At 44.7% G+C, this 57671-nt stretch carries 54 protein-coding genes and 1 other annotated feature (2 of these 55 cut by a window edge); of the genes, 40 read left to right on the forward strand and 14 right to left on the reverse strand.

From position 1 onward, the window contains the following. The 7 genes from ytrD to bceB form a co-directional block, all read left to right on the forward strand. On the forward strand, window positions 1–10 hold the end of the coding sequence (gene ytrD / locus AC4CV5_RS10755) for an ABC transporter permease YtrD (protein WP_326221193.1). Its footprint begins 968 nt before the window's first position; the window shows 10 of its 978 coding nt (coding positions 969–978); the start codon falls outside the window, past its left edge; its stop codon occupies window positions 8–10. A gap of 14 nt (window positions 11–24) precedes the next feature. Further along, window positions 25–720: an ABC transporter ATP-binding protein YtrE gene (ytrE, locus tag AC4CV5_RS10760; protein WP_222143376.1), complete on the forward strand. Its 696-nt coding sequence runs from the start codon at window positions 25–27 to the stop codon at window positions 718–720. Next, window positions 710–2020 carry an ABC transporter permease YtrF gene (gene ytrF / locus AC4CV5_RS10765; protein ID WP_490922740.1) on the forward strand — a complete coding sequence of 437 codons (1311 nt, stop codon included), beginning with the start codon at window positions 710–712 and terminating at the stop codon, window positions 2018–2020. The genes ytrE and ytrF overlap by 11 nt, the downstream gene beginning before the upstream one ends. Before the next feature lie 96 nt (window positions 2021–2116). Beyond that, on the forward strand, window positions 2117–2812 hold the full coding sequence (gene bceR / locus AC4CV5_RS10770) for a two-component response regulator BceR (protein WP_166849423.1): 696 nt from the start codon (window positions 2117–2119) through the stop codon (window positions 2810–2812). After that, entirely contained in the window at window positions 2805–3809 is a 1005-nt protein-coding gene (bceS, locus tag AC4CV5_RS10775; protein WP_166849426.1) for a two-component sensor histidine kinase BceS, read from the forward strand. Before bceR ends, bceS begins: the two co-directional genes overlap by 8 nt. A gap of 101 nt (window positions 3810–3910) precedes the next feature. Beyond that, window positions 3911–4672: a bacitracin ABC transporter ATP-binding protein BceA gene (gene bceA / locus AC4CV5_RS10780; RefSeq protein ID WP_166849429.1), complete on the forward strand. Its 762-nt coding sequence runs from the start codon at window positions 3911–3913 to the stop codon at window positions 4670–4672. Further along, on the forward strand, window positions 4662–6602 hold the full coding sequence (bceB, locus tag AC4CV5_RS10785) for a bacitracin ABC transporter permease BceB (protein WP_166849432.1): 1941 nt from the start codon (window positions 4662–4664) through the stop codon (window positions 6600–6602). Before bceA ends, bceB begins: the two co-directional genes overlap by 11 nt. A 36-nt stretch (window positions 6603–6638) precedes the next feature. On the opposite strand, the gene AC4CV5_RS10790 is transcribed toward bceB, so the two are convergent. Continuing rightward, the gene (locus AC4CV5_RS10790; protein WP_166849434.1) at window positions 6639–7385 is read right to left on the reverse strand and encodes an LMBR1 domain-containing protein; all 747 of its coding nucleotides are present in this window, start codon (window positions 7383–7385) and stop codon (window positions 6639–6641) included. Between the two features lie 188 nt (window positions 7386–7573). On the opposite strand from AC4CV5_RS10790, the gene AC4CV5_RS10795 reads away from it, so the two are divergent. Continuing rightward, entirely contained in the window at window positions 7574–8767 is a 1194-nt protein-coding gene (locus AC4CV5_RS10795) for an MDR family MFS transporter (RefSeq protein ID WP_166849436.1), read from the forward strand. Between the two features lie 31 nt (window positions 8768–8798). On the opposite strand, the gene ytvA is transcribed toward AC4CV5_RS10795, so the two are convergent. Beyond that, the gene (ytvA, locus tag AC4CV5_RS10800; protein ID WP_490922741.1) at window positions 8799–9584 is read right to left on the reverse strand and encodes a YtvA family blue-light photoreceptor; all 786 of its coding nucleotides are present in this window, start codon (window positions 9582–9584) and stop codon (window positions 8799–8801) included. 403 nt (window positions 9585–9987) lie between these two features. Here ytvA and AC4CV5_RS10805 point away from each other — a divergent pair, with 403 nt between their 5' ends. The 3 genes from AC4CV5_RS10805 to AC4CV5_RS10815 all read left to right on the forward strand — a co-directional run bounded on the left by AC4CV5_RS10805 (window position 9988) and on the right by AC4CV5_RS10815 (window position 13592). Beyond that, complete coding sequence (locus AC4CV5_RS10805) at window positions 9988–10323, forward strand: DUF4257 domain-containing protein (protein WP_003223352.1); 336 nt, start codon at window positions 9988–9990, stop codon at window positions 10321–10323. Window positions 10324–10426: 103 nt separating this feature from the next. Beyond that, window positions 10427–10641, forward strand: a binding site (T-box leader). A 109-nt stretch (window positions 10642–10750) separates the two neighbouring features. After that, window positions 10751–13165 carry a leucine--tRNA ligase gene (leuS, locus tag AC4CV5_RS10810; protein ID WP_490922742.1) on the forward strand — a complete coding sequence of 805 codons (2415 nt, stop codon included), beginning with the start codon at window positions 10751–10753 and terminating at the stop codon, window positions 13163–13165. A gap of 115 nt (window positions 13166–13280) precedes the next feature. Then, window positions 13281–13592 carry a rhodanese-like domain-containing protein gene (locus tag AC4CV5_RS10815; RefSeq protein ID WP_003237998.1) on the forward strand — a complete coding sequence of 104 codons (312 nt, stop codon included), beginning with the start codon at window positions 13281–13283 and terminating at the stop codon, window positions 13590–13592. A gap of 22 nt (window positions 13593–13614) precedes the next feature. Here AC4CV5_RS10815 and melA read toward each other — a convergent pair whose 3' ends face one another. Genes melA through AC4CV5_RS10840 form a run of 5 tightly spaced genes read right to left on the reverse strand, consistent with a single transcriptional unit; the run spans window position 13615 to window position 19012 of the window. After that, complete coding sequence (gene melA, locus AC4CV5_RS10820; RefSeq protein ID WP_373923821.1) at window positions 13615–14913, reverse strand: alpha-galactosidase MelA; 1299 nt, start codon at window positions 14911–14913, stop codon at window positions 13615–13617. Between the two features lie 19 nt (window positions 14914–14932). Next, entirely contained in the window at window positions 14933–15763 is an 831-nt protein-coding gene (locus tag AC4CV5_RS10825) for a carbohydrate ABC transporter permease (RefSeq protein ID WP_166849445.1), read from the reverse strand. Further along, window positions 15760–16671: a carbohydrate ABC transporter permease gene (locus AC4CV5_RS10830; protein WP_490922743.1), complete on the reverse strand. Its 912-nt coding sequence runs from the start codon at window positions 16669–16671 to the stop codon at window positions 15760–15762. Before AC4CV5_RS10830 ends, AC4CV5_RS10825 begins: the two co-directional genes overlap by 4 nt. Continuing rightward, window positions 16664–17944, reverse strand: a complete 1281-nt coding sequence (locus AC4CV5_RS10835; RefSeq protein ID WP_490922744.1) for an ABC transporter substrate-binding protein — start codon at window positions 17942–17944, stop codon at window positions 16664–16666. Before AC4CV5_RS10835 ends, AC4CV5_RS10830 begins: the two co-directional genes overlap by 8 nt. A gap of 33 nt (window positions 17945–17977) precedes the next feature. Further along, complete coding sequence (locus AC4CV5_RS10840; protein WP_222143367.1) at window positions 17978–19012, reverse strand: LacI family DNA-binding transcriptional regulator; 1035 nt, start codon at window positions 19010–19012, stop codon at window positions 17978–17980. 216 nt (window positions 19013–19228) lie between these two features. On the opposite strand from AC4CV5_RS10840, the gene AC4CV5_RS10845 reads away from it, so the two are divergent. From AC4CV5_RS10845 to AC4CV5_RS10895, 11 genes are all read left to right on the forward strand, one after another. Continuing rightward, complete coding sequence (locus AC4CV5_RS10845) at window positions 19229–20128, forward strand: dienelactone hydrolase family protein (RefSeq protein ID WP_166849453.1); 900 nt, start codon at window positions 19229–19231, stop codon at window positions 20126–20128. A gap of 87 nt (window positions 20129–20215) precedes the next feature. Beyond that, window positions 20216–20716: a hypothetical protein gene (locus tag AC4CV5_RS10850; RefSeq protein ID WP_222143366.1), complete on the forward strand. Its 501-nt coding sequence runs from the start codon at window positions 20216–20218 to the stop codon at window positions 20714–20716. Between the two features lie 201 nt (window positions 20717–20917). Then, entirely contained in the window at window positions 20918–21694 is a 777-nt protein-coding gene (gene bioW / locus AC4CV5_RS10855; RefSeq protein WP_490922745.1) for a 6-carboxyhexanoate--CoA ligase, read from the forward strand. Further along, complete coding sequence (bioA, locus tag AC4CV5_RS10860; RefSeq protein ID WP_490922746.1) at window positions 21684–23030, forward strand: adenosylmethionine--8-amino-7-oxononanoate transaminase; 1347 nt, start codon at window positions 21684–21686, stop codon at window positions 23028–23030. The genes bioW and bioA overlap by 11 nt, the downstream gene beginning before the upstream one ends. Continuing rightward, on the forward strand, window positions 23020–24189 hold the full coding sequence (bioF, locus tag AC4CV5_RS10865) for an 8-amino-7-oxononanoate synthase (RefSeq protein ID WP_490922747.1): 1170 nt from the start codon (window positions 23020–23022) through the stop codon (window positions 24187–24189). The genes bioA and bioF overlap by 11 nt, the downstream gene beginning before the upstream one ends. Further along, on the forward strand, window positions 24186–24881 hold the full coding sequence (bioD, locus tag AC4CV5_RS10870; RefSeq protein ID WP_222143364.1) for a dethiobiotin synthase: 696 nt from the start codon (window positions 24186–24188) through the stop codon (window positions 24879–24881). The genes bioF and bioD overlap by 4 nt, the downstream gene beginning before the upstream one ends. Window positions 24882–24883: 2 nt before the next feature. After that, window positions 24884–25891, forward strand: coding sequence for a biotin synthase BioB (gene bioB, locus AC4CV5_RS10875; RefSeq protein WP_166849465.1), 1008 nt, complete (start codon window positions 24884–24886; stop codon window positions 25889–25891). 70 nt (window positions 25892–25961) lie between these two features. Further along, window positions 25962–27149 (forward strand): biotin biosynthesis cytochrome P450, encoded by a 1188-nt coding sequence (bioI, locus tag AC4CV5_RS10880; protein ID WP_490922748.1) that lies wholly within the window; start codon window positions 25962–25964, stop codon window positions 27147–27149. An 80-nt stretch (window positions 27150–27229) separates the two neighbouring features. After that, window positions 27230–27991: an NAD-dependent epimerase/dehydratase family protein gene (locus AC4CV5_RS10885; protein ID WP_166849470.1), complete on the forward strand. Its 762-nt coding sequence runs from the start codon at window positions 27230–27232 to the stop codon at window positions 27989–27991. A 207-nt stretch (window positions 27992–28198) separates the two neighbouring features. Next, window positions 28199–29059 (forward strand): carbohydrate ABC transporter permease, encoded by an 861-nt coding sequence (locus AC4CV5_RS10890; protein ID WP_148962471.1) that lies wholly within the window; start codon window positions 28199–28201, stop codon window positions 29057–29059. Window positions 29060–29082: 23 nt separating this feature from the next. After that, on the forward strand, window positions 29083–30579 hold the full coding sequence (locus tag AC4CV5_RS10895) for an extracellular solute-binding protein (protein ID WP_490922749.1): 1497 nt from the start codon (window positions 29083–29085) through the stop codon (window positions 30577–30579). Window positions 30580–30619: 40 nt separating this feature from the next. Here the strand turns inward: AC4CV5_RS10895 and AC4CV5_RS10900 are convergent, their stop codons facing one another. After that, window positions 30620–32935 (reverse strand): helix-turn-helix domain-containing protein, encoded by a 2316-nt coding sequence (locus tag AC4CV5_RS10900; protein WP_490922750.1) that lies wholly within the window; start codon window positions 32933–32935, stop codon window positions 30620–30622. Between the two features lie 215 nt (window positions 32936–33150). Between AC4CV5_RS10900 and rmgP the strand changes: the two genes are divergently transcribed. The 6 genes from rmgP to AC4CV5_RS10930 all read left to right on the forward strand — a co-directional run bounded on the left by rmgP (window position 33151) and on the right by AC4CV5_RS10930 (window position 37982). Next, a complete protein-coding gene (gene rmgP / locus AC4CV5_RS10905) occupies window positions 33151–34116 on the forward strand; it encodes a polygalacturonan/rhamnogalacturonan ABC transporter permease (RefSeq protein WP_222143359.1) in 966 nt (321 codons plus the stop codon). A 7-nt stretch (window positions 34117–34123) separates the two neighbouring features. Further along, entirely contained in the window at window positions 34124–35245 is a 1122-nt protein-coding gene (gene rmgQ, locus AC4CV5_RS10910) for an unsaturated rhamnogalacturonyl hydrolase (protein WP_166854610.1), read from the forward strand. Continuing rightward, the gene (locus tag AC4CV5_RS10915; protein ID WP_222143358.1) at window positions 35242–35745 is read left to right on the forward strand and encodes a lipoprotein YteS; all 504 of its coding nucleotides are present in this window, start codon (window positions 35242–35244) and stop codon (window positions 35743–35745) included. Before rmgQ ends, AC4CV5_RS10915 begins: the two co-directional genes overlap by 4 nt. 11 nt (window positions 35746–35756) lie before the next feature. Then, window positions 35757–37043, forward strand: coding sequence for a Gfo/Idh/MocA family protein (locus AC4CV5_RS10920; RefSeq protein ID WP_490922751.1), 1287 nt, complete (start codon window positions 35757–35759; stop codon window positions 37041–37043). 20 nt (window positions 37044–37063) lie between these two features. Then, complete coding sequence (locus AC4CV5_RS10925) at window positions 37064–37732, forward strand: YesL family protein (protein WP_373923809.1); 669 nt, start codon at window positions 37064–37066, stop codon at window positions 37730–37732. Between the two features lie 67 nt (window positions 37733–37799). Further along, window positions 37800–37982, forward strand: coding sequence for a sporulation protein Cse60 (locus AC4CV5_RS10930; protein ID WP_003223398.1), 183 nt, complete (start codon window positions 37800–37802; stop codon window positions 37980–37982). A gap of 37 nt (window positions 37983–38019) precedes the next feature. Here the strand turns inward: AC4CV5_RS10930 and opuD are convergent, their stop codons facing one another. Continuing rightward, entirely contained in the window at window positions 38020–39555 is a 1536-nt protein-coding gene (gene opuD, locus AC4CV5_RS10935; RefSeq protein ID WP_166849487.1) for a glycine betaine transporter OpuD, read from the reverse strand. Window positions 39556–39744: 189 nt separating this feature from the next. Continuing rightward, window positions 39745–41007, reverse strand: coding sequence for a BaiN/RdsA family NAD(P)/FAD-dependent oxidoreductase (locus tag AC4CV5_RS10940; protein ID WP_222143425.1), 1263 nt, complete (start codon window positions 41005–41007; stop codon window positions 39745–39747). Between the two features lie 204 nt (window positions 41008–41211). Here AC4CV5_RS10940 and murJ point away from each other — a divergent pair, with 204 nt between their 5' ends. After that, window positions 41212–42846, forward strand: a complete 1635-nt coding sequence (gene murJ, locus AC4CV5_RS10945; protein ID WP_166849491.1) for a lipid II flippase MurJ — start codon at window positions 41212–41214, stop codon at window positions 42844–42846. Window positions 42847–42912: 66 nt separating this feature from the next. Further along, entirely contained in the window at window positions 42913–43632 is a 720-nt protein-coding gene (locus AC4CV5_RS10950) for a pseudouridine synthase (protein WP_490922754.1), read from the forward strand. Between the two features lie 121 nt (window positions 43633–43753). Here the strand turns inward: AC4CV5_RS10950 and AC4CV5_RS10955 are convergent, their stop codons facing one another. After that, entirely contained in the window at window positions 43754–43975 is a 222-nt protein-coding gene (locus AC4CV5_RS10955) for a DeoR family transcriptional regulator (protein WP_003152337.1), read from the reverse strand. A 289-nt stretch (window positions 43976–44264) separates the two neighbouring features. Between AC4CV5_RS10955 and AC4CV5_RS10960 the strand changes: the two genes are divergently transcribed. Further along, entirely contained in the window at window positions 44265–44975 is a 711-nt protein-coding gene (locus AC4CV5_RS10960; protein ID WP_490922755.1) for an ABC transporter ATP-binding protein, read from the forward strand. Further along, the gene (locus AC4CV5_RS10965; protein WP_326221219.1) at window positions 44972–46129 is read left to right on the forward strand and encodes an ABC transporter permease; all 1158 of its coding nucleotides are present in this window, start codon (window positions 44972–44974) and stop codon (window positions 46127–46129) included. The genes AC4CV5_RS10960 and AC4CV5_RS10965 overlap by 4 nt, the downstream gene beginning before the upstream one ends. A gap of 38 nt (window positions 46130–46167) precedes the next feature. On the opposite strand, the gene pbuO is transcribed toward AC4CV5_RS10965, so the two are convergent. Next, window positions 46168–47466 (reverse strand): hypoxanthine/guanine permease PbuO, encoded by a 1299-nt coding sequence (gene pbuO / locus AC4CV5_RS10970; protein ID WP_166849503.1) that lies wholly within the window; start codon window positions 47464–47466, stop codon window positions 46168–46170. A 96-nt stretch (window positions 47467–47562) separates the two neighbouring features. On the opposite strand from pbuO, the gene pepV reads away from it, so the two are divergent. After that, window positions 47563–48954: a dipeptidase PepV gene (gene pepV / locus AC4CV5_RS10975; protein ID WP_326221221.1), complete on the forward strand. Its 1392-nt coding sequence runs from the start codon at window positions 47563–47565 to the stop codon at window positions 48952–48954. Between the two features lie 32 nt (window positions 48955–48986). Here the strand turns inward: pepV and cysK are convergent, their stop codons facing one another. Next, window positions 48987–49922 carry a cysteine synthase A gene (gene cysK, locus AC4CV5_RS10980; RefSeq protein WP_166849509.1) on the reverse strand — a complete coding sequence of 312 codons (936 nt, stop codon included), beginning with the start codon at window positions 49920–49922 and terminating at the stop codon, window positions 48987–48989. Between the two features lie 148 nt (window positions 49923–50070). Between cysK and thpR the strand changes: the two genes are divergently transcribed. The 5 genes from thpR to AC4CV5_RS11005 all read left to right on the forward strand — a co-directional run bounded on the left by thpR (window position 50071) and on the right by AC4CV5_RS11005 (window position 55696). After that, a complete protein-coding gene (gene thpR, locus AC4CV5_RS10985) occupies window positions 50071–50622 on the forward strand; it encodes an RNA 2',3'-cyclic phosphodiesterase (protein WP_326221222.1) in 552 nt (183 codons plus the stop codon). Window positions 50623–50647: 25 nt separating this feature from the next. After that, the gene (locus tag AC4CV5_RS10990) at window positions 50648–51562 is read left to right on the forward strand and encodes a hypothetical protein (RefSeq protein WP_166849515.1); all 915 of its coding nucleotides are present in this window, start codon (window positions 50648–50650) and stop codon (window positions 51560–51562) included. A gap of 48 nt (window positions 51563–51610) precedes the next feature. Further along, complete coding sequence (locus AC4CV5_RS10995; RefSeq protein WP_490922756.1) at window positions 51611–52540, forward strand: YegS/Rv2252/BmrU family lipid kinase; 930 nt, start codon at window positions 51611–51613, stop codon at window positions 52538–52540. A gap of 25 nt (window positions 52541–52565) precedes the next feature. Next, entirely contained in the window at window positions 52566–54719 is a 2154-nt protein-coding gene (gene pulA, locus AC4CV5_RS11000; RefSeq protein ID WP_222143350.1) for a type I pullulanase, read from the forward strand. A 179-nt stretch (window positions 54720–54898) separates the two neighbouring features. Next, window positions 54899–55696, forward strand: a complete 798-nt coding sequence (locus AC4CV5_RS11005; RefSeq protein WP_166849526.1) for a phosphotransferase family protein — start codon at window positions 54899–54901, stop codon at window positions 55694–55696. On the opposite strand, the gene AC4CV5_RS11010 is transcribed toward AC4CV5_RS11005, so the two are convergent. Beyond that, entirely contained in the window at window positions 55697–55975 is a 279-nt protein-coding gene (locus AC4CV5_RS11010; protein ID WP_003237926.1) for a YtzH-like family protein, read from the reverse strand. Between the two features lie 204 nt (window positions 55976–56179). Here AC4CV5_RS11010 and trmB point away from each other — a divergent pair, with 204 nt between their 5' ends. After that, window positions 56180–56821, forward strand: a complete 642-nt coding sequence (trmB, locus tag AC4CV5_RS11015; protein WP_166849532.1) for a tRNA (guanosine(46)-N7)-methyltransferase TrmB — start codon at window positions 56180–56182, stop codon at window positions 56819–56821. A gap of 270 nt (window positions 56822–57091) precedes the next feature. After that, window positions 57092–57671 carry the 5' portion of a YtnP family quorum-quenching lactonase gene (locus AC4CV5_RS11020; RefSeq protein ID WP_166849535.1) on the forward strand. It continues 266 nt past the right edge of the window, so only the first 580 of its 846 coding nucleotides appear in the window; its start codon is at window positions 57092–57094; the stop codon falls past the right edge of the window.

The raw sequence follows: 57671 nt of genomic DNA on the forward strand, positions 1-57671 counted from the left end.
ACATTTATAAGGGAGAGAGAAAAGATGATTGATGTTCAGCATATCGACCATTCTTTCACGATCGGAAAAAAGGGCCGTGAGAATGAAGTTCCAGTATTGAAGGGTGTTTCCTTAAGCGTGGCGAAAGGTGAAATTGCCTGTATTGTCGGGCGAAGCGGATCAGGAAAATCAACGCTTCTGAATTTAATTTCCGGCTACATATCTCCGACAAAAGGGCGGATTGTCATTAATGGAACTGATGTTACTGGATTTAATGAAAAGGAATGGGCGCAATTTCGGCTTGACCATTTCGGGTTTATCTTTCAAAGCTTTCAGCTTATCCCGGGGTTAACGACGTATGAGAATGTTGAAATGCCGCTGGCGTTAAAAGGGATCAAGCCCTCTGAGCGGAAGCAAAAGGTGCAGGACATGCTGAAACGCGTCGGTCTGGAAAACCACGCCGCTCATTATCCGAATGAACTGTCAGGCGGCCAGCAGCAGCGTGTCAGTATTGCTCGAGCGTTGATTTTAAATCCTTCGATTATCTTAGCGGATGAGCCGACGGGTAGCCTTGATTCAGAAACGGAACATGAAGTGCTGGAATTGATTCAGCAGCTGAATCGCGAGCGGGGCATTACATTTGTGATCATTACTCACGATGATGAAGTCGCTTCTATCGGACATTCAAAATTTCAGCTTCATGACGGTGTGTTAAAAGGGGGAGTTACCGTTGAGGTTTAAGGATCAGGTTCATTTCATCAGAAGAAATATGAAGAAAAACAGATTGCGTGTCTTTATGACGATTCTTGCGACGACAATGGCGTGTGCGTTTTTGGTTGTACTGTCATCTGTTGGATTCGGCATTCAAAAGACGATTACAGATATCACGATGAGCCAGCAGGTTGTGACGAAAGTCAGTGTAATGGGCAAGGAAGGGGATAAGCCCATTAAAAAAGCTGATTTAGAGAAGTACGATCATGTAAGGTCAGTTGTAGAAAGAACGCAAGTGTATGAACCAAACAAAGCAACTTTAGGCAACCGTACAAATGAAAGCTCTAATTTGATCTTTACCAATATGAATGATGAACTGAAGGCCAATATGGAGTTGGACAAAGGAAGAGTCGCAAAGTCGGAAAATGAAATCGTAGTAGGATACGACTTTGCAAAGAGATTATTGACGAAAAAAGAATCGGAAGAGTATAACAAAAAAATCGAGGAAGCAAAGGGAAATCCGGAAGATATAAAAGAACCAGAAGGCTATACGAAAGATATTCTGAACAAAACGATTGAATTAAGTGTATCGAAAACGGATCCTAAAACAGGGGATGTTGAAAAAACAAAAACATATGACTTTAAAATTGTCGGTATTACAAAAAAGCCATCTCAAGATTGGATGGAGGACTCAAACATTTTCATCAGTGATCAATTCAAGAAGGATTTTTCGGAATTCTTAGATTTCAAAGGCGGAAATGTGGAAAATAACATTGGCGTTTTTGCTGATAAATTTGAGAATGTGGAGCAGCTGACAAATGATTTGACAGATGATGGATACTATGTCACATCAGTTACTACCGAGCTTGAAGGAGTCAACACCTTCTTCATGGTCTTCAAAATCGGCTTGATCTTTGTCGGATGTATCGCTGTTATTATCTCAGCGATCGGCATTTTTAACACGATGACGATGGCGGTTACAGAAAGAACGCAGGAGATCGGCATTATGAAAGCGATTGGGGCAAGTCCGTCCATCATTCGCCGAATGTTTCTGATGGAAAGCGCGTATATCGGGATTTTAGGCTGTGTCATTGGGATTATCATTTCTTACGGCGTGAGCTACCTTGTCAACCTAGCCGTTCCGATGATTCTTGCGGCAACAAGTAGCGGCGATGCGGGCGATTTGAATTACACTTTCTCCTACATCCCAGCCAGCCTTGTGATCATTGCCGTTGTAATTTGTGGAGGGGTTGCGGTGATTTCGGGTATGAACCCGGCAAGAAAAGCAACCAAAACCAACGTGCTGACTGCGTTGAGAAGAGAGCTATAATGCGTACGAGCCGGCTGAGACAGCCGGCTTTCTCTATAGCGTATGAAGGCGTTTTGCTATACACTTGATAAAAAAGGAAAAAGTGCGGTGAGTCGATTGTTTAAACTTTTGCTGATTGAAGATGATGAATCGCTGTTTCATGAAATCAAAGATCGTTTAACGGGATGGTCCTATGATGTATACGGCATTCAGGATTTCAGTCAAGTGCTGCAGGAATTTGCGGCGGTTAAGCCTGATTGCGTCATTATTGATGTGCAGCTGCCTAAATTTGACGGTTTTCATTGGTGCCGGCTGATCCGCTCCCGGTCAAATGTTCCGATTCTCTTTTTATCCTCCCGAGATCATCCTGCTGATATGGTGATGTCCATGCAGCTTGGTGCTGATGACTTTATTCAAAAGCCGTTTCATTTTGATGTGCTGATTGCGAAAATCCAAGCGATATTCCGGCGCATGCATCATTATAATACGGAGCCAAGCACGATCAAAACATGGTGCGGGGCTGCCGTAGACGCAGAGCAGAATCTCGTCAGCAATGACAAAGGATCTGTTGAACTGACTAAAAATGAAATGTTCATTCTGAAACAGCTAATAGAACAAAAAAACAAGATCGTCAGCCGGGAAGAGCTGATCAGAAGCTTGTGGAACGATGAACGTTTTGTGAGTGATAATACGCTGACCGTCAATGTCAATCGCCTAAGGAAAAAACTGGATGATCTGCAGCTTGGCACATATATCGAGACAAAGGTCGGCCAAGGCTATATGGCGAAGGAAGAGGATCATTTCTATGATTAAAGCATTCCTTATCGAAAGGCGAAGCTGGATTGCAGCGTTTTTGTTTCAGCAGGTTTTGATCTTGTTTATTGCTTTTGTTGATCCCTCCATTTCATTTGAAAATGTTCTTTATATGGTGTATTTGTGTGTCCTGTTTTTTATGATATTTCTCCTGGTCCGCTATCGGAAAGAAACGGCGTTTTATAAAAGCCTGAAAACATGGGAGAACAATCTTGACGTGACAGCGATAAATGAACCGGAAACGCCGTTTGAATCGATGGTTGAAAGAAGCATTACAGGGCAAACGGAACACTTGAAGCAAACCGCTGCCCGGCACCGCTTGGCTTTAGAAAATGAAAAAGATGAGCTGATGGCATGGATCCATGAAGTCAAAACCCCATTAACAGCGATGCATTTAATCATTGATAGAATGGAAGACCAAGCTTTGAAACCCCAGCTATCATACGAATGGCTGCGTATTCACCTGCTTCTAGATCAGCAGCTTCATCAAAAACGTATGTCATTTATTGAAAACGATCTGTCTGTAGAATTCATTCAGCTTCAGCCTTTGATCTCCAAGGAAATCAAAGATTTACAATCGTGGTGTATCCAAAAAGGGATCGGCTTTGATATTCAGTTGGAGGCAGAAGAAGTGCTGAGCGATGCAAAATGGCTCGCGTTTATCGTCAGGCAGCTGCTGACAAACGCAGTGAAATACAGCGAAGCCTCTGAAATTGAGATCAAAAGCTTTCAAAAAGGGGAACGGGCGCAGCTCCAGGTGAAAGACTTTGGCAGGGGCATTGATCAAAAAGATGTACCGCGAATTTTTGATAAAGGCTTTACCTCCACAATGGACCATCATGATCAAGCGTCCACTGGCATGGGTCTGTACTTGGCGAAAAAAGCCGCGGCGCCGTTATTGATCCATATTGATGTTGATTCGGAGTTCGGTGCGGGGACCGTTTTTACATTAACCTTTCCAAAACGGAATCAATTTGAACGTGTCATAAGCATGTGACGAAAATGTCACATGCTTTTCTTTTTTGTTCGCTGTTTCGAAGGAAAAGACCGGCATTCCTTTTTATAATGAGATTATCCAATATAAAGGAGATTATAGAAATGATGATCTTACAAGCAAATAAAATTCGAAAAAGCTATGGAAACAAGCATAATAAACAAGAAGTGCTCAAAGGCATTGATATCCATATCCAAAAAGGCGAATTTGTCAGTATTATGGGGGCGTCCGGTTCAGGGAAAACCACACTGCTCAACGTACTGTCTTCGATTGATCAGGTCAGTCACGGAACGATCAACATTAACGGAAACGAAATGACTTCTATGAAGGAAAAGCAGCTGGCTGAATTTAGAAAACAGCATTTAGGCTTTATCTTTCAAGATTACAATTTGTTAGACACATTGACAGTGAAAGAGAATATCCTTCTGCCATTATCGATCACGAAAATATCAAAAAAGGAAGCCAATCGCAAGTTTGAGGAAGTTGCAAAGGAACTGGGAATTTATGAATTGCGGGATAAGTACCCGAATGAAATCTCCGGCGGGCAGAAGCAGAGAACATCGGCTGGGAGAGCATTTATTCATGACCCTAGCATTATTTTCGCTGATGAACCGACCGGCGCGCTCGATTCGAAATCAGCATCTGATCTATTAAACAAGCTGAGCCAGCTCAATCAAAAACGCAACGCCACGATTATTATGGTCACCCATGATCCTGTCGCGGCCAGCTACTGCGGCAGAGTCATTTTTATTAAAGACGGGCAAATGTATACACAGCTGAATAAAGGAGGCCAAGACAGACAGACGTTTTTCCAGGATATCATGAAAACGCAAGGCGTGTTAGGCGGGGTGCAGCATGAACATTAATCAGCTCATCCTGCGAAATTTGAAAAAGAATCTACGGAATTACTATTTGTATGTGTTTGCGTTAATCTTTAGCGTGGCGCTTTATTTCGCCTTTGTCACGCTCCAATATGATCCTGCGATTAACGAAGTGAAGGCTTCAATCAAGGGAGCAGCTGCCATTAAAACCGCTTCGATTTTGCTTGTGGCTGTAGTGACGATCTTCATTTTATATGCCAATACGATTTTTATTAAAAGACGGAGTAAAGAAATCGGGCTGTTTCAATTAATCGGAATGACGAAAGATAAAATCTTTCGCATCTTAAGTGCAGAAAATATCATGCTGTATTTCGGTTCTTTAGTGATTGGGGTAGTGGCTGGGTTTTCGATATCGAAGCTTGTCCTGATGATTCTGTTCAAAATTGTCGATGTCAAAGCTGCTGCGAAACTGCACTTTTCCGAGCAGGCCTTAATCCAAACGATCATTGTGTTCTGTTGCATTTACCTATTAATCATGGTGATGAATTATACGTTTATCAAAAAACAAAGTATTTTATCTTTATTTAAAGTGGCGTCTTCCACTGAAGATAAAGTGAAGAAAATATCATTTTTCCAGATGCTGATCGGCGCTTTAGGCATCGTGCTGATTTTGACAGGGTACTATGTGTCTTCTGAGCTGTTTGGCGGAAAATTTAAGACCATAAATGAACTGTTTGGCGCGATGAGCTTTATCCTGGGGACTGTCATTATCGGGACGTTTCTCTTTTATAAAGGTTCGGTTACGTTTATCTCTAATATCATTCGAAAAAGCAAGGGCGGCTACTTAAATATTTCAGAAGTCCTGTCACTGTCATCGATCATGTTCAGAATGAAATCGAACGCTTTGCTGCTGACAATTATTACAACCGTTTCAGCGCTCGCCATCGGGCTGTTATCGCTCGCTTATATTTCGTATTACTCGGCAGAAAAGACTGCTGAACAAAATGTAGCGGCTGATTTTTCATTCATGAATGAGAAAGATGCCAAACGATTTGAAAGCAGTTTGGTTGATCATAACATCTCGTTTGTAAAAAAAGTAACCCCTGTCCTGCAAGCAAATGTTGACATTGCAAATATCATGGATGGAACCCCGAAAGAGATGCAGGGCGATCCTAGCAAAACGCAGCTTGCTGTTATCAGTGACAAAGATGTAAAAGATGTCGATGTGGCGGCTGGAGATGCCGTTTTCTCAGGATACACCGACTTGCTGCAAAAAATAATGGTTTTCAAAGACTCGGGTGTCATTAAAGTAAAAAGCAAGCATGAGACGCAACCATTACACTATAAAGGATTAAGAGAAGAGTTTCTTGTATCCTACACGTTTACAAGCGGGGGTCTGCCCGCTGTTATTGTGGATGACAGCTTGTTTAAGCGGCTGAACAAAGATAAAGATCCCCGCATTCAACTTGCGCAATCTGAATTTATTGGCATCAATGTGAAACATGAAGACCAGCTTGAAAAAGCAAATGAGCTTTTTCAAAAGGTGAACAAGAAGGATCAGCATTTATCAAGATTGGATACAAGCATTATGCAAAAATCACTGTTTGGTCTCGTTATGTTCATCGTCGGCTTCTTAGGATTAACGTTCCTGATTACATCAGGATGTATCCTTTATTTTAAACAAATGGGTGAAAGTGAAGATGAAAAACCAAATTATACGATTTTGAGAAAACTTGGTTTTACGCAGGGCGACCTGATAAAGGGCATACGCATCAAACAAATGTACAACTTCGGCATTCCGCTGGTTGTAGGCCTCTTCCACAGCTACTTTGCCGTCCAATCTGGCTGGTTTTTATTCGGGTCAGAGGTATGGACGCCGATGATAGTGGTGATGGTGTTATATACTGCGCTCTACTCAATTTTTGGTTTTCTGTCAGTTCTTTATTATAAGAAGGTTATTAAATCGTCGTTGTGAAACAGAAAAAGCTCCAGAGATTCTGGAGCTTTTTGTTTATCGTTTTGGCGCCCGGTAACCGGCGGCTTCAGCTTCTTCAACTGAACAAAACATTTCAGCCGGGTCGGTTGTCCGGTCGTAGTATGTACTGCCCGGCGTATGGTAGATGCCGTTTTTACTTCCTTTAATATTGCAGCCTTCTGCTGTATCAGCGGTTTTGGATTCATCACTTTTATTAGTATTGCTTGAAGTATTTCCAGTGTCTTCATGAGAACTGGCAGTATGGCTTTTTGCCTCTTTTAATTGCTTTTCAAGCTTTGTTTTATCTTGTTGGAGTGTTTCATTTTCAGCCTTTACCGTTTTTGTATCTTCTTTGAGCTGTTTTTGATTTTCTTGAAGCTCTTTAATCTCAGCTTTTAATGATTTCTGAGTCTTTTTTAGTTCGCTATTTTCTTTTTCAATCTGCTTTAGCTTGTCTTGATCTTCTGTGTTATCTTTCAATTTCTGTGCTTCAGAGCTGACAGATTTATATTCTTTCTCAAGTGCTTCATGCTCTTTTGTAAGACTATTATATTCGGCGTTTAGCGCTGAATACTTTTTCTCAGCATTTGCTGCAGCAGCATCAGGTTCTGTCAAGCCTGCTCCGGTGAAGAGCAGCACCAGGCCCCCTATCAAAAGCGGCCAAAAGAGTTTCTTAGAGAAACGTTTTTCTTTTTTTAGCACATATCTGACGAGGTGATACAATCCATAGCCAAGCGAAATGAGACATGCGAGAAAACCTAAGAATGCTAATACCATTTCCATAAAATTACCCCTTTTTCTATTTATTTTACAGTTTTTGAGCAATATTTGTTAGATTTTTTCACGCTCATCAGTTGAAAAATGTGAGATAGACAGATAGAATGAATGTGCTATGATAACTCGATTCGTACGGAGCCGTTTTAGGTTTCGTTTTTTTCATGAGCTTTTTTAGGTAAGAAAGGGGGATGAGTATGCCGCGTGCTCTTAAAATTTTAATCATTGGAATGTTTATTAATGTGACGGGTGCTTCTTTTTTATGGCCGTTGAATACGATTTATATCCATAATCATTTAGGGAAGTCATTAACAGTAGCCGGACTTGTGCTGATGCTGAATTCCGGCGCCAGTGTGGCAGGAAATTTATGCGGCGGTTTTTTGTTTGATAAAATCGGGGGCTTTAAATCGATTATGCTTGGGATTGCGATTACGTTAGCAAGCCTGATGGGCCTTGTCTTTTTTCATGATTGGCCGGCTTATATTGTATTGCTGACGATTGTGGGCTTTGGTTCCGGTGTTGTTTTTCCGGCCAGCTACGCAATGGCTGGATCGGTGTGGCCTGAAGGGGGAAGGAAGGCATTTAATGCGATCTATGTCGCGCAAAACGCGGGTGTGGCCGTCGGCTCAGCACTTGGCGGTGTAGTGGCGTCTTTCTCGTTTTCATACGTATTTTTGGCGAATGCTGCATTGTATCTGGTCTTTTTCTTTATCGTATATTTCGGATTTCGAAATGTTCAGACGAAGGATGCGTCTCAAACATCGGTGCTTGATTATGATGCTGTAAATAGCAAAGCAAAATTTGCCGCGCTCATCATATTAAGCAGCGGCTATGTACTCGGGTGGCTTGCTTATTCTCAGTGGTCTACCACAATTGCTTCGTACACACAAAGCATTGGAATATCTCTTTCCTTATACAGCGTGCTGTGGACGGTTAACGGAATTCTAATTGTGCTTGGCCAGCCGCTTGTCAGCTTTGTGGTGAAAAAATGGGCGGAGTCGCTGAAAGCGCAAATGGTCATCGGATTTATCATTTTCATTGTATCCTTCAGTATGCTGCTGACGGCAAAGCACTTCCCGATGTTTATGGCTGCCATGGTGATCCTGACCATCGGAGAAATGCTTGTCTGGCCTGCGGTGCCGACGATTGCCAACCAGCTTGCCCCTAAAGGGAAAGAGGGTTTTTATCAAGGCTTTGTCAACAGCGCGGCAACAGGCGGGAGAATGATTGGTCCGTTGTTCGGCGGTTTGCTTGTTGATCATTTCGGCATTCAGGCTCTTGTTTTATCTCTTTTGGTTTTGCTGTTGATCAGTATTGCCACTACGCTTTTATATGACAAACGGATAAAACCGGCAAAAGGAACAAATAAGCAAGCATCTATCTCTTCATAATAAAAGATCCCGCCGGATGAGCGGGATCTTTTTACATGATCGGAAGGACGTTAACGGCATCCTTTACATTTGAATATGTTTTCAGCGATGAAAAATTAGCATCCAGTCTATTCATTTTCATGGCCAGTTCGGGCTTAATGCCGGTAATAATTAATTCGGTTCCAGTCAATTTCAGCAAATGGCTCAGCTTGAAAATCTGGTCGGCGGTTTGTTCATTCACTTGTGCCAATCCTGATAAATCAATGATCAAATAATCATCTTTGGATGTTGATAAGATATTCGTCAATGTGCAGACGATGGAATTAAATCGTTCCTCTGTCAGGTTGCCGATCAGCGGAAGAGCCGAAATGCCGTTGCGAATCGGGACAATAGGCGTTGAAAGTGCAGTAATTTCTGTGAGGGAATCCTCGAGAAGCTTTTCATACTCTTTTTGCTGGGTGATGTTATTTTGAATTCCGACAAAATAGGTCTTGTCTTCGATCTCCAGCGGATCAATACTCAATTCATTCCAGAACATCGTTCCGTCTTTTTTGTAGTTTTGGATCTGAACGGTAACCGGTTCTTTATTTTGCAAAGCGATTCTGATATTGTCTACTTCAGCGGGGTCTGTGTGTTTTCCCTGTAAGAAGCGGCAGTTCTTTCCTAAAATCTCTCCGGCTTCATAGCCGGTCATTTGAACAAAGCCTTGATTTACGTAGACAATAGGATTATCTTCAAGTGCAGGATCTGTAATTACCACACCAACCCGCGCGTGATCAAGCGCTTTTTTGATAACTTCCAGCTGTCCTTGTATTCCAAATGATTGAAAACTAGCCATATAAATCCCCCTTAGGCTGTCAGCTAACTGTGCGAGAGCCTGGTATTCCCCTTTTTTTAATGAATTCTACAGTAACCGTAGCACAACACATGTTCTGATTCAAGCAAGCGCAGTTTGTTGTTTGTCATTAGGGCTTGTCCTCGTATACACTAAAAATAAGAACAGAGATTGAACATATGAACGGAAGAATATTATATAAGCTTAATAAGTGACTAGGTCAATGTCACTGGGTGAAAAATGAATCCAATGCATCAAGCTTACCGATCATGTGTTCACATATAATGGAAGAAACAAGCTTTTTTCAGATTTGCCAGTATGTAGATATCGAAAATCATCGGAATCGTTTAAGGGGGCTGGATGGCCTGAAGTCGCTTTACGAAATAAGGGCTTTAGGAAGGTGATGATGAAGATGCTGCATCAGGTACTTATTGCTTGTGTAATTGGAGGAATCATGGGGATTCTCGGTCATGTGAAAAAGAGAGGCAGGCTGGAGAAGCCCAGAATGACGAAGCGGTTTATCTATCTTGGATTTTTGGAAGATTGGTTTATTGGAATGACAGCTTCCATTTTACTTGTATTATCCGCTGACCCCGATTCAGGAATTCAACTTGTCATCTTATCCATTATCTCAGGCTACGGCGGTGAAGCTGTTCTCAGAAGTTTTGACTTTGTGAGAGAAATGAACAGCGGCGGCGAACCGGCCGAGTCCAAACGTCAAACCAAAACTCCACCCGAATAATTGTCCTCAATCTTCGCCCGTTCAGGGTACATTCCCATTGTATACAAACCTGCTTGCACTTATGAACAGAATTCTATAAAATACAGTTAAGATTACGGTTGCGAAAAGAACAATGAAGAGGAGCAGTAAGAAACAGATATTGTTGCAGAGAGTTGACGGCTGGTGAAAGTCAATCAAGTTTGTTTCCGAACTCACCTCAGAGTTGCAGCGGTGAAAAGCCGCTGACGCATAACTGCGTTAAAAGTATCAAGTGAGTGCGGCGTATGCCGCACTAACGAGGGTGGTACCGCGGGAAAACGAAAGTCTCTCGTCCCTTTTAGGGATGAGGGAGTTTTTTTTAGTTTGGGAATATTCTGAATATAATCCTCTCCTTCCCGTCAATACTTGAACCATAAACGCCGTATTCAATCAGAAGGAGGTTTTTACTTTGAGTTTTCAGCACAAAGAGATAGAAAAGAAATGGCAAACATATTGGCTTGAAAACAAAACATTTGCCACTCTTGATAATAATGAAAAACAAAAATTTTACGCGCTGGACATGTTCCCTTATCCGTCAGGAGCGGGATTGCACGTCGGCCATCCTGAAGGGTATACAGCTACGGATATCCTGTCCCGCATGAAGCGCATGCAGGGCTATGATGTCCTTCATCCAATGGGCTGGGATGCATTCGGCCTTCCGGCTGAACAATACGCACTCGACACAGGAAACGATCCCGCTGTGTTTACGAAGCAGAATATCGATAATTTCCGCCGCCAGATTCAGTCGCTTGGCTTCTCATATGATTGGGATCGTGAAATTAATACAACTGACCCTGAATACTATAAATGGACGCAATGGATTTTCTTAAAGCTTTACGAAAAAGGCCTTGCTTACGTTGATGAAGTGCCTGTAAACTGGTGCCCTGCGCTCGGTACGGTTCTTGCCAACGAAGAAGTTATTGACGGCAAGAGCGAACGCGGCGGCCATCCGGTCGAGAGACGCCCGATGAAGCAGTGGATGCTGAAAATTACAGCATATGCGGACAGGCTTCTTGAAGACTTGGAAGAGCTTGACTGGCCGGAGAGCATTAAAGATATGCAGCGCAACTGGATCGGCCGTTCTGAAGGCGCTCACGTTCATTTTGCTATAGATGGACATGATGAATCCTTTACGGTGTTTACGACAAGACCAGATACGCTGTTTGGCGCTACATACACTGTACTTGCTCCAGAACATGCATTGGTGGAACACATCACAACGGCTGAGCAAAAAGATGCTGTTGAAGCATATATCAAAGAAATTCAATCAAAGAGTGACCTTGAGCGTACAGATCTTGCGAAAACAAAGACAGGCGTTTTCACAGGCGCCTATGCGATCAATCCTGTAAACGGAGAAAAATTGCCGATCTGGATTGCGGATTATGTTCTTGCATCATACGGAACAGGTGCTGTTATGGCTGTTCCTGGGCACGATGAGCGTGATTTTGAATTCGCCAAAACATTCGGCCTTCCGGTGAAGGAAGTCGTGAAAGGCGGAAATGTTGAGGAAGCAGCGTACACTGGTGACGGCGAGCACGTGAACTCTGATTTTCTGAACGGCCTTAACAAGCAGGAAGCGATTGAGAAAGTGATCGCTTGGCTGGAAGAAACGAAAAACGGCGAGAAGAAAGTGACGTACCGTCTGCGCGACTGGCTCTTCAGCCGCCAGCGTTATTGGGGCGAGCCGATTCCGGTCATTCATTGGGAAGACGGAACATCAACGGCTGTGCCGGAAGAGGAACTGCCGCTGATTTTGCCGAAAACGGATGAAATCAAACCGAGCGGAACAGGCGAATCACCGCTTGCGAACATTAAAGATTGGATGGAAGTCACAGATCCTGAGACTGGTAAAAAAGGAAGAAGAGAAACGAATACAATGCCGCAATGGGCGGGAAGCTGCTGGTATTTCTTGCGCTATATTGATCCGCGCAATCCGGATCAGCTGGCATCACCAGAAAAATTGGAAAAATGGCTTCCGGTTGATATGTATATCGGAGGTGCAGAACATGCCGTGCTTCACCTTCTGTATGCCCGCTTCTGGCATAAGTTCCTTTATGATATCGGCGTAGTGCCAACGAAAGAACCGTTCCAAAAGCTGTACAACCAAGGTATGATTCTCGGCGAAAACAACGAAAAAATGAGTAAATCTAAAGGGAACGTTGTCAACCCTGACGAGATCGTTTCCTCTCACGGCGCTGATACGCTGAGATTGTACGAAATGTTCATGGGACCGCTTGATGCTTCTATCGCCTGGTCTGAATCAGGATTAGACGGCGCGCGCCGCTTCCTTGACCGCGTATGGCGCCTGTTTGTTGAAGACAACGGTGAGCTTAATGGCAAAATCGTTGAAGGGGCCGGTGAAACATTGGAGCGCGTGTATCATGAAACGGTCATGAAAGTCACAGACCATTATGAAGGCCTTCGTTTCAACACTGGTATTTCCCAGCTGATGGTCTTTATTAATGAAGCTTATAAAGCAACAGAGCTGCCGAAAGAATATATGGAAGGCTTCGTGAAGCTTCTTTCTCCTGTCGCGCCTCACTTAGCGGAAGAGCTTTGGGAGAAGCTTGGCCATTCCGGCACGATTGCATACGAAGCTTGGCCTGTATATGATGAGACGAAACTTGTCGATGATGAAGTTGAAATCGTTGTTCAGCTGAACGGAAAAGTAAAAGCAAAATTACAGGTTCCTGCCGATGCGACGAAAGAACAGCTGGAACAGCTTGCTCAAGCAGATGAAAAGATCAAAGAGCAGCTTGAAGGCAAAACGATTCGAAAAATCATCGCGGTGCCTGGCAAGCTTGTCAATATTGTGGCAAACTAAGCCTAGAAAAAATCCCCTTTGCCAAAAGGGGATTTTTTTCATCAGTCTCTAAATAGCAATCGTCCAGCTGACTTTGATATACTGAACATAATCATTGTGAATAGGAGTGTTTTCTTTGGAGATAAAAGAAATCAGCACAGCCGCTTTGAAAGAAAAAATTGAGGCGGACGAAGAACTATATTTAATTGATGTAAGAGAAGATGAAGAGGTGGCGGAAGGCATGATCCCGCAAGCCGTTCATATTCGGATGGGGGATATTCCTGAAAAAATGGACACCCTTGACAAAGACAAAGAGTACGTGTTTATCTGCCGCTCAGGAATGCGCAGCATGAATGTCTGCAGGTACTTGGATGAGCAGGGCTTTAAAACAGTTAATGTTGAAGGCGGCATGATGGCCTGGGAAGGCGAAACAAAACCAAAAAACTAGGGAGAACGATCCCCTAGTTTTTTTATTTATATTTCGGGAGCCAATCGCCGTGTGCTGCAAATAAATCATCACACATGGAGATGATGTCAGTCATGGAAAGCTCCGCACTTGTATGCGGATCAAGCATTGCCGCTTGATAAACTGCTTCTTTTTTCAATGTAACAGCGGCTTCAATTGTCATCAGCTGTGTATTAATATTCGTCCGGTTTAAGGCTGCAAGCTGCTCAGGCAGTTCTCCGGCGAAGCACGGGGTGATTTTTTTTCTGTCGGCGACGCATGTCACTTCTACAACCGCTTTTGAAGGAAGATTGGTGATCAGTCCAGTATTCAAGACGTTTCCCCCGAAGGTAAACGGCTCGTTCGTTTCCATTGCTTCTATAATTCTTGACCCATATTCTTTTGAGCGTTCGTGTGTAAGGTTTTTATTATTGACAATATCATCCCGCATTTTCTCCCAATTTTGAATCTGTTTGACGCACCTTCTAGGATATTCGTCGAGCGGGATTTGCAGCTCGCTGATCAGCTCGGGATAGTTCCGTTTAATAAAGTATGGATGGTATTCTGCGTTGTGTTCGGACGATTCCGTGACATAATAGCCGAACTTATCCATTAATTCAAACCGCACCATATCATGATGTTTTGTTTTTTGTTTTTCTTTCGCTCTCCTTTTAATTTCTGGATATAGATCTACGCCGTCTTTTTTGACTTCCAAAAGCCAAGCCATATGATTGATGCCCGCGATGCGCTCCTCGATTCCGCCATGCTCCATTCGGAGAGATTTGAATAAATCCTTCGTACACACTTGAACACTGTGGCAGAGCCCAATTGTTTTAATATTCGTATAGCGGAGCATGGCGCCTGTAAGAGAGGCCATTGGATTTGTATAGTTTAAAAACCACGCATCCGGGCACATTTCCTCCATATCTTTTGCAATATCAAATAAGACCGGGATTGTTCTGAGTGACCTGAAGATTCCGCCGATGCCGACTGTGTCGGCGATCGTCTGGCGCAGCCCGTACCTTTTAGGAATCTCGAAATCTATGACTGTGCTCGGTTTATATCCTCCAACCTGAATCGCATTGATGACATAGCTTGCGTTCTGCAAGGCGAGTTTTCTGTCATCATAGCTGTTGATGGCCACACTCGGGTTATAGCGGTCTCTCAAATTTTCGAGCATGAGCTGGGATTCCTGCAAGCGTTTAGGATCAATGTCGTAAAGGGCGAATTCAAATCCATTCAGCGCTTCTGTTAACAAGCAGTCTCCCAAAACATTTTTGGCGAAAATGGTGCTCCCTGCACCGATAAATGTAATTTTTTTCATATTGCTTCCTCCTTTAACGTTATCCCTTTACCGCTCCGGATGAAAGGCCGGCAATAAAGTATTTTTGCAGCGCCAAAAACAGAATAACCATCGGCAGCATCGCCATAAGGGCAGCTGCGGCAACTAAATGCAGATTGTTGGCGTTTTCTCCGAAAAAACCTGCCATGGCTACTGTTAATGTCTGAACCTTTTGATCTTGTAAAAAGAAAATCGCAAATTGATAGTCGTTCCATATGAAGACACAGGAAATAATACAGATGGTCGCGGTGATCGGCTTCAGCAGAGGAAACACGATCGTAAAAAAGATTTTCAGCATGCCTGCACCGTCAATTCTTGCGGCTTCTTCAAGCTCTTTTGGAATGGTCGAACGGATGAAGCCAGAATACAAGAATACGGTTAACGGCATATAAGCCGCTGTATTGATCAAAATGGCGATGGCATGTGTATTGACCATTCCGGCGTCCACGACCATTCGGTACAAAGGCACCATCGACGTTAACGGAGGGATGATCATAATAGAAATCAGCAAGGCAAAAACGGCTTTATTCAGTTTCGTTTCCCGCCTGGCAAGGGGGTAGGCGGCAAGTGAGCCGAATATAATCAATAATAAGGCAGAAAAACCTGTGATTAGGATGGTGTTTATAAATGAGTTTCCTAATGAAGCGCGCTCCCACGCTTCTAAAAAATTGTGAAAGGAGATGTCGGCTGGAAACAGCCATTTTGAACTGTAGTCTCCTTTTGCTTTTAATGAAGTGGTCACCAAGATGTAAAAAGGAATAAAATGCGCACAGGCTACAATGGCGGCAAAAAGCGTAACGATCCGCAGGTTTTTAGAACGGGCGGCTTTCATGACATTTCCATCTCCTTTCTTTTAAAGTACGCAAGCGCGCAAAAGCTGATGATCAAAATGACAAATGCCATAAATATGCCTTGTGTTGCGGCATAGCCGGCATCCTGCCGTTTGAAATACAAATCATACATAAACGTGGACATGGATTGAGACGCATTTCCGGGGCCGCCTGCGGTGAGGGCGATAATGACATCAAACAGCTTTAAGCCTCCGATAATGTTGATGACCATATTAATCGTGATCGAGGGCATTAACAGCGGCAGTGTAATGCTGAAAAACTGCTGGCCTTGTTTCGCGCCATCCATTTGTGCAGCTTCATAGTAGTCTTTCGGAATGCTTTGCAGGCCAGCTAAGTAGACAACCATAGCGATCCCGACATATTGATAGGTGTTAATCATGACAATAATCCATGGATTGAGCGTTGGGCTGGCGAGCGCATTGATCGGACTGATGCCGAAAACACCGAGCAAATCGTTGAGCGCGCCTCCGTCATAGGAGAAGAAAAAGTACCAGATGTAGCCCATAATGAGCGGGCTGATCATCACCGGCAAATACACAATTGTTCTTGTTATCGCTTTCATTTTGATGCTTTGATTCAATAGAAGGGCGTACAGGAGTCCGATCACATTTTGGAAAAAGGTGCTGCCGAGTCCGTAAAGCAGCGTGTTTTTTAAGATGTGCCAAGTGTCAGGATCAGAAAACAGCCTTTCATATTGCGCGAATCCCACCCATTGGTAGATTTGTGAAAAGCCGTTCCAGTTTGTAAAGGTGATCAATGCGCCTTTCACAAACGGATAAATCATAAAGATCAGAACGGAGAGCAAAGCAGGAATGTACATCCACCAAAGTGAGGACTGCTTTTTTGGCTTAACCTGTTTCACATGAACGTCCCTTGCGATCTCACTCATTGTTTTCAGCTCCCTGTGTTTCCGATTGCTCCCGGAGTCGTTTATATTCTCTCCCCAGCTTCTTCGAAATTTCTTGAGGCGTCAATATGTCAGCCGCAAGCTCCTGCCCGGCCGTGCCCAGAACATCCCACATTCCGTTTGGCAAGTATAAACGGTCGAAGTAAGGTTCGACTTTGACATCTCGATAGTGATCATAGTCATTTGCGTAGAAAATATCAGCTTTCACATTGGTCAGCCCTGATGGAAGCGATGTGGCTTCAGCCATTTGTTTGGCATTGGCAGGGCGGGCCATAAATGAGATGAATTCTTTTGCTTCCTTTACGTGAGGGGAGTCTTTCCATGCTGCAAGTGTGTAGCGTTCACCGCCGATCCATATCGGATCATCACCGGCATGTATGGCAGGTGTCGGGATAATGCCGACCTTGACCTTCGAATTGATCTGGGCAACGTCTTGGCCGAGTGTGCCGCCTTGCATCGTAAAGGCGATTTTGTTTTGGGCCATTAATTCAATGAGTTGTGATTTTTTTGCGGTTACGGCGTCAATATTGAGCAGTTTTTCTTTCTGCATTTGTTTAAGGGTGTCTGATAAATAAGTGAATTTGCTCCAGTGAAAAGTGCCGTTGGTGAGCTGTTTTTTTTCATTATGGGCAGGATCTGTGATGAGAAGAGGTGTAGCGAATTGGTCGTAATATTGGGCAAATGAGCTTTTGTCATATCCGGCAAACCAGAAGGGAACAATGCCTCCCTTGCTCTTTTCTTTAATCATTCTCAGCGCTTTCATAAAGTCATCCATGGTTTCCGGAGGATCAATGCCGTATTGGTCTAAAATATTGCGGTTATATGCCAGACCGTCTTTTGCCTGATTGATCGGATAGGCATACACCTTTCCGCTTTTATTTTTGAGGATGCTGTTTAAATTTGGATCGAGATCTTGGGTCCAATCCATATCCCTGAGATCTGCTGTATATTCTCCATACCTGATTTTTCCCCAGCCATGTGTATCGAAAAGGTCAGGCAAATCATTGGCTGCCATTCTGACACGCATCATATTTTCATAGTCATTGCCTGGGAAATGAAGGCTGACACGAATGTCTCTGTGTTCCTTTTCGAACGCTGCCGCCAGTTTTCTGAACGTATCTCTTTCACTGTCCGTTGACATTGTAGAATAAATGGTTAACGTCTTTTTTGCGATATCAGCTGAGCTTTTCTCTGCTGAGCAGCCGGGCAGAATAAGCAGAATAAGAGAGAGAAATAAAACAAAAGTGTGTTTCATCTTTTCCTCCTTATTATCGTGATGAATGCTTGCTTATGTCACCTCCTTAGCTGTATATCCGCAGCTTTGTCTTACGATTAATGTTGTGGGCAGGGTGACATGGTGAGGAAGCGTTCGGCCATTGAGGCGGTCAAGCAGCAGTTTTACGCCTGTACGGCCCATTTCCTCTGTGTACACCTTCACCGTCGTTAATGGCGTACTGGCAAATTCAGTTTCCTCAATGCCGTTAAAGCTGACGATCGCAGCATCCCGAGGCACTTGGAGTCCGGCTTCCTGAAACGCTTTTAATGCGCCGATCGCCATGGAATCGCTGGCGATAAAGAATGCTTCCGGCAGATTGCCTTGAGCGATTGCTTTCTTCATCAGGCGATAGCCCTCACGCATGCTGTATTCTCCGACCAGCACATGCTCAGGCTGGGGGGCGGCGGACTCCAAAAAGGCGGTCAGCCGTTTGTCTTCAATCGTTCTGCGAATGCTTTGACCGTCCTTCAGCGTATGCTCTTTTTCCTGTCCGCCAATGTAGCCTAGCCGTTTGTAACCAAGGCTGAGAAGGTGATCAATCGCTTGGCGTGAAGCGGATTCAAAATCAATGCCAATCGAATCGTATGTTTGCGGATCAGGAGAATGATTGATAAATACGGCATGTTCCAGCCTTCCGCTGATATGCTTCACTGCTTCATCATGAACACGGCCGATGACAATGACACCATCCAGTTCCCGAAAAATATGCTCCTGAAAGGAACCGAGATGAATTGAATTCGTAATGAAAATTTCTTGTTTAAAGCATTCTTTTTCAATGCCTTTGCGAATCGAAGAAAAATAAGGGTCCTGCCGTTCCTGATCAGGGGACAGACAGCTTAGTACGCCGATCAGCGGCTGGGCCCGCTGTTTTTGCCCGCGGGCTTTCCGGCGTTTGGCAACCGTTTGATAGCCAAGCTCTTCTGCGATCGTGATGACTCTTTGTCTCGTTTCGCCCGCAACAGAAAGCGACTCATCTTCATTTAAAATCCTGGAAACCGTCGCACTGGAAACATTAGCTTTCAAGGCGATATCTTTAATCCGAACCATAGTAATCCCTCTCATCTATTTAGTAAAATATTAACTCCTCTGTTTTGATAAATTGATACTATCATACGAAAGTAAGCGGTTACAATGATTATTTTCGGAATATTTCGTTATATTTACTAAATATTTAGTAAATGATGCGATTTGCATTGGAAAAATAAAGGGGAAACCAGATCCATCTCGTAAATGTGAAGTAAGCGAATAAGGAAGGGTGAGGGAATGAGTACGGAAAGAAGAAAGCAGCTGTTTCGATTGCTTGGAGATTTGCCTGATCGGAGGAAAACCAGTACGGAGATATTGCGTATTGAAGAAAGAGAAGGATATATCATTGAAACGCTTCTGCTCGATCTAAACGGACATGAAAAGGTGCCCGCCTATTTTGTGAAACCGAAGTCTGCAGAAGGGCCGTGTCCAGCCGTATTGTTTCAGCATTCGCATGGCGGCCAGTATGACAGGGGAAAAAGTGAACTGATTGAAGGAGCGGATTATTTGAAAGCGCCATCTTTTGCCCGTGAGTTTACTTCTCTTGGGTACGGCGTGCTTGCGATTGATCATTGGGGATTTGGAGATCGGCGGGGAAAAACGGAAAGCGAGATTTTTAAAGAAATGCTTCTAACCGGAAGAGTGATGTGGGGCATGATGATTTATGACAGTTTAAGAGCGTTAGATTATATGCAGTCTCGTCCTGATGTTCAGCCTGACAGAATCGGAACGATCGGCATGTCTATGGGAGGGTTGATGGCGTGGTGGACAGCGGCGCTCGATGACCGGATTAAGGTGTGTGTGGATTTGTGCAGCCAAGTAGATCATCACGTCCTGATGAAAACAAAGAATCTTGACCGGCATGGCTTTTATTATTACGTCCCGTCGCTTGCAAAGCATTTTTCCGCATCGGAGATCCAAAGCATGATCGCGCCGCGCCCGCACCTTAGCCTTGTTGGTGTACACGACCGGTTAACGCCGGTGGAAGGTATGGACAAAATCGAAAAAGAATTGACGGCTGTGTATGCTGGACAGGGAGCTTCTGATCGCTATCGGATGATCCGTTCCGCTTCGGGGCATTTCGAAACAGCAGTTATGAGGCATGAAGCTGTCCGGTTTTTGCAAAAGTGGCTGTGACCGTTACGGGAAACTGGCAGAAAAGCACAAATTAAAGAGTATTGTCAGAAACACATCAAATTTCTATGAGCGAGGGAAGTGGAACCAATGGAATTACAAGACATTTTGGATTGGGCTTTCCGGCGGCATCTCAATCCAATAAGCTGGTATATTCGCCCCCTCTTTTTACTAGTATTGGTTTATGCTGCGTATAAGCACAGCTGGAAAGGCATTATCATCACTTTTGTATTGATGATGAGCAGTATGGTCTGGTTTCCAGAACCTAAGAAGATTCATCTGCAAATGCAAAAAGTGCTCGAATTCGAGCAAATGCTTTTAAGCAGTCCGGTCTCGGCTGTTTTAACAATTGCTTTCATGATGGTTTTTCTCGGTTTTATTTTGGCTGCTTTCTGGAAGCGGTCGCTTGTATTCGGTTTAATCCTATTGAATGTGACACTCGTTGGGAAGGTGGCCCTGTCCTTATTTTTCACAGGTGAGAATGGCTGGGCACCGTTAGGCAATACGATTTTTGGACTGGTGATGGTAAATGGGATCGCCTTGTTCATCAAGTATCGAAATCGAAAAAAACACAGTGGAATAGACATCTAAGGCTAGGACCGTTTTACTGTAAAACGGTCTTTTTGCTCATTTCAAGAACCAGCCCTAAAAAACAAAATGAAGATTTCTTATATTGACAGAATCATATGTGAATAATAATATTCTAATTGTTAACTTTTATTTATAATTGGTTAACAATTAGAATAGAATGTGATATACGTTCTTTAGTTATCAGTGAAAGGGCGAAAATGGATGCAAGAAGAAACTTTTTATAGTGTCAGAATGAGGGCTTCCATGAATGGATCTCATGAAGACGGCGGAAAGCATATATCTGGCGGAGAACGGCTTATTCCTTTCCATGAGATGAAGCGTACAGTCAATGCCTTATTAGAAAAAGGGTTATCCCATTCAAGGGGAAAGCCTGATTTTATGCAAATTCAATTTGAAGAGGTTCATGAACCGATAAAAGTCATTCAGCCATTGCCGGTGCATACGAACGAAGTGAGCTCCCCAGAAGAGGGACAAAAGCTTGCCCGATTGTTATTGGAAAGAGAAGGCGTTTCACGAGAAGTGATTGAAAAAGCATATCAACAAATCCCTGAATGGGCTGTTGTCAGGGGAGCTATTTTGTTTGATATTCATTCAGGCAAGCGGATTGATCAAACAAAAGGAAAAGGGGTGCGGGTCTCCAGAATGGATTGGCCGGACGCCAATTTTGAAAAATGGGCGCTTCGCTGTCACGTGCCGGCACATTCTAGAATAAAAGAGGCCCTTGCGCTTGCTTCAAAGATTAGCCGGCACCCGGCAGCCGTTGCAGAATTATGCTGGTCAGATGACCCTGATTACATAACAGGATACGTTTCAGGTAAAAAAATGGGCTATCAGCGTATTACAGCAATGAAAGAATACGGGACTGAAGAGGGCTGCCGCATCTTTTTTGTTGATGGCTCCGAAGATATAAACACGTACTTACATGACCTGAAGAAGCAGCCTATTTTGATAGAGTGGGAGGAAGACCATGACTCATGATTTGATAGAAAACAGTAAAAAGCACCTCTGGCTGCCTTTTACCCAAATGAAAGATTACGATGAGAACCCCTTAATTATCGAAAGCGGTACTGGAATCAAAGTCAAAGACATAAACGGCAAGGAATACTATGACGGTTTTTCTTCTGTTTGGCTTAATGTCCACGGGCACCGAAAAAAGGAATTGGATGATGCCATAAAAAATCAGCTCGGAAAAATCGCGCACTCCACGCTATTGGGCATGACCAACGTTCCAGCAACCCAGCTTGCCGAAGTATTAATCGACATCAGCCCAAAAAAGCTCACACGTGTTTTTTATTCAGATAGCGGTGCAGAAGCAATGGAAATAGCCCTGAAAATGGCGTTTCAGTATTGGAAGAATATTGGAAGATCTAAGAAGCAAAAATTTATCGCAATGAAAAATGGGTATCACGGTGATACGATTGGCGCCGTCAGTGTCGGTTCAATTGAACTATTCCACCACGTGTACGGCCCGTTAATGTTTGATAGTTACAAAGCTCCGATTCCTTATGTGTACCGCTCTGAAAGCGGCGATCCTGATGAGTGCCGTGATAAGTGCCTGCGAGAGCTTGAACAGCTGCTCGAGGAACATCATAAGGAAATTGCGGCAATTTCCATTGAATCAATGGTTCAAGGAGCTTCCGGTATGATTGTGATGCCGGAAGGATATTTGGCAGGCGTGCGCGAGCTATGTACAAAATACGATGTCTTAATGATCGTAGATGAAGTAGCTACAGGTTTTGGCCGTACAGGAAAAATGTTTGCGTGTGAGCACGAGAATGTCCAGCCTGATCTGATGGCTGCCGGGAAAGGCATTACAGGAGGCTATTTGCCAATCGCCGTTACATTTGCCACTGAAGACATCTATAAGGCATTCTATGATGATTATGAAAACCAAAAAACCTTTTTTCACGGCCATTCCTATACGGGAAATCAGCTAGGCTGTGCGGTTGCGCTTGAAAATCTGGCATTATTTGAATCTGAAAACATTGTGGACCAAGTAGCGCAAAAAAGTGAAAAGCTCCATTTCCTTCTTCAAGATCTGTACGCTCTTCCCCACGTGGGGGATATTCGGCAGCTGGGCTTTATGTGCGGTGCAGAGCTTGTTCAGTCAAAGGAAAGCAAAAAGCCTTATCCTGCTGATTGGCGGGTTGGATACAAAGTTTCCCTTAAAATGCGGGAGCTTGGCATGCTGACAAGGCCGCTGGGGGACGTGATTGCATTTCTGCCTCCTCTCGCCAGCACAGCCGAAGAGCTTGCAGAAATGGTTGCCATTATGAAACAAGCGATCCAAGAGGTTACCAGCCTTGAAGATTGATGCCTGGTTAAACGAGCGGTTAGACAGAGCGAAGGAAGCCGGCGTATACCGCAACCTGCGGACAATGGATGGAGCCCCGATTCCAGAGAGGGAAATTGATGGAGAGAATCAAACGGTTTGGTCTTCAAACAATTATTTAGGACTGGCAAGCCATAGCCGCTTGATCTCTGCAGCCCAAGAAGCACTGCTCCAATTTGGGGCAGGAAGCAGCGGCTCCCGTTTAACGACAGGCAATTCGGTTTGGCATGAAAAGCTTGAAAAAAAGATTGCCACCTTTAAACGGACGGAAGCGGCTTTACTGTTTTCGAGCGGTTATTTGGCTAATGTCGGTGTCCTTTCATCATTGCCAGAAAAGGAAGATGCCATTTTAAGTGATCAACTCAATCATGCAAGTATAATTGATGGCTGCCGGTTATCTAAGGCTGATACAGTTGTTTATCGGCATATTGATATGGATGATCTTGAAAACAAGCTGAATGAAACACAGCGTTATCAGCGCCGTTTTATCGTAACAGACGGGGTATTCAGCATGGATGGCACGATTGCCCCTCTTGATCAGATCATTTCACTTGCGAAACGCTATCATGCCTTCGTAATCGTTGATGACGCCCACGCCACAGGTGTTTTGGGTGAATCAGGAGGGGGAACGAGTGATTACTTTGGCGTTTGTCCTGACATTGTGATCGGCACCTTAAGCAAAGCTGTTGGCACGGAAGGCGGTTTTGCGGCAGGTTCAGCGGTCTTCATAGACTTTTTGCTCAACCATGCCAGAACATTTATCTTTCAAACTGCTATTCCGCCAGCCAGCTGTGCAGCCGCTTATGAGGCTTTCAACATCATTGAAGCCAGCAGGGAAAAACGTCAGCTTTTATTTTCTTATATCAACATGATCAGAACGAGTCTGAAGAACATGGGTTATGTGGTAAAAGGTGATCATACTCCGATTATCCCTGTGGTCATCGGCGATGCCCGTAAAACTGTCACATTTGCTAAAAAGCTGTATGACAATGGGATTTATGCCCCTGCCATTCGGCCGCCGACTGTTGCGCCAGGTGAAAGCCGGATTCGATTAACCATCACAGCTGACCACAGGGCAAGTGATATTGATCATTTGCTGACATCATTTCATTCAATTGGAAAGGAGCTGCATATCATTTGAGGGGTTTTTTTGTGACAGGAACAGATACAGAAGTGGGGAAAACGGTTATATCCAGCGGTCTTGCCGCTTTATTGCGAGAACATAAAAAAGATGTCGGGGTGTTTAAACCATTTTTAAGCGGTATATCTCGTCATCACCCGGATAGTGATACAAGTCTGCTGAAAGACATGTCGCAGACCAATCTTTCGCATGAAGACATTACGCCTTTTGCCTTCAAAGCGCCGCTTGCACCATATATCGCAGGAAAGCTGGAAGGGAAGGCTGTCACCATGGAAGAGGTCTTAAGCCATTGGGAGCGGATAAGAGAAAAACATGAATGCTTTATTGTAGAAGGTGCGGGCGGTATTTCTGTGCCATTGGGAGAGGATTTTTTAGTCAGTCATGTTATAAAAGCGTTACAGCTTCCCGTCATCATTGTGGCACGTCCTCATCTCGGAACCATTAATCATACCTTTTTAACTGTCCAATATGCACAAAGCATGGGTCTGTCAATCGCCGGAATTGTCATCAATGGAATCAGTGATTCTCCTGACGATGATGAAAAAACCAATCCTGAAATGATTGAGCGCTTATGCGGTGTGCCGATTTTAGGGATTACGCCAAAGCTTGCCAACGTGACGAAAGAAACGGTTCTACATATGGTAAAAGACCATATCAAACTATCATTATTGAAGAATCAAGTGGGGGTATGAGAATGAATCAATGGATGGAACTCGCAGACCGGGTGCTTACTGGAGCAGAAGTGACCGACGAAGAGGCGCTTTCGATATTAAACTGTCCGGATGAAGATATTTTGCTTTTAATGCATGGTGCTTTTCACATCAGAAAACACTTTTATGGAAAAAAGGTAAAGCTCAATATGATTATGAATGCGAAATCAGGACTCTGTCCGGAAAACTGCGGCTATTGTTCACAGTCTGCGATTTCAAAAGCGCCGATTCAGTCGTACCGGATGGTGAATAAGGAAACGCTTCTGGAAGGCGCAAAGCGGGCGCACGATCTGAATATCGGCACATATTGCATCGTGGCAAGCGGCAGGGGGCCGTCCAACAGAGAAGTGGATCAGGTCGTAGACGCGGTGCAGGAAATTAAAGAAACATATGGACTGAAGGTTTGTGCGTGTCTCGGACTGTTAAAGCCGGAGCAGGCAAAGCGGCTGAAAGAAGCCGGAGTAGATCGCTATAATCATAATTTGAATACTTCACAGAGAAACCATTCAAACATTACGACCTCGCATACATACGATGACAGGGTCAATACGGTTGAAATGGCAAAAGAATCGGGGCTGTCTCCATGTTCAGGCGCCATTATCGGAATGAAGGAGACAACACAGGACGTCATCGATATTGCAAGAAGCTTGAAGGCCCTTGACGCAGATTCCATTCCGGTGAATTTTCTGCATGCGATTGACGGCACGCCATTAGAAGGCGTCAACGAATTAAACCCGCTGTATTGTTTAAAAGTGCTGGCGCTGTTCCGTTTTATCAATCCGTCAAAAGAAATCCGCATTTCAGGAGGAAGAGAGGTCAATCTCCGTTCATTACAGCCATTAGGGCTGTACGCCGCTAACTCCATTTTTGTCGGAGATTACTTAACAACTGCCGGACAAGAGGAGACGGAAGACCATAAAATGCTGAATGATTTGGGCTTCGAAGTCGAATCTGTCGAAGAAATGAAGGCCAGTTTAAGTGCGAAAAGCTGAAAGAATCAATAAAAGCAATCGGTGTGATGTCGATTGCTTTTTATTTTTAAATAGTGAGGAGAAGGTACACATGACAATTGCATTTTCAACTGCATCTTCTGAGTTTTTGAAAAAGCCATATCCTTTTTACGAAACATTGCGCGCTGTTCATCCTATATATAAAGGGAGTTTCTTGAAATACCCGGGCTGGTATGTCACAGGATATGAAGAAACGGCAGCTATCCTGAAAGATGCCAGATTCAAAGTCCGTCCTCCGCTTCCTGAGACGTCAATCAAATATCAGGATCTTAAACATGTGCAAAGTCAGATGATACTGTTTCAGAATCAGCCTGATCATAGACGATTACGCACGCTGGCCAGCGGAGCGTTTACGCCGAGAATGGCAGAGAGCTATCGTCCGTATATCAATGAAACTGTCCATCACTTGCTTGATCAAGTGCAAGGTGAAAAAAAGATGGAGGTGATTTCGGACTTTGCTTTTCCTTTAGCGAGCTACGTCATAGCCAGCATTATAGGTGTACCGGCGGAAGATAGGGAGCAATTAAAAGAATGGGCTGCAAGTCTCATTCAAACCATTGATTTTACCCGGTCAAGAAAGGCGTTAACAGAAGGCAATCATATCGCTGTACAGGCTATGGCATATTTTAAAGATCTGATTCAAAAGCGAAAACGGCATCCGCAGCAGGACATGATCAGCATGCTCTTGAAGGGGAAAGAAAAGGATAAGCTGACGGAAGAGGAAGCGGCATCTACATGCATTTTGCTGGCGATCGCCGGACATGAGACAACGGTTAATCTCATCAGCAATTCAGTCCTTTGTTTGCTGCAGCATCCTGAACAGCTTTTTATGCTGAAAGAAAACCCAAATCTTATAGATACCGCAGTTGAGGAATGTTTACGCTATGAAAGCCCCACGCAAATGACTGCCAGAGTTGCATCAGAGGATATTGACATCAACGGGGTGACGATTCGTAGAGGGGAACAAGTCTATCTTCTGTTAGGGGCTGCTAATCGAGATCCAAACATATTCACGCACGCCGATGATTTCGATATAACCAGAAGCCCTAATCCGCATCTTTCATTCGGGCATGGACATCATGTTTGCCTAGGATCCTCACTGGCACGATTAGAAGCAAAGATAGCGATTCATACCCTTCTGCAGCGAATGCCCGGCCTCAAGCTCGCTGGCTCTGAATGGCAGTACCGGCCGCTTTTTGGCTTCCGGGCGCTTGAGCAGCTGCCGGTGACTTTTGAATAAACTAAAAGAGCATGTGAGTGCCAAAAAAGTGTCAGCCCCGGCGAAAATGGGCAATCTATAAAAAAAGGGGAGTGAACACAGTGAAAAAAGTGCTGATCGCCGGCGGAAATGGTGTGATTGGGAGACTGCTTGCTGAAGGGCTTATATCAGATTATGAAGTGACAGTGCTTGATAAAGATGATTTCGATGGCACTGCCTCTTCCATTCAGGCTGATGCGGCAAATTATGAGGAGCTGTTGAAGAAGATTCCGAAAGATACCGATGTGATCTTGAATTTATTGGCTGTCAAAATCAAATACGATGTCATGGACATCGCTGAATTTGAGAAAATGACGGATGTTTTCTATAGGGCAAGCTATTACTTGTGCCGCGCCGCAGCGGAGCTCGGCATTCAAAAGCTCGTGTTCGCCAGCAGCAATCATGTCACAGATGTATACGAAAAGGACGGGCGTTCTCTCTTAGGACGGGAAATCACAACAAGCGATTATCCGTTGTCAAAGAACTTGTACGGTGTATTAAAGCTGACCTCGGAACAGATTGGCCATTTATTTTATTTGGAAAATAAGCTTTCAGTGATCAACCTTCGAATCGGAACTGTCGTCACAGATGAAATGGATACGCTGCATGAAAAAGAACGGGTGAAAAAGACGCTGCTGTCTCATCCCGATTTACTTTCGATTTTCAAAGCTGCCATTGAAACCAATATCCGGTACGGCACTTATTACGCTGTCTCGGATAATCCTGGCCGGCCATGGTCCATTGAATCCGCTGTCAATGAACTTGGATTTTCACCTCAAATCAATACTGCCGAGCTTCTGAAAGAGGAAGAGAACGGAGCATAATCATTTTCTAAGATTATGCTCTTTTTCTTTTGTCATCAGTTCTCATTCACGGCAAGCCCCGCAGCGAAAGGGACTCTGTTCAAATGATTATAGACATGGCAATCACAGATTTGCTACATTTTAGACACGATATCGTCACATGCTGCAGCTCGTTTAAAAAAGAATGATAACGCTTACAAAAGAGAGGTGGGAGCTATCGCACATTCACTGAAAAATCGCCTGTTTGATATTTTGATTTACGGGTTTTTGCTGATGTTCGCTTTAATATGCGTACTTCCGTTTATTCATGTCATCGCGGCTTCTTTCGCCACAGTAGAAGAAGTTGTGTCGAAAAAATTTATTTTAATACCGACCACTTTTTCGCTTGATGCTTATCGTTACATTTTTTCAACAGATATTATTTATAAGAGTTTGCTTGTTTCTGTGTTTGTGACAGTGATAGGCACTGCAGTCAGCATGTTTCTTTCGTCACTGATGGCTTACGGGTTATCCCGCCGTGATTTAATCGGCCGGCAGCCGCTCATGTTTCTCGTCGTATTTACGATGCTCTTCAGCGGCGGCATGATTCCGACTTTCCTTGTAGTCAAATCGCTTGGATTGCTCGATTCTTACTGGGCGCTCATTTTGCCGACAGCCATTAATGCCTTTAACCTGATCATTCTGAAAAACTTCTTTCAAAATATCCCGTCAAGCCTGGAAGAGTCGGCGAAAATCGACGGGTGCAATGATCTGGGCATTTTCTTTAAAATTGTGCTGCCGCTGTCTCTTCCTGCGATCGCAACGATCTCGCTATTTTATGCGGTTACGTATTGGAACACGTATATGACGGCGATCTTGTACCTAAATGATTCAGCAAAATGGCCGATTCAGGTGCTTTTACGCCAAATCGTGATTGTATCAAGCGGGATGCAGGGGGATATGTCAGAAATGGGGTCAAGCAGTCCGCCGCCGGAGCAAACCATCAAAATGGCGGTCATAGTGGTGGCGACTATCCCAGTTCTGCTTGTCTATCCTTTTATACAAAAGCATTTTGCAAAAGGAGCTTTGCTGGGATCTGTCAAAGGATAAAAAATATGAAACGGAGGGGTACGATGGGAAACAAATGGAGGGTGCTTTTGATTGTGCTTGTACTTGCACTCGGAGGAGTGCTGGCGGGCTGTAAAGGGGCTGATCAGTCTTCAGCTGAAGGCAAAGCTGACTCGGATTCAAAGGTAAAGCTGTCTTGGATGGCGATTTTGTACCACCAGCAACCGCCGAAAGACAGAGCAATTAAAGAAATTGAAAAGCTGACAAATACAGAGCTGGACATCACCTGGGTTCCAGACGCGGTGAAAGAAGACAGGCTGAATGCCGCGCTTGCAGCCGGCAATCTTCCGCAAATCGTGACCATTCAGGATATTAAAAATTCGTCAGTCATGAATGCCTTCAGATCAGGAATGTTCTGGGAGATTGGCGATTATATCAAGGATTATCCGAACTTAAGCAAAATGAACAAACTCATTAATAAAAACGTAACAATCGACGGCAAGCTCTACGGGATATACCGAGAACGTCCGCTTTCCAGACAGGGGATCGTCATTCGGAAGGACTGGCTGGACAATTTGAATTTGAAAACGCCGAAAACGCTGGATGAGCTTTATGAAGTGGCCAAAGCGTTTACGGAGGACGACCCGGATAAAGATGGGAAAGACGATACATTCGGGCTGACAGACCGCAATGACTTAATTTACGGCGCGTTTAAAACGCTTGGCTCGTATGAAGGCATGCCGACAGATTGGAAGGAATCAGGCGGCAAATTCACGCCTGATTTCATGACGCAGGAATACAAAGATACAATGATCTATATGAAAAAACTGCGTGACAACGGCTATATGAATAAGGATTTTCCTGTCACAAGCAAAACCCAGCAGCAGGAGCTGTTTTCTCAAGGTAAAGCCGGCATCTACATTGGGAATATGGTAGATGCGGTTAATCTGCGCGACCATGCCTCCGATAAATCGATGAAGCTTGAAATCATCAACCGCATAAAAGGCCCAGATGGGAAAGAGCGGGTGTGGGCATCAGGAGGGCATAACGGCTTGTTTGCTTTTCCAAAAACGAGTGTGAAAACGGAAGCTGAGCTTAAACGGATTTTGGCGTTTTTTGATCGAATTGCCGAAGAAGACGTCTATAGCCTGATGACTTATGGCATTGACGGCGTTCATTACAACAAAGGAGAGGGCAAAACGTTCACACGCGAGGAAAGCCAAGTGAAAGACTGGCAGACTGATATTCAGCCGCTGTCCGCCTTAATCGCCATTGATAAAGCCTACTTAAAAAACACTGGGGATCCGCTTCGGACGGCGTACGAGGAGCTGACCGAAGACAATGAAAAGATCATCGTCCCAAACCCTGCTGAAAGCCTGTATTCTGCTGCGGAGTCGGAACGGGGGGATGAACTGAAGAAAATTATTGATGATGCGACCTATAAATATATGATTGGAGACATCACAGAAAGCCAGTTTGATCAAGAAGTGGAAAAATGGGAGTCAAGCGGCGGAAAGCAGATTATTCAGGAGTACGAAGAAGCGTTTAAACAAGCAAAATAACACTGGAAAAACCCAAAACGTGTAAGCTGTTTTGGGTTTTTTACATGCTTCTTTTTTGCTGGCGGTAGTTTCCCGGTGTAATCCCCTCCAGCTTTTTAAATGATCTGATAAAGTTTTGCGAGTTTTTGTATTTCAGCTTTTCGGCAATGTCTTTTACCGCCATATCGGTTTCGGCAAGCCAGTTTTTCGCCATATGATGGCGGTAGCTGGAGACATATTCGCTGAATGAAATGCCCATTTCTTTTTTGAAAATGCTGCTTAAATAGTTTGGGTTGTAATGCAGCCTGCGGGCGATTTCGTCCAGTGTCAAATCGGATTCAAACTCATGGTGGATGATATGAATAATGTTGTCAGAAATATTTTTGTACTGGGCATCCGCGCGGGCGTTCACTTTGTCTGTCATCGGATCAATGAACTCATTCTTGAGCCAGTTTTCGGTATCCTCGAACGTTTTCAGCTCAAAAATTTGGTCATACAGCATTTTGTTTTCTTCAAGCTCAAACAATTCGATACCGAGCACATGCATCAGCTCAATCACATGGTTCAAAAAGCGGGCGATTGCGATTTGGAATTGGTACGGATTGGTGTTTTGAGTGAAGATCGACTGCAAAATCGCGTGCAGGCATTTGTCCGCTTTCTCCTTGTCTCCTGCTTTTACGGCATCGAACAGCTCATGCTGAAGCTGTTTTGGAAAATGGGTTTTGAAGGTTTTTTTCTGGTCAAGGTCTTCATAAAAGATAATCGATTTGTTTTCTGCTTTGAGCCGGTATTTCAACGCCTCCGAGCCTTCAGCGTAGGCTGTTTTCGCCTTTGTAAGCGCATCAAACGGCTGGCTGATACCGATGCTGACAGACAGCTGCAGCTCAGTTTCCGCCTTTTCCTGAATCATCCGTGCAGTCTCATTCAGCTCATCCATGAATTCTTCCTTTGTCCCATTCTGATTGATCAGAATGGTTGCCTGCTGTTTGTCTACGACGGCGGGGGCAAGATGTTTGTCTGCCGGGATGCTGCGCTCAATCAGGCTGTTGACGGCAAACAAAAGCAGATCCATATCTTTTTTCTCATAAGGCGTATGATTCAGTGTATCAATTTGCAGCACGAGCAGGGCGAGATGCCGCCAATTTTGCTTTAAACCGAGGCTTTCAAAACGATTATTGACCTCCTCATCCGTCAGTTTTCCAAGCATGAGCCTAACCATAAAATACTGCTGTAAATGAGTCGCCTGCTGTTTCATCGTCTCTTCAAGGTCGTCATTTCTGTCTTTTAGCTGCTTAAAGCTCTGTTCAATTAACTCGAATTCATTTTGAGGCGGCTGTTTCTCTTGTATAGCACCATGCCTTGCAAATGATTCGTAAAGCACTCTGATCGGCTTGTAAAAATGGCGGGAGCCAAGCCAAGAGAATAACAGTGAAAGCGCTAACAAAATAAAGCATACTGTAAAGGTGATCCAGCCAATTGACTTGGCTTCTTTTTTTAGTTCAGGCAAGGAAACGAGAGAAAAATAAGTCCATGTGTTATAGTCAGATTTTTGATAGGTGACTTTATAATGAATCCGGTCAATTACTGTTTCAAACTGTCCGTTATTGGCGGTCTGCGCCAGCATGTTTTGGACAAAGTCGTCGTTTTGAAGAGATTCACCGATATCAGACATGCTGTTATGCAGGATGATACGGCCTTTTTCATCAATGATATACAGGTTGTTGGCGTTTGAATAGTCAGGCATATTTTTGACAAGCGAGCAGCTTGGGATGCTCGCGGCGGCCAATCCCTTCGTATTTGTGCTGTTCAGAGGAAGCTGTTTAATCAAATTGATATTGTAGCGACAGTTGTCTGATGTCCCTTCTTTTGTCGAAATCAAATGATTGTTTTCTTCAAGGGTCCAATACGAGCGGCTCGCTTTGTGTTGCGTGTACGCTGCGGCTGCTTCATGAAGAGAGTCTGTATTCAAGCGGTACAAGCCGGAATTGTTCATGTACCATTTTTTCATATAACTGACTAGCGTCATGTTGGACAGGTCGGTATCAAAGCTTTGCAGATAGTTGAGCTCTTGGTTCACTTGGTTATAGATTTGAAATTGGTCAGAGTGCAAAGGCTCGGACAGTGTGCGAAGGAGAGGCGGCGAACTCACATAGTGGGTTAAAGAGTGATCGACAGTTTTCAATATATGCTCGATGCTTTGCTGAGTCTGCTGGAGTGTGTCGAGTTTTTCCTCCGAAACGTTGGAGATAGCTGTCTTCTGAGAGTGCTCGTACGAAAACAATCCGACCAGAATGACCGGAATGGTGCTGAGCAGACAGAAAAACGTGATTAGTTTGTAATAAAACTTGTATTGGCTTCCTTTCATAAAACCCCCCATTTCATAACATCGACATCACCTTAATACAATTAATCCAAAGATTGATAGATATTGTCAATAATCATTTTCTAATATCGGTGTCTTTTTTTCAGGTGGAATGGCTGAACCCTTGATCATAAAGGGATAAGGCAGGATGTGATCAGATGATTGTAGACGGACTTTTGCCTGCTGCGCTACAGTGAATGCAAGAACCCGTGAAAGGAGGCTTGGAAAAGATGAAAACCGCAGAAGCGCAAGCGCCGGCTGTTGATGCAGTCATTTTTAAAAAAGAAAAAAGAAAGCGCTTACTAAATAAGCTGATGCAACAGAAATATTTATACTTGATGATTTTGCCGGGGTGTATTTATTTTTTGCTTTTTAAGTATGTCCCGATGTGGGGAATTGTGATTGCGTTTCAGGATTATCAGCCGTTTCTCGGCATTTTGGGCAGTGAGTGGGTCGGGCTGAAGCATTTTATCAGGCTGTTTACAGAGCCTACATTTTTTCTCCTGTTAAAAAACACGCTCGTGTTATTTGCTTTGAATCTGGTTATATTTTTCCCGGTGCCGATTTTGCTGGCGCTTCTATTAAACGAAGTGCGGATCGCTCTCTTTAAAAAATTTGTTCAAACGCTGATTTATATCCCGCATTTTATGTCTTGGGTCATTGTTGTATCGCTTTCGTTTGTGCTTTTAACAGTAGACGGAGGCTTGATTAATGAACTGATTGTGTTTTTTGGCGGTGAAAAAATCAATTTTCTGCTGAACGAAGAATGGTTCCGGCCCCTGTATATTCTGCAGGTCATCTGGAGGGAAGCGGGCTGGTCGACAATCATTTATCTGGCGGCCATTACAGCTGTTGACCCCCAGCTGTATGAAGCGGCGAAAATGGATGGAGCGGGACGGCTGCGGCAAATGTGGCATATTACCCTGCCCGCCATTAAAAGTGTCATCGTCGTTTTGTTGATTTTAAAAATCGGAGACACGCTGGAGCTTGGCTTTGAGCATGTGTATTTGCTGTTAAACGCGACAAACAGGGAAGTGGCGGAAATTTTTGATACGTACGTTTATACTGCAGGGCTGAAACAGGGCCAATTCAGTTACAGTACAGCAGTCGGTGTATTTAAAGCGGCGGTCGGGCTGATTTTGGTCATGCTTGCGAATCGTTTGGCGAAGAAATTTGGCGAGGAAGGAATCTATTAAGAAAGGGATGGGATCAATGGATCAATCAATCGCTGTAAAATCGCCTCTTACGTACGCGGAGGCATTGGCAAAAACGATTATGAACACGTACACAGTGGAGGAGCTGCCGCCTGCAAACCGCTGGCACTACCATCAGGGTGTTTTCTTATGTGGGGTATTGCGGCTGTGGGAAGCAACCGGGGAAAAGCGGTATTTTGAGTATGCGAAGGCTTACGCAGATCTCTTAATCGATGATTATGGCAATCTGTTATTTAGAAGAGATGAGCTTGACGCTATTCAAGCGGGTCTTATTCTTTTTCCATTATACGAGCAGACCAAGGATGAGCGGTATGTCAAAGCGGCAAAAAGGCTGCGCAGCTTGTATGGGACACTGAACCGGACGTCTGAGGATGGTTTTTGGCACAAGGACGGCTATCCTTATCAAATGTGGCTTGACGGTTTATACATGGGCGGGCCGTTCGCACTGAAATACGCCAATCTGAAGCAGGAGCCGGAGCTGTTTGATCAGGTCGTGCTCCAGGAGTCGCTGATGAGAAAGCATACGAAGGATTCTAAAACGGGACTCTTTTATCATGCCTGGGATGAAGCGAAAAAAATGCCTTGGGCCAATGAAGAGACAGGCTGCTCCCCAGAATTCTGGGCGCGTTCCATCGGGTGGTACGTCATGTCTCTTGCCGACATGATTGAAGAGCTGCCGAAAAAGCACCCAAACCGTCACGTGTGGAAAAAAACGCTGCAGGACATGATGAAAAGCATCTGCCGCTATCAAGACAAGGAGACGGGGTTATGGTACCAGATCGTTGATAAGGGCGACAGGTCCGATAACTGGCTGGAAAGCTCAGGATCCTGTCTGTACATGTACGCAATCGCAAAAGGACTCAATAAAGGATATCTAGACAGTGCATACGAACCAACACTGTTAAAAGCGTACCAAGGTTTGATTCAGCATAAAACCGAAACAACAAAAGATGGTGCGTTTCTCGTCAAAGATATATGTGTCGGAACGTCAGCCGGTTTCTATGACTATTACGTCAGCCGGGAAAGAAGCACAAACGATCTGCACGGGGCCGGTGCGTTTATTTTGGCCATGACAGAGCTGGAGCCTCTTTTTAGGTCAGCGGGGAAATGAAAATAAGTATACGTACGGCTTTGTGTGTGATCATCTCAGTGCTCTTTTTGGCATCATGCTCAAGCAGGCCGGACGGAATGCATGTTATCCTCTTTTCTGATATGCAGGCAGGCGTACAGGAAAACATAAAAGAGGCCGCTGAGCAAAAGGCCGGGAAGGTTGATATCTTTCCAGCCTTTCCGGAAAAACTGCTGACTGAAATCACCGCTCGTGAGGGAGATGTTTTCATCGTGCCTGAAGACATGTTTCAAGCGTACGATGATCCAGAAAATTTTCAGCTGTTAGACGGATTGCCATCGGAAAAAACATCTCCTTATACAACGGTTAATAAAAAAACAGGAGAAAAAACGGTCTATGCCGTTCAGATCGAAAAAGGGGAAAAACAGCTGAACGGCTATACTTTTCGATTGAATCGCAATATGGCGGCGTTTATCCCTGTGTACGCTAAAAAAACAGAGGAAGCGCTGCAGCTGATTTCTCAACTAACTGAAGCCCGATAGAGGTGAGGACATTGAAGAACATCGTCATTTGCGGAGTGAGCAGCAGAGCTCTCAGTATGTTTATCAAACCGCTGATGGAGCGGTTTTCAACACATTATGAGATTACAGGATTGCTGGATGCTGATCCGAAACGTTTTGCCGTATGCAAGAAGAAGTTTCCCGAGCTTGCCCACGTGCCGGAGTACAACGAAGATGCTTTTGATGAGATGATGCGCGTTTCAAAGCCTGATATCGTCATTGTAGCAGGCAGGGATGACACCCATGTCGCATATATCTTAAAAAGCCTTCAGTGGGATATGGATGTGATTACAGAAAAACCAATGGTGACGACGGTACAGGATGCGAATCGGGTGCTTGAGGCGGAGGCGAAAAGCAAAGGAAATGTCACCGTGGCGTTTAACTATCGCTATAGCCCGTTTCATCGGAAAATTAAAGAAATGATTCTGGACGGAAAAATAGGCAGGGTAACCTCTGTTGATTTGAATTGGTATATTGATACGTATCACGGCGCCAGCTATTTTAAACGCTGGAACCGGTCAAGACCACTTTCTGGCGGTCTTTCTGTCCATAAATCAACACACCACTTCGATCTCGTTAATTGGTGGCTCGGGCAAAATCCGGTGGAGGTATTTGCTTACGGCGCCTTGAATTACTATGGGCCGGACAGTGAGTGGAACCCGCTGCCGGAAGAAGACGGGCGTTTTTGCGGGACGTGCAGCGTCAAAGAAAAATGCCATTACTATTCAAGATGGCATCCCCGCTCCTCCAAAGCCTCTGTTAAGGATGATCACCTCCAAACGGGGGACCAGTCCAGCTTATATACTGCATACAGACCTGACGCGTGTATTTTTGACGAGGAAATTGACATTGAGGATACGTACGTGGCGGCTGTCAAATATGACGGCGGTGCGCTTTTAAGCTACTCGATCATATTTTCCGCCCCGTATGAAGGCTACCGGCTGACAATCAATGGCACAAAAGGGCGTATCGAATCAAATGAATTTCACGAGCCTTCCAGAATTCCGTTTGCTTTTCCTGAGCAGACGATTGAATATTATCCGCTCTTTGAATCAAAGCAGACGATACAAGTGGTCAAAAACGAGGGCGGGCACGGTGGAGGCGATCCGTTATTGCTTGAAGATCTTTTTTTAGGAAAAGACCCGTTGCGCCGCTATGACATTTTAGCCGGGGCTGAAGCAGGAGCTTACTCCATCGCGGTTGGTGAGGGGATGTGGCGCTCGGTTGCTGAAAAGAAGCCGATCGACATTAAAAGGCTTTTTCAGATGCAAAATGTATAATGCGAAAAGGAGGGGCCGCTGTGGAGCATGATGGTTCAATGGGGCGGGTGCTGCGCTTTTGTGAGTGGATCATGAGATTTGCTTATACAAACCTGCTTTGGCTGTTTTTTACGTTGCTCGGTCTCGGTGTGTTCGGCGTCATGCCCGCGACCGCAGCTTTATTCGCTGTCATGCGGAAATGGGTTCAGGGGCAGGACAGCGTTCCAGTGCTAAAAACGTTTTGGCGGGAATACAAGGCAGAATTTTTTCGTTCAAATTTGATCGGTGCTGTACTGGCCATCATCGGATTGATTATTTATATTGATTTGGCCTTTATTTATCCGAGCCATTTCCTCCTGCATGTCCTGCGCTTCGCCATTATGATATTTGGATTTTTGTTCGTATCCATGCTTTTTTATGTGTTTCCGCTGCTTGTCCATTTTGATTGGAAAAAACGTCTGTACGTGAAGTTTTCGCTCTTGCTCAGTGTAGCCTATTTGCAATATACACTCGTGATGCTTGCGCTGACAGTGGCTCTCCTTTTCTTGCTTGCATACCTGCCCGGCATTGTCCCTTTTTTCAGCGTCAGCCTGATCAGCTACTGTCATATGCGAATCGTTTATGCTGTGCTGCTGAAAGTGGAGCAGCAAGACGATGAGCCGCAGAGAAAACACCATACACGGGAAGCTTTTTATCCGAAGATGAGGTGATCATCATTTCTCTATCATAACGCTGTTCCAAACGGAATAGATTGATAGAGAAAGGAGAGCGGATAAGATGCTGAAGGTGGCAGTATTTGATGAAGAGCATGAAAAAGACTTACAGACGGAAATCAATTCATTTCTAAAAGGGATATCGGAGGAGCAGCTGATTGATATCAAATATACGGTTTCGGCGGCGTGCGACCCAGACGGCGAGCAGCTTTACTGTTTTTCCGCCCTTATTCTATATCGCAAATAAAAAAGATCTTCCCGCAGGTGCGGAAAGATCTTTTTTGTTAATATGCCTTTTTCACTCTTGGACTTCTCGGTTTGTCGATTTTCTCTGCTTTTTTGATCTCTCTTCGTTCTTTTGAGAGCGATTTATAGAGAGCGGCAATCATCAGCAGGATGACAATAGAAAACGGCAGCGCTGCCAGAATCGCTGTGTTTTGCAAAGCGGAAAGCCCGCCGGAATACAAGAGGACAGCAGCCATGGCAGATTGAATGATGCCCCAGCTGAATTTTACTGAATTGGCCGGGTTCAATGAACCGTATGTCGTCTGCATGCCGAGAACAAATGTTGCAGAGTCAGCAGACGTAATAAAGAACACAGCGATCAGGATTAATGACAAAATAGATGTCACCATCGCCAGCGGATAATGGTCAAGTGTTCCAAACAGCATCGTTTCAGTTGACAGCTTCGCTACATTGAATGTGCCGTTCTGCTGAAGATCCATAGCCGATACGCCAAAGATAGAGAACCATAGGAACGCGAGAATACATGGTGTTACCAAGACACCGATCAAAAATTCACGGATCGTCCGTCCTCGGGATACCCGGGCGATGAAAATGCCGACAAATGGAGACCAGGAAATCCACCATGCCCAATAGAAAATCGTCCAGCCGTTAATCCATTCACGTTTTTCAGGATCGTACGGCGTCAGTCTGAAGCTCATTTGCACAATGTTTTGTATATACTGTCCGATAGAATCTGTAAATGAGTTCATAATCAGTACGGTAGGTCCGGCAAACAGCACAAACAGCATTAACAGTCCAGCTAATACCATATTGGTGTTGCTCAAGTACTTAATGCCTTTTCCGAGTCCGCTCCACGCAGAAATCAAGAAGAGCACAGTAACAACGGCTATCAAAATAAATTGAACGAGAAAGTTATTTGGAATGCCAAATAAGTAACTCAATCCGCCGTTAATTTGAGTCGCCCCGATACCAAGGCTTGTCGCTACCCCGACGACTGTGGCAAAAACAGCAATACAGTCAATCAGTTTTCCGATTGGGCCGTTTACTTTATCGCCGAGAATCGGTGACAGCGTACTGCTGATTAATCCTGGAGCGCCTTTTCGGAATTGGAAATAAGCGATGCATAATGCCACAACGGCATAGATGGCCCAAGCGTGCAGACCCCAGTGGAAAAACGTATAGCGGAGTGCATCTCTAAAGGCTTGGGGGGTTTCTGTTTCACCTGATGGAGAGCTAATTGCGTAATGGCTGATCGGTTCAGCCGCACCGTAGAATACCAAGCCGATTCCCATGCCTGCGCTGAACAGCATGGCAAACCATGATAATAACCCGAATTCCGGTTTTTCATCGGGCTTTCCGAGTTTGATTTTTCCGATCGGGCTGAAAATCAAAAAGAGACAGAACCCGACAAACAAAGAGACAACTAAAAGATAATACCAACCAAACGAATTGGTGATAAATGATTGTGCGGATTGGGATACGTTCTGCAGGCTGTCAGGAGAAACAACGCCCCACAATACAGCGGCAGCTGTGATCACAATCACAATCCAAAATACACTAGATATATTTTTCAAGTATTCTCACCCTCTAAATTTTTTGTGTACGCCTATATCTGCTCGTAGGCTTAGTATGGTCGTACTCTGGCAGATCATTCCTCTCTTAAAATTACCCCGCAATCAGGTGAAACAAAACAAGTCCCACCGTAACATGAATGCGGAGAATTTTCAAATGTTCAGCGTTTTGTACAAAATTGAAAAGACTTGTCAAGAACGGGAAAAGCGACCGGCATTCAGCCCCGCAAGCCTTCCTGTTACAAGGGCTGAGGTAATATTGTACCCTCCTGTGTAGCCGTGGATATCCAGAATTTCACCGCAAAAATAAAGCCCCTCCATTTTTTTAGAAGCCATCTTTTTTGGATCAATTTCTTTTACAGATACCCCTCCCCCTGTGACAAATGCCTTATCAAGAGACAGTGTGCCGTTTGCGAGTATTGTAAACTGCTTGCAGTCCTTTACAAATTGTCTGAAAGGGTCCTTCGGCAGCTCAGAAAACGATACGTTCGGAGAGATGCTGTTTTTTTCGAGCAAGAATAGGAGATAGCGCTCCTGCATCCAAGGTTTCAGTACGTTTTTAATGGCTTTTTTCGGTGCTTCCTTCAGTTCTTTATACATCTTTTGGAATAGTGTTTCTTCATTGATATCCGGATATAGATCAATTCTGATCGGTACTTGCGGCTGTTTTTTCAGCTCTTTCACGACAAATTGGCTGCATCTCAGAATGGCAGGTCCGGAGAGGCCGAAATGGGTAAACAGCATGTCCATTTTATGTGTGATGACCGGTTTGCCTTTTTTATTTAACACACTGACAGCAACATCTCTTAGTGATAAGCCCTGAAGTGTTTTTTGCTTAATGAACGGTTCGGCAGATGTAACGGGAACCTCTGTCGGAAACAGCTCTGTTATGGTATGGCCCGCGGCTTCAGCCCATTCATAGCCGTCTCCCGTGCTTCCGGTATGAGGCACACTTTTACCGCCGACAGCGATAATGACAGCCTGACTATGGATCAATTCGCCGTTATTCGTCACAATCCCTGCTGCTTGTCCATCTTCATAGATGACAGATTTAATTTTCTCATTCGTTCTGATCGTGACGCGAAGCTGTTTCAGCCTGTTTAACAGCGCGTCAACGACACTTTGGGCTTTGTCTGTCACAGGAAACATCCGGCCATGATCCTCTTCCTTCAATTGAATGCCGAGATTTTCAAAAAACTTGATAATGTCTTCATTACTAAATTCAGAAAACGCACTGTATAAAAAACGTCCATTGCCGGGGATGTGCTTAATAATTTCCTCCACAGGAAGGCGGTTCGTCACATTGCAGCGGCCACCCCCGGAAATCGCGAGTTTCCGCCCTAATTTATTTCCTTTATCGATCAGCAAAACATCTGCGCCCTGTTCACCTGCTGCAATCGCAGCCATCAAGCCTGAAGGGCCTCCGCCGATTACGATTACGTCATATTGTTTCATCTTTATCATCAACTTTCTTTTTCCGTTTCGTGTGCGAACACCCCGTCCGCAATATTATTATAGCGAAAGAAGGCCTCTCCTTAAACGTCTTTTGCCGCGAACCTGAATGTTCATAAGATTGCTTTTGTATTTATTACCGTCTAAATGCCCAGTTGTGGTAAAATAGAAAAGTTGAATCTTCGTAGAAAATGGTGATGAAGAAACATGTCAAGCAAACTGTTAAGAGGCACGTTTGTATTAACGCTCGGTACATATATATCGCGGATTCTGGGAATGGTCTATTTAATTCCCTTCAGCATTATGGTCGGGGCGACAGGCGGTGCATTATTTCAATACGGATACAACCAATACACTTTATTTTTGAATATTGCTACGATGGGCTTTCCAGCCGCTGTTTCTAAATTTGTTTCCAAATATAATTCCAAAGGGGATTATGAAACAAGCAGAAAAATGCTCAAGGCGGGCATGTCGGTTATGCTCGTCACAGGAATGATTGCCTTTTTCATTCTGTATTTATCCGCTCCGATTTTTGCGGAAATATCGCTGGGAGGCAAGGATAATAACGGTTTGACAATTGATCATGTCGTCTATGTCATCCGCATGGTCAGCTTAGCGCTTTTGGTCGTGCCGATTATGAGCCTTGTCCGCGGATTCTTTCAAGGTCACCAAATGATGGGGCCGACAGCTGTTTCCCAAGTTGTTGAGCAGATTGTCCGCATCATCTTTTTACTCAGTGCGACATTCTTGATTTTGAAGGTTTTGAACGGCGGCCTTGTGATCGCTGTCGGTTATGCAACTTTCGCAGCGCTGATCGGCGCCTTCGGCGGACTGATCGTACTTTATATTTATTGGAACAAACGGAAGGGCAGTCTGCTGGCGATGATGCCCAATACGGGACCGACAGCAAACCTAAGCTACAAGAAAATGTTTTTTGAGCTGTTCAGCTATGCTGCTCCGTACGTTTTTGTCGGACTAGCCATCCCTTTGTATAACTATATTGATACAAATACGTTTAACAAAGCGATGATTGAAGCCGGCCATCAAGCCATCAGTCAGGACATGCTGGCGATTCTTACCCTGTATGTGCAGAAGCTCGTGATGATCCCGGTTTCCCTTGCAACGGCTTTCGGCCTGACATTAATTCCAACGATTACTGAATCGTTTACAAGCGGAAACTATAAGCTGCTGAATCAGCAGATCAATCAAACGATGCAGACGATCCTGTTTTTGATTATTCCGGCTGTTGTCGGTATCTCTCTATTGTCAGGACCTACGTATACGTTCTTTTACGGATCAGAGAGCCTTCATCCAGAACTGGGGGCAAACATTCTGCTTTGGTACTCGCCAGTTGCGATTCTGTTCTCTTTATTTACGGTCAACGCAGCCATTCTGCAGGGCATCAATAAACAAAAATTTGCGGTTGTCAGTCTAGTGATCGGCGTCGTGATCAAACTTGTGCTGAATGTTCCTTTGATCAAGCTGATGCAGGCTGACGGCGCGATTTTAGCGACAGCGCTTGGATATATCGCTTCACTTTTATACGGATTTATCATGATTAAGCGCCATGCAGGCTATTCGTACAAGATATTAGTCAAACGGACTGTTTTGATGCTGGTCTTATCAGCCATTATGGGTATTGCCGTGAAAATCGTACAGTGGCTATTAAGCTTCTTTATTTCCTACCAGGATGGCCAGGTGCAAGCTGCGATCGTTGTGGTGATTGCGGCCGCTGTTGGCGGAGCTGTCTACCTGTATTGTGGCTACCGATTAGGATTTTTGCAGAAAATATTAGGCCGCCGTTTGCCGGGGTTCTTAAAGAGAGGCAGACATGCCGGCTGATGAACAAATATATGAAACTGAGGGCTCGCATACTGCGGGCTTTCTTTTATAAAGGAGAGATTGGGTATGAGACTTGATAAGCTGCTTGCCAACAGCGGGTATGGTTCCAGAAAAGAAGTCAAAGCCGTTGTGAAGGCGGGGGCAGTCATGGTCGACGGCAAACCGGCCAAAGATGTAAAGGCGCACGTTGATCCAGATACGCAGGAGGTTACGGTATACGGGGAACCGATTGATTACCGCGAGTTCATTTATCTTATGATGAATAAGCCGCAGGGAGTGCTGTCGGCGACTGAGGACAGCCGGCAGCAAACAGTGGTCGATCTGCTGACGCCGGAGGAGATAAGGTTTGAGCCGTTCCCCGCCGGCAGGCTTGATAAAGATACAGAGGGCTTTTTGCTGCTCACAAATGACGGCCAGCTCGCACATCGGCTCCTGTCGCCTAAAAAACATGTTCCCAAAACATATGAAGTCCATTTAAAATCACAGATTTCACCGGAAGGCATCTCCGATTTAGAAACGGGTGTCTACATTGAAGGCGGCTATAAAACAAAGCCGGCGAAAGCGGAAATCAAAGCAAACGACAACGGCAATACCGTGATATACCTGACGATTACAGAAGGAAAATACCATCAGGTCAAGCAGATGGCAAAGGCTGTCGGCAATGAAGTCATTTATCTAAAGCGACTTTCAATGGGGCCAGTTTCATTAGATCCCGCTCTGGAGCCGGGAGAATACCGTGAGCTTACAGAGGAAGAGCTAAAGTGGCTGAATGAGCCGCAAGCATAAAAAAAATCCCGCATCGAAATGCGGGATTTTTTATTTATAAGCACACAAAAACAAGGCTCAGAAGTTTCTTCGCCCTGTATCTATCAGGCCGCTCGCAGGCGGCCCTATGTAATTTTTCAATTTATGAGGTAATCTTTACTTTCTTTCTCGTTGTCTCCCACTTGCCACGGCTTGGACTATGAACAAGATCATTATATGCCAACACATTTAAGTCTCTTTGAATCGTTCTAGGTGTAATGCCGAATTCGTCAACCAGTTCTTGTGTTGTCACAAGACCTTTTTCTTGGATAAACATGTAAACTGATTTGATTCGAGTTAGCATACGGTTTGTTGAAGGTTTCAAAAAACCACTCCCTATCATAAGATCGGATGGACTTGACTAACCACAACTCACGACTATCAACTGCGTACGAAATAGCAACAAAGGCAGACATCTGTAATGTTTAAAATAATTCGCCCTCATTATACACGATATCGCAGTGATGAATCTAGGGATAACTCCTATTAATTTTTTCCAATTTGAGCTGGGCAGCCATCCTTGTTGGATTACTATGTATTTCGACACAATATTATTATGGTTAAAGAAACTTTTTTTATTCTGTTTCGTAGTAAATTTTGGAGGTGGATGAGATTTGACAAAATTGCTTGAAGCTTCAATAGAACAGGCAGGGTATACAAGCCGAAAAAAGGTGCTCACCGATGTTTTTTTGGAAGTCGAAAAAGGGGAGCTAGTCGGTCTAATTGGAGCTAACGGAGCTGGAAAAAGCACCGCAATCAAGGCGATACTCGGCCTCTCAGAAGACTTTAAAGGGCATATTGTTTGGAACGACTGTACATTTGCATATATTCCAGAGCATCCGTCCTTTTACGAAGAATTAACGCTGTGGGAGCATTTGGATCTGATCAGCACGCTCCGCGGTATTGAAGAGAGTGAATTTGCGCACCGGGCCGAAAACTTGCTGCGAACGTTTTCGCTTGATCAAGTCATGCACGAGCTGCCTGTCACCTTTTCAAAAGGTATGCAGCAAAAACTGATGCTTATTCAGGCTTTTCTATCAAAGCCGGATATGTATGTGATTGATGAACCATTTATCGGCCTTGATCCGATATCGACGAAACGTTTTGTGGACATGCTTCAGGCTGAAAAAGATCGGGGCGCCGGCATTCTCATGTGTACACACGTACTCGATACCGCGGAAAAAATCTGCGACCGGTTTTACATGATTGAGAAAGGGTCTTTGTTTCTCCAGGGCACGTTTAAAGATATTCAGGACCAGACCGGATTAGCGGGGCAGTCATTGCTTGACTGTTTTTATAAGGCGGTCCAAGGTGATCAGCCATGAACGGGCGATCGCTCTTTTTTCGTAGGCTGTTTGACTATTATAGGTATCAGTTTAGAGTATTCCATGCGGTCATTGACTGGACAGTCGCTCTCTACATTGTTTTGCCGGGGCTTGCTTTTGTCATCTATCAGTATATCGATTTGATGAACGAAAGAGGCCTTTTTTATGAGTGGTCTGAAATGATGGAATGGAGATGGCTGTACGCTGTGTGTGTGCTGATTGTGTGCACAGGCTCAATCCATACGTTTTTAATGGAAGCAGACAAAGTGTTTTTGCTGCAAAAGAAAGAGATGATCTATCAGCTCAAACGGTACGCGCTGGTGTATTCTTTTTTGGTCACGCTCGCCAAATGGCTGTTGCTCTTTTTCATTGTTCTTCCCTTTATCAGTTATTCTGTTCACGTCACATTGGCAGAAAGTATTGCTCTATTGTGTTACCTGTTTGGCCTTCATACATTCTTTTTATCCTTAAAGCAAGACAGGGTCAGAAAGCCGCGTTCCATTTCGAGACGGATTGCCGAAATTCTTTTCAGGGCCGTTCTTTTCTCTGGTTCTGCTGTCCTGATCGTTTTCACTGAGTGGCGTTTGCTTGCGCTCATTGGCATTTTGTTTTTGATATTCGCATTCGTCCGCGGTTTGAAAAAGGCAGCTTCGTTCTCGGCTTTTGAATCAGAGGTAACTGAAGAGAAAAAAAGCAGGCTTGCGCTTGCCGGGCTTGTGATGATGATGAGCCAGGAGGCGGGAATCCCGAAAGTGAAAGACAGGATGAGAAGAAAACCGTTATTATACCGGAATTCAAATAGGATATTTAAAAGACGGACGATCTGTACAGGCTATAAGGAATTGTTTTTTAAAGTCATGCTGAGGAATGGTGAGTATACGAGGCGGATGTGCATGCTGCTGTCAGCATTCATGATTCTTATCATTATGTCCCCAATCTGGCTGAAACTGATTGCGCTGCTGGTGTACATAGGCGTTTGCCGTTATATCCTAACGCTTATCTTTGACAAAGTGATGGATGCGCCTATTTTAATTGGAGCCGATAAGGAAAGTGATGAGTATTACCGGGCCAGAAAAAGCTGTATACACACGCTGCATTATGCGTTTGTCACCTGCTGTTTTTTAGCGGCCACTGTGTCTTTATTGTTTACATAAAAAACCCAAACGGCTGGCGTTTGGGTTTTCTCTATGTGTTATAAAATAAACAGCTGGATGAAAAACAGAATGGCGAAAATGATGACGAGCGGATGAATCTCTCTCCATTTTCCCCGCGCTGCTTTTACGATCGGATATGAAATAAAGCCGAGCGCAATTCCTGTAGAAATGCTGGATGTCAAAGGCATGGCCAGAATGACGAGAAACGCAGGAAATGCCTCGTCCATCTCTTTCCAATTCATATTGGAAACCGAGCTCATCATCAGGCTGCCGACAATAATCAAAGCAGGAGAGGTGATGGCGGCTATACCGGATAAGGCGCTGACTAGCGGACTGAAAAACATTGAAACCGCAAACAGCACCGCAACAGTCAAAGCCGTAAGCCCCGTTCTTCCCCCGGCTGCGACACCAGCGGAAGATTCGATAAATGCAGTTGTCGGACTTGTGCCGAAAACAGCTCCTACTGTCGTCGCGGTCGAATCTGCTAGCAGCGCTTTTCGCACGTTCGGCAGCTTGTTGTTCTTCATCAGCCCGGCTTGCTCGGCAACACCGATCATTGTGCCGGTCGTATCAAAAATCGTGACCAATAGAAAAGAAAAGACGACAGCGTACAGGCCGTGATGGACGACATCGCCAAAAGCGGAAAACGGATTAGAGATGATCAATCCTTCCGGCAAATGAGGAAGCGACATAAAGCCCTTTGGAAAATGCAGCTGCCCGGTAAAAAAGGCGATCAAAGCGGTAGCTGCCATTCCGATGAATAAGGCGCCGCTGACATTCAGCACCATTAAGACTACACTGATCAGTAGGCCGATCAGTGTTAATATAACACCAGGTGAATGCAGATTGCCGAGAGTAACCAGGTTTGACTCATCAGCCGCCACAATTCCCGCCTGCCGCAAACCGATAAAAGCAATAAACAGACCGATCCCTGTTGTGATCCCGTATTTTAAATTATTTGGAATCGCTTCTATAAGTTGTTTTCTTAAAGGTGTTAACGATAGAATAATGAAGAGAACCCCTGCTGTAAATACAGCGCTGAAAGCTGTTGCGTACGTAATGCCGCCATCGCTTGCGCTTACGACATGAAAGGCTAAATAAGCGTTCAAGCCCATACCGGGCGCAATAGCAATCGGATAATTTGCTGCCAGGGCCATCCACAGCGTTCCGACAATGGAGGCAATAATCGTTGCGGTGAAAACCTGGTCGAAAGGAACTCCGGCGTTAGCCAGAATGACCGGATTAACCACGACGATATAGACCATTGTGAAAAAGGTGGTCAGCCCTGCTATGATTTCTTGCTTTATGGATGTTTGCTGCTCTTTTAGATGAAACATAGTATCCTCCAATTACGAACGTTTTAACAAAACACCATTAATATTATTCGTTTTATTTTGTTTTTGCAAGTCATTTCTTGCGGAAAGGGGATCGTTATGAACTGGGAAGTCGAAGTGATCAGAAAAAAAGAGGATTTAATTCGTGATACGCAGGAATTTTTGAGAATCAACAGTGTAATGGACGAAACAACCGCCGGACCCGGCAAACCGTTTGGAGAAGGAGTAAACGCCAGCCTGACTTCACTGCTGGAGCTCGGAGAAAAAGAAGGCTTTACAACAAAGAATCTTGACGGCTTCGCAGGTCATATTGAATGGGGAGAGGGCGATGACATTGTCGGCGTACTTTGCCATGTTGACGTCGTGCCGCCAGGAGACGGATGGACGAGTGATCCGTTTTCAGCTGATATCCGTAACGGACGAATTTATGCAAGAGGCGCCATTGATGACAAAGGTCCGACGATGGCAGCATTCTACGCGCTGAAAATCGTGAAAGATATGAATCTGCCGCTGTCCAAGCGTGTCAGAATCATTATCGGAACAGACGAAGAAAGCGATTGGAGATGTGTGGAGCATTATTTCAAGCATGAAGAAATGCCAACGCTGGGATTTGCGCCTGACGCCGATTTTCCGATTATTAACGCGGAAAAAGGGATTGTTGATGCTTCATTACTCATCCCGCACCGCTCAAACCAAGCCAATGCAGAGGCAGTGCTTGTCTCATTTCAGTCAGGCCTTCGCTTGAACATGGTGCCTGACGCTGCGGAAGCTGTTATTAAAGGGCCGAAAAAAGAAGAGATTCTTGCTTCGTTTGAAGACATGCTTCGCACGACAGATCAAAAAGGAGAAGCTGGAATAGAGAACGGACAGCTCATTTTGCGTATGTACGGGCTTTCCTGCCATGCGATGGAACCGAATAATGGAATCAATGCCGGTCTTTTATTGTGTGAATTTCTCCAGCAGGCTGAGCTTGACGAAGCAGGACAGCGATTTGTGCAAGTCGTGACAGACAAGTTTTCAGACGATACGAGAGGAAAGAAACTGAATATTGATTGTGAGGATGACATTAGCGGCGAGCTTACATTAAATGTCGGAACACTGCGCTATACGGAAGGGCAAGGAGGAGAGCTCGGGATCAATATCCGCTATCCTGTAACCGCAGAAAGCAAAGTAATCCGCGATGCATTCGAAAGCGCATCTGAATTTGAGCTGGGAGAATTCAAAGACAGTAAGCCTCATCACGTGTCAGCAGACCATCCGTTAGTCAAAACTCTGCAAAAGGTTTATGAAGGCCAGCTGGGCAAAAAAGCTGATTTAATCTCAATCGGCGGGGGGACTTATGCTAGATCTTTAAAAGCCGGTGTCGCGTTCGGCCCGCTCTTCCCCGGACGTCCTGACAGCGCACACCAAAAGGATGAATATATCGAAATCGATGACCTGCTCAGATCGACAGCGCTATATGCGCAGGCGATCTACGAACTTGCAAAATAAAAGGACCGGCTTCTTCTGAAGCCAGTCCTTTTTTAAACAAATGACCATAAATCAGTTGATAAATACCGTTCTCCCGTATCGGCTATCATACAGACTACGACTTGGTCAGGAGAGAGGCGTTTCGCTGTTTCGATTGCCGCGAAGCAGGCAGCGCCTGACGAAGGCCCGACAAGAATTCCTTCTTCAGCAGCGAGGCGTCTAGTCGTCGTATAGGCGTCTTCATCAGAAATTTTGATAATTTCATCATATACGTCTTGATTTAAAATCGGAGGTATGAAACCTGGGCTTGTCCCTACAAGCTTATGTGCACCGGGTTTTCCTCCGGATAATACAGGCGAACCCGCAGGCTCGACAACATGAACCGTGATATCCGGAAAAAGCTCTTTGAGCGCTTCACCTGTTCCGGTAATGGTTCCGCCCGTTCCGGAAGACGCTACAAAAGCGCCGAGCGGTTTTCCGATTTCCTCTATTGCCCGGGCAATTTCAGGTGCCGTCGTTTTCCGGTGCGCGTCAGGATTCGCAGTGTTATCGAACTGCATTGGAATATAGCTGTTCGGAATTTGTTCGGCAAGCTCTTTTGCTTTTTTGATGCTGCCCGGCATTCTTTCCGCTCCGGGTGTTAATACAACTTCTGCGCCGTAAGCTTTTAATAGGTTGATCCGTTCCTTCGTCATCGTATCAGGCATGACTAAGATCGCTTTATAGCCGCGTGCTGCCGCATTCATGGCGAGTCCGATTCCGGTATTTCCGCTTGTCGGCTCTATAATAACTGAGCCCGGCTGGAGCAAACCGTTTTGTTCTGCTTCTATGATCATATGATAAGCGGCTCTGTCTTTCACACTGCCGCTTGGATTGAAGAATTCAAGCTTTAAATAGACTTGTGCTGCATTTTCCGGCTGAAGCCGATTCAATCTCACAAGCGGTGTATCTCCTATCAGATCAGCTGTGTTTTCAACGATTTTCAACATTGTCATTCCTTTCTGAATAAAACAAGTGTCATATAATATCCTAACATAATAAACGTTTGTGTGAGAGTGTTTTCATACACTGTTCCTCTATTCGCACAGCCTCTTTATTGATAAAATAATAGCTGTTAAAGAAGGGAGTATCAGACGGATGCCAGATATACGGCCTCATTATTTCATCGGTGTTCCCATTCCTGAGGGAATTGCAAATCCGATTTACCAAGCTGCGAAAAACGAGCCAGTTTTGACGTTTCAAAAATGGGTGCACCCGCTTGACTACCATATCACGTTGATTTTTCTCGGAGCGGCGGATGAGACACAAATCCAGCAGCTTGAAGGCTCACTAGCTGTGATTGCTTCAGAAACTGATCCGTTTCCGATTGAGTTTGGCAAAATAGATGTATTCGGCGACCGCAGAAGGCCGCGTGTTTTACATCTGGAGCCAAAGAAAAACAGAACGCTTGAAATGCTGCGGGAACATACGAAACAGGCTGTTCTTCAAGCCGGCTTTCAAGTGGAAAAAAGACCGTATCACCCTCATATGACGCTGGCTAGAAAATGGACAGGCGAGGAAGGATTTCCGGCACATGTTCCGTTTGAAAGCGGCGAGGTTTCGATGATGGCTGAACGGTTTTCGCTCTTTCAAATACACTTGAACCAATCACCAAAGTACGAGGAACTATTCAAATTTCATTTATCTTAATTCATTGCGGAGTGGAGAAACGAATATGGCACAAATCATCAAAATTCATGATTATATATCGAGATATGAGCTTGATCCGTACCATTATATGAACCAGTTTGTACGGCTGAAAAAAGAGCGCTGGCTTTCACTATTAGAAGCAGCGGAGCGCCAGCATGAAGCAAGACAAACCAGTGCCGAAGAGCCGGAACCGGTGCAGAAACGAAAAAAATTTTCATTGAAAAGAAGAAAAGAAGAGATAAAAGCCGATATACAAGAAGAGAGACACCAATGGTTTGAGGAAGAAGACGATCTACATGTAAGGCTGCCGAAGAGCAGGATGGCGCTTGCTTCTTTTTATAAAAGACATTTATATGACTTTCAGCTCAAATGGGCAAGCTCTACTCTTTCAGAAATATCTCATCTCTCAAACCAGGTGAAGCAAGACCGCATTTTGCGTTATCTGACCCAGCAGCTGCCTGATTCTTATTTCATTATGTATAAACCTGTACTGCAAATTCAGCAGGCGGCGGTTGAATTAAGCATTGTGGTTATTTCCCCGCTTGACATTTATTGCGTTTCTTTTTTAGAGGCGGAGGAAGACAGTGTGTACATCGGGTCTAAAAATCGTTTTTGGGAGAAGAAAACAGCCTCTCAGACTGCATCAGTGTTAAATCCGGGGTTGAGCCTGTTTCGCACGGATTCCGTTGTGTCAAAGATCATAAAGGAAAAACAGGCTGAGATTCCGGTTCGAAAATTGCTTCTGAGCAGAACGTCGTACATCGATTACCCGGAACCGCCATACGGCTTAGAAATAGCAGATAAGCGGGGCGCAGAAGAATGGATTGAGCGGCAGAAGAAAAATACTGCTCCGATTAAACATCATCAGGTAAAGGCTGCAAAGGCCCTATTGTCTTACTGCATGTCTGACTCCTATCGCAGACAAGAGTGGCTGGAGTAAAAGAGAACGATTTGAGCGGTTTTCTCATAACATAAGCAGGTGAGAAAAGTGAGCCATTGGTTTTTTATTATTAATCCGACAGCAGGGCATCGAAACGGCCTGCGGGTTTGGAAGTCCATTCAAAAGGAATTGATCAAACGAAAGATTGAGCACCGTTCATTTTTAACTGAACATCCGGGACACGCTGAGGTGCTCGCCAGGCAGATTTCAACGATACAGGAATATAAGCTGAAGCGCCTGATTGTCATTGGCGGAGACGGAACCATGCATGAAGTTGTTAACGGGTTGAAAGATGTTGACGATATTGAACTGAGCTTTGTGCCGGCGGGCGCGTATAATGATTTTTCGAGAGGATTCTCTATTAAAAAAATCGATCTGATAAAGGAAATCAAGAAGTTAAAGCGTCCGTTAACCCGAACCTTTCATTTAGGGAGCGTCAATTTCCTGCAGGATAAATCGCAGATTCTTTATTTTATGAATCATATCGGGATTGGGTTTGACGCATATGTCAATAAAAAGGCGATGGAATTTCCGTTGAAACGTTTTTTTCTTTTTCTTCGCCTTCGATTTCTTGTGTATCCGCTTTCTCATTTGCATGCCTCGGCGACCTTTAAGCCGTTTTCATTAGCCTGTACAATAGAAGGAGAAACGCAAGAATTTCATGATGTCTGGTTTGCAGTTGTATCCAACCATCCATTTTACGGGGGCGGCATGAAGGCGGCGCCGCTTGCAAATCCGCGTGTGAAGGCATTTGATATCGTGGTCGTTGAAAATCAGCCGTTCTTGAAAAAATATTGGCTTTTATGTCTGATGGCATTTGGAAAACATACAAAGATGGACGGCGTTACGATGTTTAAAGCAAAGGACATTACGTTTTACACGAAGGACAAAATTCCGTTCCATGCTGACGGAGAAATCATGGGCACCACCCCGTTTCGTCTGGCATCGAGTCCTTCGCCCCTAAAGGTCAAAACATAAACGTGTTTGGAGGAGAGAGCTTCCAATGGTCAGCATCAGCCGCAGCTTCGAAGCGTATGTCGATGACATAAATATCATTACCATTCTGATTCCCGCTGAACAAAAAGAAATCATGAAACCGCCTTTTTGGCTTGAGACAGAAACTGCAGTTTTTCCTCTGGCTGTCAGGGAAGAATACCGTCTTGAATCAGCATACAAGTACGTTTGCGTATCTGACCGTCCAATGACATTCGGAAAAATGCATGCCGTCAGAGCGTCCAGCGGCGACAAAACGGATCTCCAAATTGGCGCGGTCATCCGGACGGACGCCTTTGATGACTCATTCTATTATGACGGAGAGCTGGGGGCCGTTTACACTGCGGATTATACTGAATTTAAAGTATGGGCGCCTGTCGCAACCTCAGCTGCAGTCAAGCTTTCACATCCAAATAAAAGCGGGCGCACATTCCAAATGATTCGGATGGAAAAAGGAGTCTACACCGTTACTGTCACTGGTGATCTCCACGGGTATGAGTATGTGTTCTGCATCTGCAACAATTCAGAATGGACAGAAACGGTTGACCCGTATGCAAAGGCGGTGACAGTAAATGGAGAGAAGGGGGTCGTCCTGCGCCCGGATCAAGTGAAGTGGGCTGGCCCGCTCAAACCATTCTCAAACCCTGTGGATGCCGTCATCTATGAGATGCACATCCGCGACTTCTCCATCCATGAAAACAGCGGCATGAAAAACAAGGGGAAATACTTAGCGCTGACGGAAACGGATACGCAAACCGCAAATGGCTGTTCTTCCGGTCTGGCGTATGTAAAAGAGCTCGGTGTTACACACGTAGAGCTTCTGCCGGTAAATGATTTTGCCGGAGTTGATGAAGAGAAGCCGCTTGATGCTTACAATTGGGGTTATAACCCGCTTCATTTTTTTGCCCCGGAGGGAAGCTATGCCTCAAATCCTCATGATCCTCAAACAAGAAAAACAGAGTTAAAACAAATGATTAAAACCCTTCATCAGCACGGCCTGCGAGTCATTCTGGATGTCGTCTATAACCACGTCTATGAGAGGGAGAATTCCCCTTTTGAAAAGACAGTGCCAGGTTATTTTTTTCGGCATGACGAATTTGGGATGCCTTCAAACGGCACCGGCGTTGGCAATGATGTCGCGTCAGAAAGACGGATGGCGCGAAAATTCATTGCGGATTGCGTCACCTACTGGATAGAGGAATACGATGTCGACGGCTTCCGCTTTGATCTGCTCGGCATTTTAGATATTGATACGGTGCTTTATATGAAGGAAAAAGCAACTGCGATAAAGCCAGGAATCCTGCTCTTCGGGGAAGGATGGGATTTGGCGACACCGCTGCCGCATGAACAAAAAGCGATTTTGGCGAACGCTACAAAAATGCCGGGCATCGGCTTTTTTAATGATACGTTTCGTGACGCTGTGAAAGGGAATACCTTTCACCCCATGGCAGCGGGCTTTGCGCTCGGAAGCGGTGAAGCTGCGGAAACCGTCATGCACGGAATTGCAGGCTCTTCCGGATGGAAGGTATTAGCACCGATTGTTCCTGAACCCAGCCAGTCCATCAACTATGTTGAGTCACACGACAATCACACCTTTTGGGATAAAATGGGCTTTGCGCTTTCTAAAGAAACTGACAGCCAAAAGAGAAGCAGGCAAAGGCTGGCAGCGGCGATCATCTTGCTTGCCCAAGGGGTGCCGTTCATTCACAGCGGACAGGAATTTTTCAGGACGAAGCAGGGAGTGGAAAACAGCTATCAATCCAGTGACAGCATCAACCAGCTGGATTGGGATCGTCGTGAAACGTTCAAAGAAGATGTTGACTATATCCGCAGGCTGATTTCGCTGAGATTAACGCATCGTGCATTTCGTCTTAATTCCGCTGCAGACATCCAGCGTCATCTTGAATGTTTAACGCTAAAAGAACACCTTATCGCATACAGGCTTTATGACCTTAACGAGATTGATGAATGGGAAGACATCATCGTCATTCATCACGCGAGTCCGGACTTCGTTGAATGGAAGCTGCCAAACGATAAAACGTACCGGCTTTTATGTGATACTTCAGGCTTTCATCATCAAATAGAAATTAAGAAAGCGGTTGCGGTAAACGGCATCGGAACGGTTATCTTATATTTAGCATCAGATCTTAAGAGTTTTGCTTGACGAAGTTTGTGCTATAGCGCTAAAATTTAAAGGACGGCTATTGATTAGCATATGAGACTCTCAATAGCTGTCTTTTTTATTTTCATACGATTCGTACGAAAAAGGCACTCGCTGGATAGACTAGAGACGATTAGCCTTTATTCTAAAATATTTTAAGAAATGATGGGTTGAACATTGATATGAACTGGTTGGGACAATTACTAGGTAGCGATTGGGAGATCTTCCCCGCCGGAGGAGCTACAGGAGATGCATATTATGCGAAACATAACGGGCAGCAGCTTTTTTTAAAACGTAATAGCTCACCTTTTTTAGCTGTTTTATCCGCCGAAGGCATTGTTCCGAAGCTGGTTTGGACAAAACGGATGGAAAATGGGGACGTCATTACGGCTCAGCACTGGATGACCGGCAGAGAGCTGAAGCCTAAAGATATGAGCGGACGGCCCGTTGCTGAATTGCTTCGTAAAATACACACATCAAAAGCCTTGCTGGACATGCTAAAGAGACTTGGAAAAGAACCGCTGAACCCGGAGGCTCTTCTGTCTCAGCTGAAGCAAGCTGTATTTAGTGTGCAGCAATCTTCGCCGCTGATTCAAGAAGGAATCAAGTATTTAGAAGAACATCTGCATGAAGTGCATTTCGGTGAGAAAGTCGTTTGCCATTGTGATGTCAATCATAATAACTGGCTATTGTCTGAAGACAACCAGCTGTATTTAATTGACTGGGACGGCGCCATGATCGCTGATCCGGCGATGGATCTAGGGCCTTTGCTGTACCACTACGTCGAAAAGCCAGCTTGGGAGAGCTGGCTGAGCATGTACGGCATTGAGTTAACAGAAAGCCTGCGGTTACGAATGGCTTGGTATGTGTTATCTGAAACAATCACTTTCATTGCCTGGCACAAAGCAAAAGGCAATGATAAGGAATTTCATGACGCAATGGAAGAACTGCATATTCTCATGAAACGTATCGTTGAATAATCAGGAATACGAATCCATCTGCTCTACCCATTGAGACAGGCTGTTCTGATGCTCTTGTATGTGTGAGTCGATGGATTTGGACGATATTCCTGATTGGCTGTAGCGGTAAACATCTTCCAGCACGTTTTTGAAGTTTGAATCGAGCTCGGTGTTTGCCATCAGCGATTTAATCACACGCTCAAGCTGCTCGTACTCTGCGACGGTTCCGCAGCAGTCCAATTGATGGTCAGTCAATATATCCTTCAATAAATGAACTTGATGCTCATAATGTAAACCCATAACGGTACACATCCCTTCAGTATCATACGGGTTAAATTGTTCAAAATAGAGCGTTTTTATGCATGTAAAAGGAGTGTTCCGGCAGACGGAAACTTCTTTTTTTATATAATCGGCCCTAGAAGGCACACTGGAAAAACGATCTTGCGGGTCTTTTTAATTCATGGTATGTTGTTAGTCGAAATAATAGATAGAGGTGTCAATCATATGAGAATGCGCCACAAGCCTTGGGCTGATGACTTTTTGGCTGAGAACGCAGATATTGCCATCAGCAATCCTGCTGATTATAAAGGAAAATGGAACACAGTGTTTGGCAACGACAATCCGATTCATATCGAAGTTGGTACAGGAAAAGGGCAATTCATTTCAGGAATGGCCAAACAAAATCCGGACATCAATTATATTGGGATTGAGTTATTTAAAAGCGTTATCGTGACAGCCGTCCAAAAAGTAAAAGACAGCGAAACGCCGAATGTAAAGCTTCTGAATATAGACGCGGACACGCTGACGGATGTGTTTGAGCCGGGTGAAGTCAAACGGGTCTACTTGAACTTTTCTGATCCGTGGCCGAAGAAACGCCACGAAAAACGCCGTCTGACATATTCCCACTTCCTCAAAAAATATGAAGAAGTAATGGGAAAAGGCGGAGCGATTCATTTTAAAACGGACAACCGCGGCTTGTTTGAGTACTCTTTGAAGAGCTTTTCTGAGTACGGCCTGCTGCTGACATATGTCAGTCTCGATTTGCATAACAGCAATCTGGAAGGCAATATTATGACAGAATATGAAGAAAAATTCTCAGCACTCGGCCAGCCGATCTATCGGGCTGAGGTTGAATGGAGAACGTAAAACAGACTCTGACAGGAGTCTGTTCAGTTTATTGACAAAATCCTAAAACAGTTTATTGTTTTAGGATTTTGTCATCTTTTCAGCGTGATTGAAAACCCTTGAAGTCTAGGAAGGGCGAGCACGGGAGCGTAGCGAATGCTAAAATTCGTGAGCACCGGAGCGCAGTCCTGACAACGAATGCAAGGGTTTGCCGACACGATGAACAGACTCTGACAGGAGTCTGTTTTTTTTATGGCCCGTTTGCTACCATGATGACAGGGGGGGATGAAAATGGAAACAATGAAAATTGGAAACATCACGTTGACCTGGCTCGATGGAGGCGTGACGCATATGGACGGAGGCGCCATGTTCGGCGTCGTTCCAAAGCCGCTATGGTCCAAAAAATATCCAGTCAATGAAAAAAACCAGATTGAACTAAGGACAGATCCTATCCTCATTCAAAAGGACGGGCTCAATATCATCGTCGACGCCGGAATTGGGTCCGGCAAGATGACTGATAAACAAAAACGAAACTATGGAGTGACACAAGAGTCGAGCGTGAAAGCATCATTAACGGCACTTGGATTGACGGTTGCTGATGTAGACGTAGTCGCTATGACACATCTTCATTTCGACCATGCATGCGGTTTAACGGAATATGAAGGAGATCAGCTCGTCTCTGTCTTTCCGAATGCAGTGATTTATGCATCAGCTGTTGAATGGAATGAAATGCGCCATCCAAATATCAGATCGAAAAATACGTATTGGAAAGAAAACTGGGAGGCTGTTGCCGGCCAAGTCAAAACCTTTGAAGACACCTTAACGATCACAGAGGGAATTACTATGCACCACACCGGAGGCCATAGCGACG

Source organism: Bacillus sp. NS1, assembly GCF_058248265.1.

Coding starts and splice junctions, on each gene's coding strand:
- AC4CV5_RS10845 (WP_166849453.1), top strand. CDS start 19,229: ATGAGTACGGAAAGAAGAAAGCAGCTGTTTCGATTGCTTGGAGATTTG.
- AC4CV5_RS10940 (WP_222143425.1), bottom strand. CDS start 41,007: ATGAAACAATATGACGTAATCGTAATCGGCGGAGGCCCTTCAGGCTTG.
- bceA (WP_166849429.1), top strand. CDS start 3,911: ATGATGATCTTACAAGCAAATAAAATTCGAAAAAGCTATGGAAACAAG.
- AC4CV5_RS10825 (WP_166849445.1), bottom strand. CDS start 15,763: ATGAAAGCCGCCCGTTCTAAAAACCTGCGGATCGTTACGCTTTTTGCC.
- bioA (WP_490922746.1), top strand. CDS start 21,684: ATGACTCATGATTTGATAGAAAACAGTAAAAAGCACCTCTGGCTGCCT.
- bceB (WP_166849432.1), top strand. CDS start 4,662: ATGAACATTAATCAGCTCATCCTGCGAAATTTGAAAAAGAATCTACGG.
- thpR (WP_326221222.1), top strand. CDS start 50,071: ATGCCAGATATACGGCCTCATTATTTCATCGGTGTTCCCATTCCTGAG.
- AC4CV5_RS10835 (WP_490922744.1), bottom strand. CDS start 17,944: ATGAAACACACTTTTGTTTTATTTCTCTCTCTTATTCTGCTTATTCTG.
- pbuO (WP_166849503.1), bottom strand. CDS start 47,466: ATGTTTCATCTAAAAGAGCAGCAAACATCCATAAAGCAAGAAATCATA.
- bioI (WP_490922748.1), top strand. CDS start 25,962: ATGACAATTGCATTTTCAACTGCATCTTCTGAGTTTTTGAAAAAGCCA.
- AC4CV5_RS10930 (WP_003223398.1), top strand. CDS start 37,800: ATGCTGAAGGTGGCAGTATTTGATGAAGAGCATGAAAAAGACTTACAG.
- AC4CV5_RS10900 (WP_490922750.1), bottom strand. CDS start 32,935: ATGGGGGGTTTTATGAAAGGAAGCCAATACAAGTTTTATTACAAACTA.
- bioB (WP_166849465.1), top strand. CDS start 24,884: ATGAATCAATGGATGGAACTCGCAGACCGGGTGCTTACTGGAGCAGAA.
- cysK (WP_166849509.1), bottom strand. CDS start 49,922: ATGTTGAAAATCGTTGAAAACACAGCTGATCTGATAGGAGATACACCG.
- AC4CV5_RS10915 (WP_222143358.1), top strand. CDS start 35,242: ATGAAAATAAGTATACGTACGGCTTTGTGTGTGATCATCTCAGTGCTC.
- bioW (WP_490922745.1), top strand. CDS start 20,918: ATGCAAGAAGAAACTTTTTATAGTGTCAGAATGAGGGCTTCCATGAAT.
- murJ (WP_166849491.1), top strand. CDS start 41,212: ATGTCAAGCAAACTGTTAAGAGGCACGTTTGTATTAACGCTCGGTACA.
- AC4CV5_RS10840 (WP_222143367.1), bottom strand. CDS start 19,012: ATGGTTCGGATTAAAGATATCGCCTTGAAAGCTAATGTTTCCAGTGCG.
- bceS (WP_166849426.1), top strand. CDS start 2,805: ATGATTAAAGCATTCCTTATCGAAAGGCGAAGCTGGATTGCAGCGTTT.
- pulA (WP_222143350.1), top strand. CDS start 52,566: ATGGTCAGCATCAGCCGCAGCTTCGAAGCGTATGTCGATGACATAAAT.
- AC4CV5_RS10950 (WP_490922754.1), top strand. CDS start 42,913: ATGAGACTTGATAAGCTGCTTGCCAACAGCGGGTATGGTTCCAGAAAA.
- AC4CV5_RS10805 (WP_003223352.1), top strand. CDS start 9,988: ATGAAGATGCTGCATCAGGTACTTATTGCTTGTGTAATTGGAGGAATC.
- AC4CV5_RS10895 (WP_490922749.1), top strand. CDS start 29,083: ATGGGAAACAAATGGAGGGTGCTTTTGATTGTGCTTGTACTTGCACTC.
- AC4CV5_RS11005 (WP_166849526.1), top strand. CDS start 54,899: ATGAACTGGTTGGGACAATTACTAGGTAGCGATTGGGAGATCTTCCCC.
- AC4CV5_RS10790 (WP_166849434.1), bottom strand. CDS start 7,385: ATGGAAATGGTATTAGCATTCTTAGGTTTTCTCGCATGTCTCATTTCG.
- melA (WP_373923821.1), bottom strand. CDS start 14,913: ATGAAAAAAATTACATTTATCGGTGCAGGGAGCACCATTTTCGCCAAA.
- AC4CV5_RS10795 (WP_166849436.1), top strand. CDS start 7,574: ATGCCGCGTGCTCTTAAAATTTTAATCATTGGAATGTTTATTAATGTG.
- rmgQ (WP_166854610.1), top strand. CDS start 34,124: ATGGGATCAATGGATCAATCAATCGCTGTAAAATCGCCTCTTACGTAC.
- trmB (WP_166849532.1), top strand. CDS start 56,180: ATGAGAATGCGCCACAAGCCTTGGGCTGATGACTTTTTGGCTGAGAAC.
- ytvA (WP_490922741.1), bottom strand. CDS start 9,584: ATGGCTAGTTTTCAATCATTTGGAATACAAGGACAGCTGGAAGTTATC.
- rmgP (WP_222143359.1), top strand. CDS start 33,151: ATGAAAACCGCAGAAGCGCAAGCGCCGGCTGTTGATGCAGTCATTTTT.
- AC4CV5_RS10965 (WP_326221219.1), top strand. CDS start 44,972: ATGAACGGGCGATCGCTCTTTTTTCGTAGGCTGTTTGACTATTATAGG.
- AC4CV5_RS11010 (WP_003237926.1), bottom strand. CDS start 55,975: ATGGGTTTACATTATGAGCATCAAGTTCATTTATTGAAGGATATATTG.
- ytrE (WP_222143376.1), top strand. CDS start 25: ATGATTGATGTTCAGCATATCGACCATTCTTTCACGATCGGAAAAAAG.
- AC4CV5_RS10990 (WP_166849515.1), top strand. CDS start 50,648: ATGGCACAAATCATCAAAATTCATGATTATATATCGAGATATGAGCTT.
- AC4CV5_RS10830 (WP_490922743.1), bottom strand. CDS start 16,671: ATGAGTGAGATCGCAAGGGACGTTCATGTGAAACAGGTTAAGCCAAAA.
- pepV (WP_326221221.1), top strand. CDS start 47,563: ATGAACTGGGAAGTCGAAGTGATCAGAAAAAAAGAGGATTTAATTCGT.
- AC4CV5_RS10850 (WP_222143366.1), top strand. CDS start 20,216: ATGGAATTACAAGACATTTTGGATTGGGCTTTCCGGCGGCATCTCAAT.